This window comes from Dawidia cretensis, from assembly GCF_018598175.1.
In the GTDB taxonomy this organism is placed as follows: Bacteria; Bacteroidota; Bacteroidia; order Cytophagales; family Cyclobacteriaceae; genus Ohtaekwangia; species Ohtaekwangia cretensis.
This window is the reverse complement of the sequence record NZ_JAHESE010000001.1, coordinates 748,275-805,945: the sequence shown is the minus strand read 5'-3', so window position 1 is coordinate 805,945 and position 57,671 is coordinate 748,275. Positions and strand designations below refer to the sequence as shown.

At 48.9% G+C, this 57,671-nt stretch carries 43 protein-coding genes and 1 tRNA gene (1 of these 44 only partly in view); 23 read left to right on the top strand and 21 right to left on the bottom strand.

Features of this window, described 5'->3' with window-relative positions:
• The 4 genes from KK062_RS03545 to cphA form a co-directional block, all read right to left on the bottom strand.
• Nucleotides 1–300, bottom strand: partial view of a SusC/RagA family TonB-linked outer membrane protein gene (locus KK062_RS03545; RefSeq protein WP_254082852.1) — the start only. 2,913 nt of this gene lie to the left of the window's left edge; the window shows 300 of its 3,213 coding nt (coding positions 1–300); it begins with the start codon at nucleotides 298–300; its stop codon lies beyond the left edge, outside the window.
• A gap of 313 nt (nucleotides 301–613) precedes the next feature.
• Nucleotides 614–2,074: a mandelate racemase/muconate lactonizing enzyme family protein gene (locus KK062_RS03540; RefSeq protein WP_254082851.1), complete on the bottom strand. Its 1,461-nt coding sequence runs from the start codon at nucleotides 2,072–2,074 to the stop codon at nucleotides 614–616.
• A 53-nt stretch (nucleotides 2,075–2,127) separates the two neighbouring features.
• Nucleotides 2,128–3,009: an RraA family protein gene (locus KK062_RS03535; RefSeq protein WP_254082850.1), complete on the bottom strand. Its 882-nt coding sequence runs from the start codon at nucleotides 3,007–3,009 to the stop codon at nucleotides 2,128–2,130.
• 372 nt (nucleotides 3,010–3,381) lie between these two features.
• Nucleotides 3,382–6,003 (bottom strand): cyanophycin synthetase, encoded by a 2,622-nt coding sequence (cphA, locus tag KK062_RS03530; RefSeq protein ID WP_254082849.1) that lies wholly within the window; start codon nucleotides 6,001–6,003, stop codon nucleotides 3,382–3,384.
• Between the two features lie 102 nt (nucleotides 6,004–6,105).
• On the opposite strand from cphA, the gene KK062_RS03525 reads away from it, so the two are divergent.
• The gene (locus KK062_RS03525) at nucleotides 6,106–7,017 is read left to right on the top strand and encodes a cyanophycinase (protein WP_254082848.1); all 912 of its coding nucleotides are present in this window, start codon (nucleotides 6,106–6,108) and stop codon (nucleotides 7,015–7,017) included.
• Between the two features lie 5 nt (nucleotides 7,018–7,022).
• Nucleotides 7,023–7,874: an isoaspartyl peptidase/L-asparaginase gene (locus KK062_RS03520; protein ID WP_254082847.1), complete on the top strand. Its 852-nt coding sequence runs from the start codon at nucleotides 7,023–7,025 to the stop codon at nucleotides 7,872–7,874.
• Between the two features lie 27 nt (nucleotides 7,875–7,901).
• On the opposite strand, the gene KK062_RS03515 is transcribed toward KK062_RS03520, so the two are convergent.
• Nucleotides 7,902–8,684 carry a type 1 glutamine amidotransferase family protein gene (locus KK062_RS03515; protein ID WP_254082846.1) on the bottom strand — a complete coding sequence of 261 codons (783 nt, stop codon included), beginning with the start codon at nucleotides 8,682–8,684 and terminating at the stop codon, nucleotides 7,902–7,904.
• Between KK062_RS03515 and KK062_RS03510 the strand changes: the two genes are divergently transcribed.
• From KK062_RS03510 to KK062_RS03480, 7 genes are all read left to right on the top strand, one after another.
• Entirely contained in the window at nucleotides 8,683–9,243 is a 561-nt protein-coding gene (locus KK062_RS03510) for an RNA polymerase sigma factor (RefSeq protein ID WP_254082845.1), read from the top strand. The genes KK062_RS03515 and KK062_RS03510 overlap by 2 nt on opposite strands.
• Nucleotides 9,244–9,393: 150 nt before the next feature.
• Entirely contained in the window at nucleotides 9,394–10,320 is a 927-nt protein-coding gene (locus KK062_RS03505) for a FecR family protein (RefSeq protein ID WP_254082844.1), read from the top strand.
• Between the two features lie 126 nt (nucleotides 10,321–10,446).
• Entirely contained in the window at nucleotides 10,447–14,025 is a 3,579-nt protein-coding gene (locus tag KK062_RS03500) for a SusC/RagA family TonB-linked outer membrane protein (RefSeq protein WP_254082843.1), read from the top strand.
• A gap of 10 nt (nucleotides 14,026–14,035) precedes the next feature.
• The gene (locus KK062_RS03495) at nucleotides 14,036–15,607 is read left to right on the top strand and encodes a SusD/RagB family nutrient-binding outer membrane lipoprotein (RefSeq protein WP_254082842.1); all 1,572 of its coding nucleotides are present in this window, start codon (nucleotides 14,036–14,038) and stop codon (nucleotides 15,605–15,607) included.
• Nucleotides 15,608–15,625: 18 nt separating this feature from the next.
• Nucleotides 15,626–16,864, top strand: a complete 1,239-nt coding sequence (locus KK062_RS03490) for a BACON domain-containing protein (protein WP_254082841.1) — start codon at nucleotides 15,626–15,628, stop codon at nucleotides 16,862–16,864.
• A 70-nt stretch (nucleotides 16,865–16,934) separates the two neighbouring features.
• The gene (locus KK062_RS03485; RefSeq protein WP_254082840.1) at nucleotides 16,935–18,197 is read left to right on the top strand and encodes a hypothetical protein; all 1,263 of its coding nucleotides are present in this window, start codon (nucleotides 16,935–16,937) and stop codon (nucleotides 18,195–18,197) included.
• 44 nt (nucleotides 18,198–18,241) lie between these two features.
• On the top strand, nucleotides 18,242–20,218 hold the full coding sequence (locus KK062_RS03480) for a calcineurin-like phosphoesterase C-terminal domain-containing protein (RefSeq protein WP_254082839.1): 1,977 nt from the start codon (nucleotides 18,242–18,244) through the stop codon (nucleotides 20,216–20,218).
• A 67-nt stretch (nucleotides 20,219–20,285) separates the two neighbouring features.
• On the opposite strand, the gene KK062_RS03475 is transcribed toward KK062_RS03480, so the two are convergent.
• Nucleotides 20,286–21,197, bottom strand: a complete 912-nt coding sequence (locus KK062_RS03475) for a TerC family protein (protein ID WP_254082838.1) — start codon at nucleotides 21,195–21,197, stop codon at nucleotides 20,286–20,288.
• 280 nt (nucleotides 21,198–21,477) lie between these two features.
• A complete protein-coding gene (locus KK062_RS03470; RefSeq protein WP_254082837.1) occupies nucleotides 21,478–23,763 on the bottom strand; it encodes a monovalent cation:proton antiporter family protein in 2,286 nt (761 codons plus the stop codon).
• 548 nt (nucleotides 23,764–24,311) lie between these two features.
• Between KK062_RS03470 and KK062_RS03465 the strand changes: the two genes are divergently transcribed.
• The 3 genes from KK062_RS03465 (at nucleotide 24,312) to KK062_RS03455 (ending at nucleotide 27,563) form a co-directional block, all read left to right on the top strand.
• Entirely contained in the window at nucleotides 24,312–25,430 is a 1,119-nt protein-coding gene (locus tag KK062_RS03465; protein ID WP_254082836.1) for a sensor histidine kinase, read from the top strand.
• Nucleotides 25,427–26,758 carry a sigma-54-dependent transcriptional regulator gene (locus KK062_RS03460; protein WP_254082835.1) on the top strand — a complete coding sequence of 444 codons (1,332 nt, stop codon included), beginning with the start codon at nucleotides 25,427–25,429 and terminating at the stop codon, nucleotides 26,756–26,758. The genes KK062_RS03465 and KK062_RS03460 overlap by 4 nt, the downstream gene beginning before the upstream one ends.
• 409 nt (nucleotides 26,759–27,167) lie before the next feature.
• Nucleotides 27,168–27,563, top strand: a complete 396-nt coding sequence (locus tag KK062_RS03455; RefSeq protein ID WP_254082834.1) for a toxin-antitoxin system YwqK family antitoxin — start codon at nucleotides 27,168–27,170, stop codon at nucleotides 27,561–27,563.
• A 303-nt stretch (nucleotides 27,564–27,866) separates the two neighbouring features.
• On the opposite strand, the gene rnk is transcribed toward KK062_RS03455, so the two are convergent.
• The 5 genes from rnk to KK062_RS03430 all read right to left on the bottom strand — a co-directional run bounded on the left by rnk (nucleotide 27,867) and on the right by KK062_RS03430 (nucleotide 34,366).
• Entirely contained in the window at nucleotides 27,867–28,286 is a 420-nt protein-coding gene (rnk, locus tag KK062_RS03450) for a nucleoside diphosphate kinase regulator (RefSeq protein ID WP_254082833.1), read from the bottom strand.
• Between the two features lie 147 nt (nucleotides 28,287–28,433).
• Nucleotides 28,434–30,134, bottom strand: a complete 1,701-nt coding sequence (locus KK062_RS03445; protein ID WP_254082832.1) for a PepSY-associated TM helix domain-containing protein — start codon at nucleotides 30,132–30,134, stop codon at nucleotides 28,434–28,436.
• Between the two features lie 293 nt (nucleotides 30,135–30,427).
• Nucleotides 30,428–30,748: a hypothetical protein gene (locus KK062_RS03440; RefSeq protein WP_254082831.1), complete on the bottom strand. Its 321-nt coding sequence runs from the start codon at nucleotides 30,746–30,748 to the stop codon at nucleotides 30,428–30,430.
• An 86-nt stretch (nucleotides 30,749–30,834) separates the two neighbouring features.
• Complete coding sequence (locus KK062_RS03435) at nucleotides 30,835–32,040, bottom strand: DUF4374 domain-containing protein (protein ID WP_254082830.1); 1,206 nt, start codon at nucleotides 32,038–32,040, stop codon at nucleotides 30,835–30,837.
• A gap of 19 nt (nucleotides 32,041–32,059) precedes the next feature.
• Nucleotides 32,060–34,366, bottom strand: a complete 2,307-nt coding sequence (locus KK062_RS03430; protein WP_254082829.1) for a TonB-dependent receptor — start codon at nucleotides 34,364–34,366, stop codon at nucleotides 32,060–32,062.
• Nucleotides 34,367–34,692: 326 nt separating this feature from the next.
• On the opposite strand from KK062_RS03430, the gene KK062_RS03425 reads away from it, so the two are divergent.
• On the top strand, nucleotides 34,693–35,820 hold the full coding sequence (locus tag KK062_RS03425) for a serine hydrolase (RefSeq protein ID WP_254082828.1): 1,128 nt from the start codon (nucleotides 34,693–34,695) through the stop codon (nucleotides 35,818–35,820).
• A gap of 12 nt (nucleotides 35,821–35,832) precedes the next feature.
• Here KK062_RS03425 and KK062_RS03420 read toward each other — a convergent pair whose 3' ends face one another.
• Nucleotides 35,833–36,171, bottom strand: coding sequence for a hypothetical protein (locus KK062_RS03420; RefSeq protein ID WP_254082827.1), 339 nt, complete (start codon nucleotides 36,169–36,171; stop codon nucleotides 35,833–35,835).
• Nucleotides 36,172–36,710: 539 nt separating this feature from the next.
• Between KK062_RS03420 and KK062_RS03415 the strand changes: the two genes are divergently transcribed.
• From KK062_RS03415 to KK062_RS03405, 3 genes are all read left to right on the top strand, one after another.
• Complete coding sequence (locus KK062_RS03415) at nucleotides 36,711–37,823, top strand: DEAD/DEAH box helicase (RefSeq protein WP_254082826.1); 1,113 nt, start codon at nucleotides 36,711–36,713, stop codon at nucleotides 37,821–37,823.
• 71 nt (nucleotides 37,824–37,894) lie between these two features.
• On the top strand, nucleotides 37,895–38,149 hold the full coding sequence (locus KK062_RS03410; RefSeq protein ID WP_254082825.1) for an RNA recognition motif domain-containing protein: 255 nt from the start codon (nucleotides 37,895–37,897) through the stop codon (nucleotides 38,147–38,149).
• 56 nt (nucleotides 38,150–38,205) lie between these two features.
• The gene (locus tag KK062_RS03405) at nucleotides 38,206–39,069 is read left to right on the top strand and encodes a sigma-70 family RNA polymerase sigma factor (RefSeq protein ID WP_254082824.1); all 864 of its coding nucleotides are present in this window, start codon (nucleotides 38,206–38,208) and stop codon (nucleotides 39,067–39,069) included.
• Between the two features lie 43 nt (nucleotides 39,070–39,112).
• Here KK062_RS03405 and rbp read toward each other — a convergent pair whose 3' ends face one another.
• Both rbp and KK062_RS03395 read right to left on the bottom strand, forming a co-directional pair.
• On the bottom strand, nucleotides 39,113–39,463 hold the full coding sequence (rbp, locus tag KK062_RS03400) for an RNA-binding regulator (RefSeq protein ID WP_254082823.1): 351 nt from the start codon (nucleotides 39,461–39,463) through the stop codon (nucleotides 39,113–39,115).
• A 714-nt stretch (nucleotides 39,464–40,177) separates the two neighbouring features.
• Nucleotides 40,178–41,665 (bottom strand): TlpA family protein disulfide reductase, encoded by a 1,488-nt coding sequence (locus tag KK062_RS03395; RefSeq protein WP_254082822.1) that lies wholly within the window; start codon nucleotides 41,663–41,665, stop codon nucleotides 40,178–40,180.
• 442 nt (nucleotides 41,666–42,107) lie between these two features.
• Here KK062_RS03395 and KK062_RS03390 point away from each other — a divergent pair, with 442 nt between their 5' ends.
• Nucleotides 42,108–43,598 carry a TlpA family protein disulfide reductase gene (locus KK062_RS03390; protein ID WP_254082821.1) on the top strand — a complete coding sequence of 497 codons (1,491 nt, stop codon included), beginning with the start codon at nucleotides 42,108–42,110 and terminating at the stop codon, nucleotides 43,596–43,598.
• Nucleotides 43,599–43,707: 109 nt separating this feature from the next.
• The gene (locus tag KK062_RS03385) at nucleotides 43,708–43,950 is read left to right on the top strand and encodes a DUF1059 domain-containing protein (protein ID WP_254082820.1); all 243 of its coding nucleotides are present in this window, start codon (nucleotides 43,708–43,710) and stop codon (nucleotides 43,948–43,950) included.
• A 90-nt stretch (nucleotides 43,951–44,040) separates the two neighbouring features.
• On the opposite strand, the gene KK062_RS03380 is transcribed toward KK062_RS03385, so the two are convergent.
• The 4 genes from KK062_RS03380 to KK062_RS03365 form a co-directional block, all read right to left on the bottom strand.
• The gene (locus KK062_RS03380; RefSeq protein ID WP_254082819.1) at nucleotides 44,041–44,685 is read right to left on the bottom strand and encodes an HAD family hydrolase; all 645 of its coding nucleotides are present in this window, start codon (nucleotides 44,683–44,685) and stop codon (nucleotides 44,041–44,043) included.
• A gap of 87 nt (nucleotides 44,686–44,772) precedes the next feature.
• Nucleotides 44,773–47,361: a polynucleotide kinase-phosphatase gene (locus KK062_RS03375; protein WP_254082818.1), complete on the bottom strand. Its 2,589-nt coding sequence runs from the start codon at nucleotides 47,359–47,361 to the stop codon at nucleotides 44,773–44,775.
• Nucleotides 47,362–47,831: 470 nt separating this feature from the next.
• Nucleotides 47,832–49,220: a 3' terminal RNA ribose 2'-O-methyltransferase Hen1 gene (locus KK062_RS03370; RefSeq protein ID WP_254082817.1), complete on the bottom strand. Its 1,389-nt coding sequence runs from the start codon at nucleotides 49,218–49,220 to the stop codon at nucleotides 47,832–47,834.
• Nucleotides 49,221–49,403: 183 nt separating this feature from the next.
• Nucleotides 49,404–50,738 (bottom strand): NAD(P)/FAD-dependent oxidoreductase, encoded by a 1,335-nt coding sequence (locus KK062_RS03365; RefSeq protein ID WP_254082816.1) that lies wholly within the window; start codon nucleotides 50,736–50,738, stop codon nucleotides 49,404–49,406.
• Nucleotides 50,739–50,954: 216 nt separating this feature from the next.
• Here KK062_RS03365 and KK062_RS03360 point away from each other — a divergent pair, with 216 nt between their 5' ends.
• From KK062_RS03360 to KK062_RS03345, 4 genes are all read left to right on the top strand, one after another.
• On the top strand, nucleotides 50,955–51,686 hold the full coding sequence (locus KK062_RS03360) for a hypothetical protein (RefSeq protein ID WP_254082815.1): 732 nt from the start codon (nucleotides 50,955–50,957) through the stop codon (nucleotides 51,684–51,686).
• Between the two features lie 167 nt (nucleotides 51,687–51,853).
• On the top strand, nucleotides 51,854–53,407 hold the full coding sequence (locus KK062_RS03355; RefSeq protein ID WP_254082814.1) for a sensor histidine kinase: 1,554 nt from the start codon (nucleotides 51,854–51,856) through the stop codon (nucleotides 53,405–53,407).
• Nucleotides 53,407–54,093, top strand: coding sequence for a LytR/AlgR family response regulator transcription factor (locus tag KK062_RS03350; RefSeq protein WP_254082813.1), 687 nt, complete (start codon nucleotides 53,407–53,409; stop codon nucleotides 54,091–54,093). The genes KK062_RS03355 and KK062_RS03350 overlap by 1 nt, the downstream gene beginning before the upstream one ends.
• Before the next feature lie 33 nt (nucleotides 54,094–54,126).
• A complete protein-coding gene (locus KK062_RS03345) occupies nucleotides 54,127–55,527 on the top strand; it encodes a serine hydrolase domain-containing protein (RefSeq protein WP_254082812.1) in 1,401 nt (466 codons plus the stop codon).
• Between the two features lie 13 nt (nucleotides 55,528–55,540).
• Here KK062_RS03345 and KK062_RS03340 read toward each other — a convergent pair whose 3' ends face one another.
• Nucleotides 55,541–56,323 carry a tRNA(His) guanylyltransferase Thg1 family protein gene (locus KK062_RS03340; RefSeq protein WP_254082811.1) on the bottom strand — a complete coding sequence of 261 codons (783 nt, stop codon included), beginning with the start codon at nucleotides 56,321–56,323 and terminating at the stop codon, nucleotides 55,541–55,543.
• On the bottom strand, nucleotides 56,313–56,747 hold the full coding sequence (locus tag KK062_RS03335; protein WP_254082810.1) for an ATP-binding protein: 435 nt from the start codon (nucleotides 56,745–56,747) through the stop codon (nucleotides 56,313–56,315). Before KK062_RS03335 ends, KK062_RS03340 begins: the two co-directional genes overlap by 11 nt.
• A 644-nt stretch (nucleotides 56,748–57,391) precedes the next feature.
• Between KK062_RS03335 and KK062_RS03330 the strand changes: the two genes are divergently transcribed.
• Nucleotides 57,392–57,478, top strand: a tRNA-Tyr gene (locus tag KK062_RS03330).
• Nucleotides 57,479–57,671 lie beyond the last annotated feature (193 nt).

Below are 57,671 nucleotides of genomic sequence, written 5' to 3'. Positions count from 1 at the left end.
TACCGCCACTTCGATTTGTTTGTACCCAATGAAGGAAAAGACAAGCACAGAATTTTCATCGGGAACGGTCAGTGTATACTTTCCGTCAGAATCCGTTACAGTACCCTGGGTACTACCTTTCACAAGAACGTTAACACCGGGGAACACTCCCCCCGATTCATCCCGAACCGTGCCGCTTACGGGTAATGCAATATGTCGTGGCGTTTCTGGCGGAATGGCGGATGCCCGTATACCATACTGCGGCAAGACGAACTCGAATATCATCACGAGTACGCCGATCAAAGAGTAGTATTTTCGCATAGTTTAAATATTTAGGTTGGCGTTTTTACAACACTGCGTCAGCATACACTCACGATCGAGCTCATGACACTACGCAGCCCTATAAAAACTTAAGGCCCTAAATATTCGCAACTTTGACACACTGAACTTCCAATAAAAACCGCCGAAGGATATTATACAATCGATTGCAAAAATTGCAGTGAACGCATCGGGGAAAATAGTACAGGCAGTCTACACAGGGGGATATATTCAAAAAGCTAACGACTACACGCCAGGTGAATTAAGCTAAACTATTTTGTTTTCTGAATTCACCTGGCGAGGTCCATTATCGTCCCTAGCTCCACAACCTGTCCCATGAACGATCTTTGTCCCATTCTGGCGTGGGCGCGAAGTAACTTGAATTTTCAGGATCAAGGTGTTTTTTCATAACCTCGTCGTTGAGTTCAATACCTAGCCCGGGAGAGTCAAGTACATTAGCAAAACCCTTTTCGATCATGGGCTTTTTAGTCTTCACCAGACTTGTCCAATAGTCCACGTCAACGGAATGGTGTTCAAGCGCCACAAAGTTTTGCGTCGCCGCGGCACAATGTACACTGGCCATAAACGAAACCGGCGTCCCGGCAAAATGCATCGCCATCGCTACACCTTTTTCTTCGGCGTAGTCGCCGATCTTTTTGGTCTCCAAAAGTCCTCCGGAAGTAGCAAGATCCGGATGTACCAGGTCCACAGCGTGCGCGTCAATCAATTTGATAAACTCTTCCTTCAGATAAATATCTTCGCCGGTAAGGGTAGGCGTTTCGATGGCTTCAGTGATCTGGCGCCATTGTTCTGTGAATCTCCAGGGAATTAGGTCTTCCAGCCAGGCCAGGCGATATTTTTCTACGGCTCTGCCCAGGCGGATGGCGTTATTGTGATCAAAGTGACCATAGTGATCAGACGCGAGCGGGATTTCGTAGCCAATCTTTTCGCGAACAATGGAAATACGTTGCGCCAATAGATCCAATCCCTTATCGGTGATCTGCACCTGCGTGAACGGGTGCTCCGTTCCCCCGTAGGTGTTGGGCTCGTTGGTCCATTGTCTGCCAATGTCCCAGAAATTACTGTTCGAGGTTGTGCCTGGAATGCCTTTCAGCAGCTCAATACCAAAATCCATTTTCATGAACGTGAATCCTTCCTCCGTTATGCGTTTATTGACTTTCGCCACGAAGTCGGCCTCATTATCTCCTTCCGGGGTATCGGCATAGAGCCGCACCTTATCCCTATACTTCCCACCCAATAACTGGTAGGCCGGAACGTTATAGGCCTTGCCCGCAAGATCCCACAGTGCCATTTCCACGGCACATACACCACCACCCTGACGGCCATGAAAGCCGAACTGCTTAATGCGTTTAAAGATCTGCTCCACGCTGCAAGGGTTCATACCCAAGATGCGGCTTTTGAGGAACAGGGCATACTTGTGCGACGCACCATCGCGCACTTCACCCAGACCGGAGATGCCCTGGTTTGTATCAATGCGAATAACAGGGCAGCGCATATGGCCGTTCATCACCACAGCAAAGCGCATATCGGTAATTTTGAGGTCGGAAGGCGATGAGCTGCGGTTTACTTTCGAGGTAGATTGCGCCAGCGTATCCTCGATGGAACTAAACATGAAGCTTCCCAGGGCAATGCCGCCCAGGCTGGCTTTCTTCAAAAAGCTTCTGCGGTCGTTCTCTTTTTCTACTGGTTCCGCAGCCGCCGCAGTAGGTTGTTTTAATCCTATTTTTTCCAGGAACTTCTCGGATGGATTTTTCATAGTATGTTGGGGATGATGGTTGTCGTGTATTGGTTATGCAAATATCGGTGACATCACCAGGTTCTTTTTTTCATGAAGACATCCAGCTCGGACCGTGACATCGGGAGCTTATCGGGGTTCTGATCAAGCCATTGTAAAAAATCTTTCTTGATGTCGTCAGACCACTGCTGATCGATCTGGCCGGCAGTATATTTTCCCTCGCGGAGACGCTGATGGCCAAACATATCGCGCAAGGCAATAAACTCCGCATTGATCACGACATCCGCTACGAGGTGGGCAGGAATAAATACAATACCTCCTTTTTTTGCCAGTACGGCATCGCCAGGAAGTACGGTAGCACGCCCAATACGAATGGGAACATTGATCCCTCCCAACATCATCTCCTGAATGTAGGAAGGGTCATATCCTTTCACCCACGCGTTAAAGCCCTCGATTTTCTCGAGGCCCTCAGTATCGCGAACCGATCCATAGAAGATCACGCCATTCTTTGATTTAGTATAGATGGAGTTTCCGAGGTTGTCGCCGATCAGCGTGCCATCAATAATTTTTCCGTAACCATCCGCCACGTATATATCGCCCGGCTTGAGCATATCGATGGGCCAGGAGTTAAATCCGCCAATGCGACTCTCCTCCTTCCCTTTTGCTTTGATCGCATTATCGTAATCCTGCCGCTTGGGTAGATATTGTACCGTGAGTGCGCGGCCTACAAGCGCCTGGCCAGGCTTTAGAATCATCCAATCGCCTTCGAACTGATTGTTGTATCCGGCATTACGAAGCACTCCCCATGCCTCTTCCAGTGAAATATTTTTCAGCCGCGCCAGGAGGTTGTCCGCTACGTTGGGACGTCCATCGGGCAGGCGTTCGCCTTTCCATTCTGACGTCAACGCAATAACCTGTTCCCGCGAAAGCGCCACCTGCTGGGCAGCTGTCTGCATGCTTACAACAAGTATGAAAATTACCAGGATTGATGAGATGAAAAATCGAATGGCTTTTTGGGGGTGTGATAATGTTTTAATCAAGGGTATCATACGGTTTGGTTAAACTGATTGTATTGCTAAGATAAAATGATGTCACTAAGTATTTGTACAAAATCCACCGCCGGTGGCGGGAATTAATAGAAGGACCTATTTCTGGTGGCAAAAAGTGCACTATGATTTTTACATTTATGCTAGAACTGCACGTGAGCGGCCATTCCTCCCACTACGTAGTGAGAGGAATGGTCGGAGACGGTTCCTCGATGTCGCTTAATAGAATGCATGGGCGTTGATACATTATCAACGCTCATGCATTCCATCGCAGTTTACTGTTTACAGGAAGGTTTCAGAGTCTTTATCCAGGTACTCTTGTACAATATCAATAGCGTTTGTAACCACATCGCTTAGTGCTACGATAAACGTGCCGGGCTCAGCAATGGAGATTGCGTGCTTGATGGCCTCGACTTCTTTTGGAATGATCTCATAGGTAACGTTCTTATCAACCGATTTAATCCCCTCCACTACTAACGCGACAATATCCTCTTCGAGTCGTCCACGCAAATGTTTCTCCTGACGTATAATGATGTGATCGAACATCTTCGCCCCAAGCCTTCCGATCTCCACGATGTCCTGATCGCGTCGATCGCCCACACCCGCCATAATCCCAATCTTTTTCGGCGAGTTGATGGTGCTCAAGAACTCATCGATAGCAATGAACCCCGCTGGATTATGCGCAAAGTCTATCATCACCGTAAAGTTCTTGAAGTTGAAAATATTCATCCGCCCTGGGGTGAGCACCGGAGAGGGTATAAACGTCCCGAGCGATAACCTGATGCCTTCGGTTTTAAATCCGTATAGGTAGGCTGCCAGCGATGCTGCCAGGATATTACCGATCATGAATTTCGCTCTTCCACCGAACGTAAGCGGAATGGTGGTGACTTTCTCAATGCGGATCTTCCAGTCACCTTTCTTTATGGTAACATATCCATTCTCATAGATCGCGGCAACTCCCCCGGCTTTACAATGTTCAACAATAACGGGATGCGCTTCATTCATGCTGAAATACGCCACCTTGCAATCCAGGCCTTTCGCGAGGCCGACGCAATTTTCATCTTCCGCGTTCAATACAGCCCAGCCATCTTTTTTGACACTTCGTACCACTACGGACTTTACCATGGCAAGGTCCTCAAGGGTGTTGATATCGCTAATGCCCAGATGGTCTTCGGCGATATTCGTCACGATACCGATGTCACACAGGCTAAAGCCTAGACCTGAACGTAGTATACCGCCACGGGCCGTTTCCAGTACGGCGAATTGAACCGTGGGATCTTTTAAGATAAACTCCGCGCTGAGTGGGCCCGTGGTGTCACCCTTCTCCAACATATGGTTTTGAACATAAATACCGTCGGAGGTCGTGAATCCTACGCGGTACCCTACATTCTTGATAATATGCGCAAGCAGACGCGTGGTCGTTGTCTTACCATTGGTTCCCGTCACAGCAATAATGGGAATTCGTGAGGGCTTTCCGGGAGGATACAGCATGTCAATCACAGGCGCCGCCACGTTGCGGGGCAGGCCCTCAGAAGGAGAAAGGTGCATCCGGAATCCGGGCGCTGCATTTACTTCCAGTACAACGCCACCACTTTCCTTCAATGGCAGCGTGAGGTTTGGCGCCATAATATCAATGCCGCAGACATCAAGCCCAATGACATGAGCAATGCGCTCAGCAACAAAGATATTTTCCGGATGCATCTTGTCGGTGACGTCAATAGACGTACCACCGGTGCTCAGGTTGGCCGTGGACTTTAAGTATACCACCTCATCTTGTGACGGGACCGTGGCTAGCGTGTACTGTTTCAAGGAGAGAAGGTCCAGGGTATCCCGGTCTACAGCAATTTCCGTCAGCACGTTCTCGTGCCCATATCCCCTGCGGGGATCTTTATTTTCGGTATCAATGAGTTCTTGTATCGTGTGCTCGCCATCACCGATGACCCGGGCAGGAACACGCTGTGCTGCCGCCACTACCTGGTTATTGATCACGAGTATCCGGTAATCGTTGCCGGTAATAAATCGCTCTACGATAACCCGCTTTGAATACGTCTGCGCGTGGTGAAGCCCTTCCACCGCCTTCTCCCAGGCATTCACATTAATGGAAGCACCTTTACCGTGATTGCCGTCGAGGGGCTTGATCACAATGGGATAACCGATCTCTTCAATGATTCGTTGAAGGTCTTCCTCCGAAGAACAGATATCTCCCGCAGCTACCGGTATAGCAGCCATCTTCAGAAGCTTTTTTGTTTGCGCTTTGTTTCCAGCAATATCTACAGCAATGTGGCTGGTATTCTGCGTTATGGTAGCCTGGAACCGAACCTGGTTCACACCATACCCAAGTTGTATAAGCGAGTTCGTGCCCAGCCTGATCCAGGGTATCTCGCGCGACGCGGCCTCGCCCACCAGCGATCCCGTGCTCGGACCGAGACGAACATCTTCACGGATCTCGCGCATCTTACGAATGTCAGCACCGGCATCGTATTCGCTGTCTTGAATCAATGCTTCGGCTATGCGCACGGCAGCTTCTGCGGCATACATTCCTACGTTCTCTTCCGCATAGCTGAACACTACATGGTAGATGCCCCGGGTCTTCGTCTCACGCGTTCGCCCGAAACCGGTCTCCATTCCCGCAAGGCTTTGAATCTCCAGGGCGATGTGCTCAATGACGTGCCCCATCCATGTTCCTTTTTCCACGCGGTAAAAAAAGCCACCCGGTCGCCCTTCTGAGCAGCGGTGCTCGTACATGGTCGGAAACATCGCCTCCAGGCGTTTTCCAAATCCATCGATCATGTTGGTCGGGCGATCTTCCAGTTCCTCGATGTCCAGGCGCATCTGGATCAGTTTCTTGCGGTTAACGCTCCATATATTGGGCCCGCGTAAAGCCTGGATCTTCAGTATTTTCATGATGGGAGTGATCCGCTTTCTGCTTCACCCGATAAGGTTAAGCAAAGTAATTAGCGAATTCAAATTGTTTATAGGCCTGAATGGGCTAACATTGAAGGAATTTTGAAACAATCGATCGATATGGTACCGAAGGGTAAACTCATTGTGGTCGGCGGAGCGGTCGATAAGGGCAGTTTTACCGAAGAGCACGACGAAAAGGAGGTTCAGAAGAATTTCAATTTTTTCGAACGCGGCATTCTGCGACGTATCATTACCGAGTCTGCACACAACGATCATTCACGTATTGAGGTAATCACCACGGCCTCGCAGGTACCTGAAGAAGTAGGCCATGAATATGAAAAGGCGTTCCAGTACCTGGGCGCCACCAACCTCGGCATACTCGGTATCAAGACACGCGAAGAAGCAAACGACGAAGCGATCAACGACCGCCTGGCAAAAGCCGACATTGTCATGTTCACCGGTGGAGATCAGCTCCGGCTTACTTCTATTTTAGGAGGTACGGCTTTTCATCGCAATTTGCTGTCGAAGTATCATCATGAGTCGGTTGTTATTGCGGGTACATCTGCGGGAGCCGCAGCATGTTCCAGCAACATGATCTACCAGGGCTCGGCAACGGAAGCCTTGTTGAAAGGAGAGGTAAAGATCACCAGCGGCCTGGGCCTGATCAACCACGTTATTATTGATACCCATTTCGTCCACCGTGGCCGGATCGGCAGATTATTCCAGGCCGTGGTTGGCAACCCCATGGTGCTGGGCATCGGACTGGGCGAAGATACAGGCTTGCTCATTACGGATGGCAAAAAAATGGAAGCAGTGGGGTCTGGGCTGGTAATCCTGGTCGATGGCCGCTTCATCAATGATACCAATCTTACTGAAATTGAATTGGGAGAGCCTATCTCCATCGAGCATCTTGTCGTACATGTTATGGCAAAGGGAAGTTTGTACGACCTGGAAACACACAAGCTCATCGTACATAAAGCGTCAAAAAACGTACTGGCGAAAAAAATATTCTAACCCCGATGAGCCAGGCAAAAATTATACTACATGGCGGCTTTTTCAGCGAAGCAGGAACGACAGATCCTATAAAGAAAGCCAAGCAGGACGCCCTGGCCGATATTATCCGGAAAACATACCTATATGTTCAGGATCATAGCGCGCGTGAAACCGTGGTATATGCTGTCGAATTGCTGGAAGACTGCCACCTTTTTAATGCGGGCACCGGTTCACAAATCCAGCGCGACGGTAAGATCCGCATGAGCGCTTCCCTGATGGATGGTGTTAGTCTGAAATTCTCCGGTGTCATTAACATAGAGGATGTCAAAAATCCCATCCGGGTAGCCGAATGTTTATTACAGGTCGACGACCGGGTTCTGGGCGGTGAAGGCGCCACCCGCTTTGCACGCATGCAGGGATTCGAGCACTTCAATACAGAAACAACACAACGCAGACAAGAATACGAAACCAAACTCGCATCCACGGGAGTGGGAACGGTAGGCTGCGTGGTGCTCGACCGCCACGGCAATCTCGCCGCGGCAACATCGACAGGCGGAAAGGGATTTGAGATACCCGGAAGAGTATCTGACTCGGCAACCGTAGCCGGTAATTTTGCCAATGCAGCGTGTGCTGTGTCGTGCACAGGAGTGGGGGAAGATATCGTGAGCGGTGCAGTGGCGATCAAGATCGTAACACGCGTTAGCGACGGTGTATCGCTCCGTCATGCCTGTGAAAGAACCTTCGCCGAGCTAAAACCCTTCGACGGTTTTGCCGGTGCCATTGCGCTTGACAAAGACGGAAATCTGTTTTACATCGACTCACATCCCCGCATGGTCTTCGCTTCATTCGATGGTGAAAAGCTTGTCGTGTTTGAGTAAATCCTACTACCCAAATCCGTTCGTACGTTATCCCTCTTGAGGAAAGAGTTCTGACAGTTCGTAAAAATACTTCGCTTCCCGTGTGGTATACAGATTATACCATGCCGTGAGTGCGGCAGGCTCTACCACATCAAGGCGGGCAAGTATTTCCCGGGCAAATTCAAGGGGCGCAAGTCCACTGGCCGTTATTAAATCGCCATCGCGCACAGCAGGTTCCATAACATAATTATCACCGCCGGAATATCCTTGTAACTGTTTCAGGTAACCCGGATCATTGCTGGTGTGACGATATTCATCCAAAATCCCCTCGTTGGCAAGGGCGCCTGTAGCGCCGCATATCGCCGCTACAGGAATTCCTGATTCAAGAAATTGCCGGGTGAGCGACAGGACCGGCCGGTGTTTGGGGTCATCCCACAGATCGGCACCAATAAGCATCAACAACGCTGCGTTCTTCAGGCTCACTTCCGTCACGCTGATGTCGGGTTTGATCTTTATGCCGCCCATGGTAGTGATGGGCTCCTTGCCGGCGCCCACTGTCTGGACGATGAATTTTTGCGCACCTTTCCTGAACATACGGCCGCTGTTGATTTCAGCAAGGGCATATCCCGGCTCCCAGTCTGAAAGGGTGTCGAGAACATACAGGTAAATTGTCTTTTCTTTCATCTGAAGAAAGAGCAAAAAATTATGCCAAATCTGTGCCCACAACCGTTTGCCCAAAACATCACCATAACTTAATACTCCCCACCCACCTACAAAAACCTGCCTTTGTATTATTGCGGAACCGCCTGCCCCAAGTCGGTTCTGCTGCATGTCACATTCAAACAACGAAACAAAGGAAGCCGAATTCAGGGAGCTGTATGTGCAGCACCGGCACCTGCTGTTTTCGTATGTGTATAACATCATCTCCGATCACGCACGGGCCGAAGACATCACCCAGGACATTTTTATCAATGTATGGGACCGGTTTAATGAGCTCGATATCCGGGAGCCCCGGGCCTACCTCATGCAGGCCGCACGGTTTCAGTGTGCCCGGTATTTCAAACGCAATAAATTCACCCACGTGCAGCTTGACACCGTGGTAGACATCATCAACCGGCACGAGCTCGATCTCTCGCGGGAAGAAACCGAAGAGCTGATCAAACAGATTACCACTAAAGCAGATTCGTTACTGCCAGAAAAATGCAGGCAAGTGTTCGAGCTGCGATTTTATCACCAGCTCACCAACAAAGAGATCGCCGAAAAGCTCGGCCTGTCAGTCAGTACGGTCGAGAACCAGGTCAACAAAGCACTCAAGCTCCTTCGCTTCTCCCTTAGCCAGCAAGCAGGTGTTGTATTAGTAGCCGCCACCATCGGGCTGAGTGTACAGTAGTGCCGTTGTGTTAATTTAATATTCTCTGTCCTTCATCACCTTATGTTTAATAGCCTGTCACTATTACCGAATTGTTAAATGAACAAAAGCGCGTAGGTGCTGCGTCCCGGGATAGTACTATGTATCTGAAAACGACGCATAGTATTTTCGATGGAAGAGAAGATCAGAGATTTATTTAACAAGTACGTTGAGGGAACAGCTTCTGCCAAAGAACGGCAGGTTGTAGAAGATTTTTTTGAAAAGATGCAGGAAGGTGGCGTTACACCCGAACGCGCGGCACACGACCGGCTTCTGCTGAACAGACTCGACGAAAAAGTATTTAAAAGAACCATTTACCGCCGGCGTTTTCAGCGAAGAGCCATGCTGGTGGCGGCGGCATCGCTGCTGGTACTTCTTTCGGCTGTTATTCCGCTAATCCTCCGCTTTCAGGAAACGACGATCACCGTTCTCGCACAGCAGGGCGAACGCACGCGCGTGGTGCTTCCTGATTCCAGCGTTGCATACCTCAATTCCGGCAGTGCCATTTCCTATTCCAGCCGCATGCGCGGAAGTGAGCGGACAATAACACTCTCGGGAGAAGCCTACTTTGAAGTAAAGCATGATCCGTCAAAGCCTTTTATAGTTGAGAGCAGCACGTTAAAGACCCATGTGCTGGGTACCCGTTTCGTTGTATCAGATTATCCTGGCGAAGAAGCATCTGTCGTGGTGCGGTCCGGAAAAGTAGGCGTGGCAGGAGCCGACAACAGGCCGCTCGCCATTCTGGAAACGGACCAACGGGTTTACTATAAAAATGGTATACCGCTGGTAGAGCCCGTAGAGGCAAAAGACTACTATAGCTGGAAAGACGGCAATATCGTTTTTGAAGCGGCCAACCTGAAGCAGGTCATCCATACGCTCAACCGGAGGTTTAACGTCAACATCGTACTGACCTCAAGCTTCGACGAAAAATGCACGATTACCGGAAGTTATCCCGACCGGCATATTGAAGATGTTTTGAAAAGCCTTCAGTTCCTCTATGGAATTGAATATTCCTTTGAAGGAACCGGAGAGATATGTCTAAAAGCTAACCCCTGTTAAAACCCCACGCGCCTATGCAATAAGAACCATTACACAAAAAAGCCCGAGATCAAGGCCAGTCGATTTCGGGCAGTCAAATTGAATTTTAAGGATCAATTATTAACTGTTTTAAAGGTATTGTAATAAATGCAATTATCAATTATTCAATCTAAAAAAGGTTGGGTATGGCTACTCCTTTGTCTCTGCTGTACCATATCGAATCTACATGCCCAGGACCGCACGGTTAACACCAGCCTGAAGGTAACAAACGCAACGCTCCCCGAAATCCTGAAAAAGATCGACGACCAGACCTCGTACGCTGTCGCCTATTCAAAGGATATTTCTCAACTGGAAAAAACCGTTACGCTGGATATTTCAAACAAGTCTATGACCGAGATCATGGCCACGTTGCAAGCACATTTTCCGATCGATTTCAATCTGACGAACGGTGTGATCTCGGTGAAAAAAAAACCCGCGGAAAAACCAAGCGATAAACCCATTCGGGGAAAAGTAACGAACGAGCTGGGAGAGCCGATGGTGGGTGTTAACATCGTGTTGAAGGGTACAACGATCGGAACAATCTCGGATGCGAACGGAGAATATAGCATTGCCGGAGTTCCCGACGATGGCATTTTGACTTTCTCCTTTATCGGGATGTTACTGGAAGAAGTAGCGGTCGGAAGCCAAAGCCAGGTGAACGTCGTAATGAAGGAAGATGCCGCGATGATGGATGAAGTGGTTGTGACCGCGCTGAATCTGACACGCGAGCAGAAATCGCTGGGCTACTCTGTCACAAAAGTGGAAGGCGAGGACCTTACAAAGTCTGTTTCCGGCAACTGGCTGACGAACATGTCCGGCAAGGTAGCCGGGCTCATCTATCAGCAGGCCGGTACCGGCCCCAGCGGATCGATCCGGGTAACATTGCGCGGCGACCGCTCGCTGAACTATGGTAACAACGAGGCGTTGTTTGTGGTCGACGGTGTGCCCATCTCGTCAGGTATGACGGCCACCCGCAGCGTGAGTAACTATGCACAGGAAGATGCGCCAGTAGATTTTGGTAACGGAGCAAGTGATATCAACCCGCAGGACATCGAAAACATTACAGTATTGAAAGGCCCCGCAGCCGCCGCGCTGTACGGTTCGCGCGCTGCCAATGGCGCCATTATCATCACCACCAAATCGGGTAAGAAAACAAAAGGTATTGGTGTTACAATCAACTCTTCCGTTACGTTCGAAAAGGCCGGATACTTTCCCGACTTCCAGAAGGAATACGGCAACGGCATAGACCTGGGCCTAAATGAATATTCGCTGTGGGAAATCACTCCCGGTATGGCATCCGACGGCGTGGCGCAACCACGAAGCTACTCGCGCTACACGTTTGGTGAAAAGTTCGATGCCAACAAAACACGGTACCTATACGCCTCCAAAGACTGGAACACCGACACCTATACCAAACTGCCTTGGGTATATCAAGACGATTGGTACACCGGCCTGTTTCAAACGGGTGTTACAACCAACAATACCATCACCATCGACGGAAACAACGGCCAGGGTACCTCCACACGTTTTTCTGTAACCAACTACAACAACGACTGGATCCTCCCCAACACCGGCTTTAAAAAACAAACCGTATCGCTCACGGTCAATACCCCGGTAACGGAAAAGATAAAGCTCGCCGCCAAGCTGAACTATTATCACAAACAAAGCGACAACATGCCCAGCGGCGGATATGATGAAAGCAGTCCGATGTACTCACTCGTGTGGGGATTCAACGTAAACAGCATCAATGACTGGAAGAATGAATATTTCAGTGGACGTTATAACTACGCCAACTGGTCGGCGGGGGGAACCGATGGTAAAGGCCTGGTATATCCCAGCACAGCAGGCTACAACCCGTACCGCACACTGTACGAAGCCCTGAGCTCGGAAGACCGCGACCGGGTATTCGGAAACATCAGTGTCACCGCCGACCTGGCGAAAAATCTTTCGTTTATGCTCCGCTCGGGATTGGATTGGTCAAACAACTTCCGCACACAGCGCAGACCGTTCTATACCACCGACTATACTAATGGTTTCTATCGCGAGCAAACCATACGCGAGATGGAGAACAACAACGACTTCATGCTGCGTTACCAGAACGAAGACGTAGCCGACGGGCAACTGGGCCTGTCCGTGATGGTGGGTGGCAACAACCGTATTTACGAAAACTTCAACAGCAAGATCACGCTCAGCCAGCTGGGCGAAGAGGACATATACCATACGACAAACCTGCCGACGGGTATAAATCCCGATCCGTATAACTACCGTATCAAGAAAATCGTCAACAGCTTTTATGGCATGGCGTCGCTTAGCTGGAATGATACCTACTACGTCGATATCACAGGCCGCAACGACTGGTCGAGTACACTGGCTCCTTCCAACTGGTCCTATTTCTATCCGTCGGTCGCTGTTAGCGTCCTGTTGGATGAAGTGCTGGACCTTCACACGCGCACAACTTGGGTGGACATGTTAAAACTGCGGACGTCGTGGGCCAATGTCGGAAACGACACGCAGGCCTATTCGCGCGATCAGTACTATAATGCGACATCCTATCCAGGAGGATATACGCTGCCGGGTGTGATCCCCGATCCGTTGATCAAGCCCGAGAAGACCGCCAGTTGGGAAGTCGGCCTGGAAGGTAAACTCTTCCACCGCATGTCGTTCGACCTGGCGCTGTACTCGGCGTCCACCAAAAACCAGATCGTGCCGGTAGCTGTCGACCAGGTCACAGGTGCTACCTCCATGCGGATAAACGCTGGCGAGATCACCAACAGAGGCGTTGAGGTAGCCATTTCGCTCACGCCCGTAAAGACCAAAGACTTCACCTGGTCATTTGACGTGAACTGGGCCAGGAACATCAACAAGCTGGTAAAATTGCAAGATGGCTGGGATCCCACCCAACCCCTGCAGACCGACAATGGAACAACGATCGGCAGCCGCACCTTTGTGTATTCGTATGTAGGTGAAGAAATGCACGTGCTCTACGGACGCGGTTTCAAAAGAGCCCCGGAAGGCGCTTCTTATCTCGACGAGAACGGCAACAAGGTGGATGCATCCGGCATGCACATCGTCAATGCCGACGGATATCCTGTACTCGACGAGGCGCCCGATCGCCGCATCGGCAAAGTAAATCCCAACTGGCGTGCGGGCACGGTACAACGGTTACAGTACAAGAACTTCTCCCTGGCCGCGACATTCTCCGCGCAATACGGCGGACACTCGTATTCGGTTACGAACTTCTCGCTGTCGTACCAGGGTAAGCTTGCCAACTCGCTAGCCGGTCGTAACGACGGCTTGGTACACGAAGGTGTAAATGCCGTGACCAACGAAGACGGATCAATTACTTATACTAAGAATACTACCGTGACCGGCAACATCCAGACCTACTACAGCAGCTATATATGGACCCGCGACAATACTGAAATGAACACATTCAGCACGGACTTCATCAAACTGCGCGAGCTGCGCCTCGATTACCAGATCCCTTCGAAAATCCTGGCCAAGACACACTTCCTCCAAAGGGCTTCCGTGGGCATGTATGCCACCAACGTGTTTTGCATTACGAAGTTTCCACAGTTTGATCCGGAAACGGGTCTGCTGAACGGATCGGATATCTACTCAGGCATCGAATCCATGGCATTCCCCATGACACGCACCTATGGTTTCAATGTTCAGGTTTCATTCTAAACGAACAGGTATGAAGACATTCAACAGAATATTTATAACAGGGATGATGGCCGTTGCCATGCTCTCCTGTACCTCTGAATTTGAAGAGACAGATAAAAACCCAAACCTCACCACGGTCGGGGGTGTACGTGCAAGCGGTATGTTCGAGCCATTGCTGTACGGCAGCGCCAACGCCTGGTTGGATCAAACCTGGTTCTGGAACAACGAGCTTATTCAGTTCACCGCATTTACCGGTGGCCTAACACGCCAGGAGCATCGCTATTCCATTGCCGATGGCAACTGGCAAGGTGTATGGAATCTGTACGCCAGCTACGCCAACAATGCCGTGCATATGTATGACCTGAGCGTTGAGCAGGAAGATCGGGCGCTTCAGGCCGTTGCGCTGACACTAAAGGTATTGTATATGTCGAACCTGTCGGACATGTATGGTGATATACCCTATGCCGAAGCCTTCACGGCCCGCAAACCGGACGGAACCACGACGCCCGCATTCGACTCGCAGATGAATGCATACCAGGCTATGTTTGCCGACCTGGAAGCGGCCAACGAGCTCTACGCATCGCAGCCGGTATTTCTAAAGCCCGCGCTTGACGGTATGTATGGCGGCTCGATGGAAGCCTGGCGTAAATTCAACAACTCCCTCTACTTGCGGTTGCTCTGCCGCGTAAGCGGACGCACGGAAATGCAAGTCGGAACGAAGATGACCGAAATCCTAAACACACCGGCATCCTACCCGATCTTCACGTCGAACGCAGACAATGCCATGGTCAGGTTTACGGGAAGTGACCCGTACCTCAACAAGTTTGCACTGACCAGTCAAGGGGAGTTTACCAGCTCGGGACGCAAGCTTACGCAGCAGCTCGTCGGTATGACTGTTGTTACAGACGGTGGCGGCACGCAGGTATACCAGGATCCACGCCTTCCGATCATTGGCAGAAAGAATCCGGACGCCGTGACGAACCCTTCCAATATCTGGATCGGCACCGTATCGGGTTGTACCGCCGAAGAGCAAAGCACCGTCGACAGAGGAACATCCTGGCTGAACGCCGCCGTATTCTGCCGTGCCGACGCACCGGCCTGGTTTATGGACTACGCGGAAGTGCAGTTCATTCTGGCCGAAGCAGCCTTGAAAGGGTATATCTCCGGCGGTGAAACAGCGGCAAGCGAGTACTATGCAGAAGCGATAACCGCCTCGTTGGAAAAGTGGGCGACCCAGGGCCAATTCAGCATCACACCCGTGACCATTTCTGAAAGTGACATCACCACCTTCCTCGATTCTGAGTTGGCCTCGTGGGACAATGCTGCCAATAAGCAAGAGCTAGTCGCCAACCAGAAATTCCTGGCGCTCTTTTGGACGGGCATGGAAGCCTATCATGAATACCGTCGCACCGGGTACCCCGAGCTGACGATCGGAAATGGCACGGTGTTCAACGACTATACACTTCCCACGCGCTTTGCATTTCCCAACACCACCATGGCTACTAACGAAAAGCATGCGCGCGAAGCCCTCGAAAGAATGGGCGGAGATAATACCATGAAGACTCCTGTATGGTGGAGTAAACAAGCTATTGAAGCGAACTAACGCATAAACATGCATACCATGAAAAGCACTATAACTTTCAGATCCGGATATCTCACCGCCATGCTGTTGATGATGGTATCTATCCTTTCGCTGCTCTTCGTTTCTTGCAGCGATGACGACGAAGAATTTTCAGGTAATCCCTATTTCTCCATTGAAGACGGTCCTACCGGACTTACGGCAGGTGTTGAAGGCTCGACCGTGAGCTATGTTGTACGCTCTAACCGGCCGTGGCAGATCGTAGCACAGGAGGATAACGGTTGGGTACGCGCTTTTCCTTCCGAAGGAAGCGAAGACGGAACCTTTAAATTCATTGTGAACGAGAATGAAACATTCGATGCCCGCACGATGAACTTTTCCTTTATCGTAAACGGAGCGGAGCAACCAGTGCTCTTCCGCGTGGAGCAGGCGGCCAATGTACCCTACATAAACCTCCCGGGCGCACAAACCGGCGCCGAGGTTCTGGCAGCAGGCGGCGATGTTACAATCGACGTAGACGCCAATGTGGCCTGGACCTACGAACTCGACGACGATGCTACGTGGTTAACACAATTGGAATTGTCCGCTACAAAGATCAGGCTGCGGGCGGAAAAGAACAGTGGCGCCGACCGCTCAGCAACGGTAACCATACAGTCCACCGAGCACCCGGAGCTCGACAAGACGATTGTCATCACGCAGCTGCCGGGCAATATCATTCTGCGGGAAGACTTCAGCTGGCTGGCGTATGGCAACGAAAAACCTTACAATACCACCGGCGAGACGCGCTTCGATACGTGGACGCAGGACGAAATAAACCATGGATGGTACAGCACCCCGGTAGCAGCTTCAAGCAATCAACCGCTCCTCTACGCCCGCCAGGGTTTTGTGAAGCTGGGTAAAACCGGCTTTGGCGGCGATCTTATTTCGCCCAGGCTCAACATTGAAGGCACGGCAAATATTCGCGTAACGTTCAAGGCAGCCGCATACATCTCCGCCGGCGGAGCGATAGACGATAAGCTTCTGAAGATATCCGCTCTGGGTGCGGGTACGACAAGTATCTCACAACTTACAATAGAAAACGTACCAAATTCGGAAGCGCAGGACAACGCGGGCGTAGTAAACAATATCTGGGCTGCCGAAAGAGCCTATAGCTTTACCGTTACAGGGGCCACGTCCGATACCCAGATAAAGTTCCTCGGCGGCGACTATAATCTCACCGGTGTAGGACAGGGCAAGAACCGCATCTTTATCGATGACATCAACATCGAAATTATCGAGTAACCTCAGTAGCTACGACTCCACAAGTCGTGGCTACTTTTTTTAAAACATTCCTATAAATTAATAAGCAGTCATGAGAAATAGATCATTGGCAGTATGCCTGTTGTCAGGTATACTCCTGGCAGGCTGTGCCGACCTGGGTGTAAAACCCACTACAGAAAGCACTATACCTTATACGCTCAGCACATCGGATATTGGAACGCTGGCAACCGGCGCCACTGCCATTACCGTTGACCCTTATGTAAACACCAGCAGTTATATCAGCAGCGGATTTCTATTTCTGAACCCCACCCAGGTAAATAAGAACCGCGAGGCCGTCGGCGGAAGCTCTTACACCGAGGTATATGGCTTTAATGTCCCGGAAGAGAACCGGGCGAGAGGCATCCGTTGGAATGACGACGATGAGACCACGAAGATCTGGATACCACAAGGAATCACGGGATTTAAGAAGAATGGCATACGCTACCTGCTCGTGACCTGGTATGGCACCGATGGTGCAGAATACAAGGGATCGCGCATTACCCTGATGGACATCAGCCCGAGCTCCAGCACATACCTGATGTACCGTCATATTCTACTGGTGCAGCACACTGTACCGGCATCGGTGTCCGATTATACACAATACGGAACGTATGCGCCGCTGAACATACACGCCGGCGGCGTGGCATATGTCAACGACAAACTGTACGTGGCCAGTACAAACCTCGGCATCCGTGTATTCGACCTCAACAAGATTATAGAAGTGGCGACCGGCGATGAAACTACAAACCGTTGTGGCAAAGCCTCCGACGGAACGCTCTATGCATTTAACTACCGGTACATTCTGCCACAAGTAGGGTACTATGATATCAACGGTGGGGCCGATCCGTTCTCCACTATACAGATCAATGCGGAAGGAACCGAGCTATGGACCGCGCAATACTCCGCCGGAAGTGCAGCAGCCTCTATCGTTCCAAAGATTTACGGCTTCCCGATAAACGCCAGCGGCACGGTGCTTAATTCCGGGATCAAGTACGTTGTTCCAAAAAACTCACTTTTTGACGGCAACCACGCCCACGGCATGCAGGGAATTTTCAGAAAGGGTTCGAAAACATGGTTGTCGTGTACGGGATCGCCGTCGGAGTCATACGGCTCCAAAGCGCGACTGGCGCGATACTCCGACGGCGACGACAACACCGTACGGTATCGATGGCCTTATGGCGCCGAAGCGTTATACTATGAAGCCGAGTTGGACTACCTGTGGAGTCTGACTGAGCATGCCCCCAACAGTGGAGCGGACAACGGCAGCCAGGTAAACAGATGCATATTCGCCGTCATCTTCTCGAATTATGAATAAGATGCGCGAACGTAGTGATGAAAGAAGTATATAAACAGCGAAACGTGAAATACACAAGGAGACATTTTATAAAATTAGGAAGCGTTACAACGCTGGCAGGACTCGGTGGACTGGGATTCAGTTTTGCCGGCTGTCAGGACGATGGTCCGGTAGATGAAAATAACAACCTGGGCATCCGGGGAGTTTCTATTCCCTCCAGCCTGGACGTTACAGCAGGAACAGATATAACCCTGCAAGGCACGGGATTTCAGGTAGGTGACACGATCGAATTAATGCGCTCGCCCGACGGAATAATCTTTACCGTGGGCGTTACGGCCATCGCGAATAATTCCGCGACCTTCCCGGTGCCCGACGGAATCACCACAGGAACCTATTCCATAAAAGTTATCCGAGGCGCGGACAGCCTTACGCTGGGACGCACACTGCTAAATGTCATAGCCGACACAGACATTCCGGATGTCGCGGGCATGACCGTAAAGGGTATTGTCTACTGCGATGGCAAAGGCGTTGCCGGCGTGATTGTATCGGACGGATCTGAAGTAACCGTTACCGACAGCAAAGGTATATACTACCTGCCTTCTCTCAAGAAGACCGGCTTCGTTTTCATTTCTATTCCTGCGAACTACGAGGTGGCCAGCCTGGGCAATGCGCCGCAATTCTTCAAGCGAGTGAGCAATAACACCACCGCCGTAGAGCAAAAAGACTTTTCACTGATGAAGGTGAGCAATGAAAAGCACGTTGTCATACCCATGGCCGACTGGCACCTTGCCAACCGTAACAACGACCTGGAGCAATTCAACAGCAAGGTTCTTCCCGATGTCAACGCAACCATCGAGCAATACGCCGCCGATGGCACGAAAGTATATGTGCTAACCCTGGGCGATATGACCTGGGAACTTTATTGGTACAGCAACGGATTTGGGCTTAACGAATATATTCCGTACATGAATAAGCTGAAAAGCCCGGTCTTTAACCTAATGGGGAACCACGATAACGATCCGTATTACGCCAATGACTGGGATGCCGAAGAAAAATACCGCGACATCATCGGTCCCACCTATTACTCTTTTAATCTTGGCAAGATTCACTACGTGGTGCTGGACAATGTAGAGTACGTAAACAACGGGGGCGCCGTGGGAACCATTGGTGACCGCAGCTACCGGGACAATGTACATAACGACCAGATCGAATGGTTGAAAAAAGACCTGGCCACAATCACCGACAAGAGCACACCGATTGTACTGGCCATGCACACGCCGTTGTATGCAAATCCCTCGCTCGGCGCGGCAGGCACGCAAGTGAACAAAGTCGATATGACGAACGGCAGTACCCTAATCGAATGTTTTCGGGATTTCTCTACCGTGCACGTCCTGACCGGACATACGCATATCAACTACACCGTGGAAGAAAAGGCTTCTATAATGGAGCACAATATCGCAGCGATCTGTGCTACCTGGTGGTGGACCGGCAAGAATGGCTACGCCGGAAACGATACTTGCCGGGACGGAAGTCCGGGTGGATATGGCATCTGGAAAATGAATGGCCGCGACATAGCGTGGCGATACAAGAGCATCGGCTACCCGGAAAACTACCAATTCCGTGCGTACGACCTGAATGCTGTCCACATTACTGCTGCCGTGTTCGCCCCAAAATCGACCGACGGTGCACTCGCTAAATTTGCAGGCTCTTATGCCGCGCAACATGCCGGCAACGAAGTGCTGCTCAACGTGTGGGGCTACGACAGTCGGTGGAAAATTGAGGTGACCGAGAACGGAAAAAGTCTCACCGTGAATCGCGTGAAGGTGCTCGACCCGCTGCACATCGTTTCCTACGAAGCGCTGCGACTGAACGCAGGCGCCCAGCCAACCGATGCCTTTGTCTCAACCGAGACAGCACACATGTTCAGCGTCACAGCCAGTGCACCCGATACGACACTGGAGATTAACGTCACCGACCGGTTTGGCAATGTCTATACAGAAAGCATGGCCCGGCCAAAGCAATTTGGGCTTTTGATGAAATAGTAGTTGTGATTTGGCGCGGGTACTTCCAGTAAAATGAGAAGACCCGCGTCATTATCGGCTGGGATAGCTATTTCTTTTTTAGAACCACCGATACGATCATCGAAATAGCCAACAGGAAAGCAATGATGATCAAGGAAATTTCTATCGGAATCTTGTAGAAATCCACAATTACCATTTTCACACCCACAAATACGAGTATCGTTGCAAGTCCGTACTTTAAGTACGTAAAATACTTTTCAATTCCCGCCAGGGCAAAATATAAGGAGCGCAGACCCAGTATGGCAAATACGTTTGACGTGTATACAATGAAGGTATCGTCCGATATGGAGATAATCGCCGGAATCGAGTCAACAGCGAAAATGAGATCAGTACCTTCTATCAACATTACCACGATAAACAAAGGCGTTGCCCAAATGCGGTGATCACGCTTGACGAAAAACTTATCACCTTCAAACGATTCAGTAACGGGGAACATCCTTCGAACAAATTTCACCATGGGATTCTTCTCAGGGTCCAGGGGTTTGTCTTCTCCGAAAAGCATACGGGCGCCGGTGAAGATGAGAAATCCCCCAAAAACGTAAATCAACCAATGAAACTTGTGAATAAGCTCTATGCCGGCGAAGATAAAAATCACGCGCATCACCAGGGCACCAAATATGCCCCAGAAGAGAACCTTATGCTGGTAAGCATCGGGCACCCGGAAATACGAGAAGATCATAATAATGACAAATATATTATCAATGCTCAATGACTTCTCTACCACGTACGCGGTAAAGAACTCGAGCGCCTTCTCCTTATCAAAATAATGATAAACGAAAAGATTGAATAACATTGCAAGAACAATCCAGACAGCAGTCCAGGTGAGCGCCTCCCTGACGGATACTGTATGGGATTTTCGATGAAAGACCCCGAGGTCCAATGCCAGCATGCCGATCACAAAAAGGCTAAACGAGCCCCAAAGTATAATTTCTTCACTCATGATTATTGTTGTTCAATGCTGTCAACAGGCAAACCCTTGCATCGACATACATCCATTACTATCGAAACGAAACATCGCCGTTAAAGTTGTCTGACTTCGAATATAGCCCATATAGTTGGATCGAACTTTGCTCTATAAACAGAAAGGTTTTACGACTATGAAAGCAACTACAAATTCAGGCGTTGATTATATAATGGTTGCCATTGTCATCCTATACCTCATCACGCCTTTCCTGGAAACATGCGCGAGGCAAATGCCTGGATAAGCGTATTGCGGCTTTTCAAGCCGCGGGTGGAAGCTTGATCTTCTTAAAAGCTAGTATTTTTTTCCTTTCGCCTACTATCCAAATGATATCACCCCACTCCAAAGCGGTTGTAGACTCTGGATTCAACAATCTGTCATTGTTCCGCTCGATTCCTATTACAACGCCGTTTGTCCGTTCCCGCAGACCAGACTCACGAATCGTTAGTCCTTTCAACTTCGTGTATTCATCTACCACCAGTTGGTCAAAGACAATTTCGTTGATATCAACGTCCGCGACCTCATCGTTTAAAGGCGCAACATCGAAAACAGGTTTAAAAACCCCAATCTGAGCGTCGGTGGCAACTATCCCAACCTGGTCGAAGGGCAAGATGTACTGATCACGGTCTGGAACGTGGATCAGCTGCTCACCACGTTTAACATAGACCACGTTGATTCCATACTGCTCACGCCAGGCAAGTTCCTTTAATGGCTTCCCAATGTACGGTGCATTAGGCGGAGCTTGTAACTGAACGATATGGGCATCCCAGGGTATAAGCCTGGTTTGGAAATCGACATTTTTTCGAAGGACTTGTGCCGAAAGAGTATTAGCGGATTCCGTTTCCCTGGCGTTTAGGTTGGTAAAGAATCGTGACTCGAGCCTTTTATAAAAGGCTTTCATTCGTTTCGTAAACACAAATAAGGTCGCTATGATTACGACAGCAGCAATCAAAATAGCGACTTGATTGGAGGAAAGTTGAAAGGCCCAGAAACCGATCAGCACAATCCCTAACAATACCCTTCCTGCTTCCAATAACACAAGTGGCCCTCTGCTATACTTCTTGTCGAGCCACAACTCTTTATAGGAACTATTCTCTGGCTTCCTGGTCATCAATGCCCACAGAAAAGGTAGCCCGACTGCGAAGGAAATCGCCAGTGCAAGCACGCCGCGGGTAGTCTCATGCTCGATCGTCTTATTTAGATAAGGCATTAAGAAGTTCACGGAAAGCCAAATCAAAATGAGCAACAGAATGCCGTTCGCAAGCACAATGTTGCGATACGATTTTAACGCGATGTTCCAATGGGTTTCAGCGCGGATGGATTGTGTGCCGACCGAATAGGCATTGAGTCGTTTGATCCATCGCTCGGGAAGAAAACGCTCCAGGAAAAAATACAACGGCTCCGAGAATTTAATCAGGTACGGCGTAGTGAACGTGGTGATGGCAGACGCGCCCACGGCGATTGGAAAGAGGAAGTCGGAGATGACACCGAGCGAAAGACCTAACGTTGCTACGATAAAAGCGAATTCACCAATTTGGGCCATACTCATTCCTACCTGCACCGACTGTTTCAACGGCTGCCCTGAAAGCAACGCGCCCAACGTCGTACTAAAAAGTTTTCCAAACAACGTGAGTACGGTAACAATTACCACCGGCCATCCATATTGGATAATCGCCTGAGGATCGATCATCATACCGACAGAAACAAAAAACACCGAGCCAAAAAGATCTTTCACCGGCTTTGTGAGATGCTCAACGCGCTCGGCGGATGTGGTTTCGGCAATGATGGAGCCCATGATAAAGGCTCCGAGCTCTGCAGAAAAACCAACTTTTGTGGCTAAAACAACCATGCCGAGGCATAGTCCAATGGAGAGGATCAACAAAGTCTCTTCGTCCAGCAGCGCCTTCGCTTTTTTTAGCAGTGTCGGCAAGAGAAAGATGCCAGCAATGAACCAGAGCGCCAGGAAGAACACCAGCTTGACAATGGTAAAAATGATTTCGCTTCCTTCGAATTGCTTGGTAACAGCGATGGTTGAAAGCAACACCATCAGGAGAATAACAACAATGTCTTCGACCACCAAAACTCCAAAAACAATTCGGGCATATTGCTTTGTCTTGACGCCGAGCTCATCAAATGCACGGATGATGATGGTGGTGGAAGAACTTGCCAGCATACCCCCGAGAAACAGGCTGTCCATGGTTGACCATCCCATCCATTTTCCGGCGAAATAACCCGCGACAGTGATGAAAGCAATTTCGACAAGCGCGGTGATGGATGCTGCGCCACCAACTCTCATCAATTTCTTAAAACTAAATTCAAGGCCCAGGCTAAACAACAGAAATATCACACCGATCTCCGCTAAGATCTCAATGTTTTTATGATCTGCTACTGTCGGCAGAAAATGGACGTGTGGCCCGACCAGGAAACCCGCGATGATATAGCCAAGCACAAGCGGCTGCTTGATCTTTTTAAAAATCAAGGTAGTAGTGGCGCCGGCCATAAGTATCAGCGCCAGGTCACGTATCAGATCTGGTAAGTGTCCCATGCCACAAATTACATGTTTGGAAGGAGAAAACGGCACGCACACGTGCCCCCGAGGGAAATAGCGCAATCAGCCAGCATATTCGAGATTAAAAAATCCGATATCTGGTGACGTTAGAAGGTTGTCACAGACCCGCGGTCACTTAGCCGTACGGATGGTTCCGCCCTGGCGTTTGTCGTGATGCAACAAGGGTTTGACAATCGAAAAGCTGATGGCAACAGCGGCCGTAAATTCTATCCACGGCCACGCAACGGCATCCGCGCAATAATCTGACAAAAGGATAGCAAGGCAGAAAACACACAACGTACGCATCGTTCCGCGAACATCCTCCGCGCTATCTTTTTCGTGTGTTGGTATACGGTTCATGTATATGACCATGCACTTCCTGTGCCATATAATTTCGCGCAATTTAACCGGCAGCGCCGCTTTTCCGGAAACGTTACTGGAGCGAAATTACCCACCGGGCGAAATTACCCACCCGCCCATCAATAAAGCCGAACCTTTACCGCGCTTTCCTGTTTATGTAATAACTTCGCATGAACGTATACACTATGAATTCAAACGAATTTAAATTACGGGAACGTGTAAAAGAATTGAACTGTCTTTACAAGTTGTCCAGAGTTGCCTGGGAAGCTAAGAATGATTTTGATGTGATCGTATCAAAGACACTGGAAATCTTGCCCACCGCCCTGCAACATCCTGACGCTGCCGAGGCATGTATATCAATCGACTCACGCGACTATTCAACGCGCGGTTTTGATAAAACAACCACCGTGATTGCGGCAGAATTACGGTTTGACAAGAAGAAATTTGGGACTGTCAAAATTGGTTATCGAGGCTCCCGGTCCAGGAAAGAGAAAATGGAATTCCTTCCGGAAGAAAGCCGTCTCTTAAAAGCGGTCGCGCAGGAGCTGTCGCTTGTGATGCAACGCGCTTCCATGGAAGAGGAGAAGCACAAGCTCCAGGTGCAGTTGCAGCATGCGGAGCGACTCGCATTTGTAGGAGAGTTGTCCGCTGGAATCGCGCACGAGTTGAATGAACCACTTGGCCGGGTATTGGGCTTCGCGCAATTAATCAGAAAAGCGGGGAGTCTTAACGAACAACAGGAGGAAGATCTTGAACGGATCATCAAGGCATCACTCTATTCACGGGAGATCATTAAGAAGCTGATGATCTTTTCCAGGCAAATGCCACAACAGATCACGAAAGTTAATTTGAATACGATCGTTCACAATATTCTGTATTTTATTGACGTGCGATTTCAAAGCCGTGGGATTACCATTATAAAACAACTGGAACCAAACCTGCCCGAAATGATGGCCGATGAGGTTCAGATGAGTCAGGTTCTTGTCAATCTTATCACCAATGCCGTCCATGCCATGCCGGGTGGCGGGAGCATCCATGTAATAACCAAAGGCAACACCACAAACGTGAAGCTTATTGTGAAAGACACGGGCATAGGAATGACTGCAGAAGTTAAAGATCGGATTTTTGAACCGTTCTTTACCACGAAAGAGGTTGGACAGGGAACGGGCCTGGGGCTGTCCGTGGTGCAGGGCATCGTAGACTCACACAACGGTCAGATCAGCGTAAACACCTCCCCGGGTAAGGGAACAAAGTTTGAAATCCAGCTGCCATTAAAACAAGAAAAGAAAAAGCGATCGTCATGAAACACGCAGGTAAAACAAACATTCTTGTCGTTGATGACTCTCTGGAGACAGTCGAGTTAATCAAGCGAAACCTCGAGAGCGTCGGCTATCAGGTTTATAGTGCAAACAATGTTCAATCTGCGGTGAAGCTATTGGAGACTTTACAGGTCAACCTGGTGATAACCGATTTGAAAATGCCCGGCGAAAGTGGAATCGAGCTCGTGCGACACGTCTCCGAAAACTATAAGGGAATGGGTACACTTGTCATTACCGGGTTTCCGTCCATCCAGGGCGCTGTTGAGTCTATCAAGATCGGTGCTGAAGAATATCTTGTAAAGCCGTTTACAGATGAAGAATTGTTTAAATCCGTCGAACGTGTATTGGCGAAAACATCGAAGTATAAAAAAGAAATTGTTTCAACTGTCCCTGTCAATTTTGGAATCATCGGCAACTCAGAAGGCATGCACCATGTTTTCAAAACAATTAATAAGGCAAAAAATACCAATGCTACTGTGCTGATCAACGGCGAGAGCGGAACAGGAAAGGAACTGGTCGCGCGTGCGCTGCATTATGGTAGCCACGCATCGGCTGCCCCGTTTGTCCCGGTAAACTGCGGTGGCATTCCCGACGCGCTCCTTGAGAGTGAATTGTTCGGCTATGTGAGAGGTGCGTTCACGGGCGCAACCGAAACGCGTGCAGGTTTTTTTCAGACAGCGGACGGCGGAACCATTTTTCTGGATGAAATCAGCAATACCAGCCTGGCCATGCAGGCAAAACTTCTGCGTGTACTGCAGGAGAAGGAGTTCTATATGGTAGGTTCGAAGAAACCCATGAAGGTAAATATCCGGGTTGTCGCCGCCACCAATGTCGACCTGATGCAACTCGTAAAGAAAGGATTATTTCGGGAAGACTTGTATTACCGGTTAAACATCATTAGCATCGACCTGCCGCCGCTCCGTGCGCGGGATAAGGATATTTTGCTATTGCTGGACTTCTTTCTGAACAAATACGTCCGCGAATTGGCAAAGGGGCCCATGCAATTTTCGAAGAAGGCGTTGAGATCCCTCACGGACTATGCCTGGCCGGGAAATGTGCGGGAGTTGCAAAACCTGGTGCATCGGCTGGTGATCATGGCCGATGAGGACACAATTGACACCCCCGACCTTCCCGAGAGCTTCCGGTATTCAGCCACACGAAGCAGAGGCTTGACCCGAAAGCTGGCCGACGTAGAGCGGGACTATATTTCGGATGTGTTAGCCGCCAACAAAAACAATATTTCACACACGGCGCAGATACTCGGAATTGATCGCAAGACACTTCGTGAGAAGCTTAAAAAAACGAAAGACTAGGCTGGGGAGAATTTCCCCGGTCGGAGATCTTTGCTCCATCCTTCGTTGATTCATTCACCGAATTCGCCGCGATAACGCACAAATTAAATGGTATGCCTTTTGGAACACCTCGCCCGGGGTGCAACACTATGCAAACGAATACCATCATCGAAAATCTCGTGGCGCGCGAGTTAAAGGCGCTTTGTGGAGCATGCGTTCATCAGTATGAATGTATTTATCATAAGACCTCCACAAAAGCGATCATTCAGTGCGAGCTCTTCAAACTTGACCGGGAACATCTGACGGATTCCGATGCTACACGTGGTTTATGCACAGCCTGCGACCATGCCCATCATTGCACCTTGCCCGGGAGAAAAGACGGTGTTTGGCGCTGTCCTGAATTCAGCTAATGACCAAAAAAAGCATTATTATGATAACGCACGAAAATGTTAAAACGAAACTGATAAAAAATGGAAAGTGGAAAGAATTCAATAAACACGCCGTGCTGATCGCAGAAGGATTTTACCTGGATGGCAAAAAGCATGGAGCCTGGCGTGAGTATTATGATGAGAACGGCAGTATTATGCTGGAAGAGAATTACAAACACGGAATCCAGCATGGCCCATACACCTCTTTTTATCCAAACGGCCAGATATTTAGCAAGGGACAATTTTCTAATGGCCTACGGGAGGGATACTTCAACGTATACGATGAACAGGGAAACAACATACGCAACTTGCTTTTCATCAACAACATCTTGACAGAAGACAGCGACGAGCGCATACCCAGGGACGAAATAGCAGCGCACCGGAAAACCGGCACATAATCACACCTGAGGTTAAATAAAAAAGCACTTGACCTAATGCAAGTGCTTCTTCAGTAAATTACAGCTATGCAATACGCAGCATTTCGGATTTGGAACGAACCCATTCGATAAGCTGCCTCCTCTCCTCCGCATTTAAATACCGAAAAGCCTTTCTAACTTCCTTTCTGAACAATTTCTTGTCGAATGTCATCTTCGACAAAATCAACTTCGAATACTCGAGCATACTGCATTTAAACTTTATTCCCCGCATAATAATTGATTTTAACAATAGATTGGGCTTGGCTACAAGGTCATTTGCATCGCCTATAAATGATAGTGACCCACAGCCTCTGGCTGATAAATGATTTTCACTACTTCAAAACGCCCGATTCCGGTTGGCACCTTCCAGGATACCTCGTCGCCAACCTGACGACCCAACAACGCGGTACCTATGGGTGAGAAGACAGAGATTTTCCCTTCACGTCCATTGGCATCCTGGGGATAGGTGACAGTCACTGTAGCTTCTCTGCCCTGTGATACCTCCCGTAAGAGAACCCTCGAGTTCATGGTTATTACACTTGCCCGGATCCGATCTTGAGGCAACATCATGGCCGTCCTGAACTTGCTGTGCAAATGCTCCACGATCTCAGGCATCTTCTCCTTCAATGAAGAAAATCCGATCAATCCCGTTAATCGCTGGTAATCGTTTGTTGTTATGATTATTTTATCCGCTATACTTCTCATACACCCCAAAAGATGCATTATCCATGCCAGAATAAAATAGCGTAACAGTATGCGCCCAGGCCATTAAAGCAACCCTATGGAGTGGTCCATAATTACCCAGTGGGTAGGTTGTGCGCACCACACCGCTCGAATGCGATAATCCGCTCGCTATAGAACCGCTTCCCGCGTACGTCGCGTCTTTTTCTCTACTGCAGTGACCGATCCAACTTCCTTAATCGCCTGCGCCTTCCAAACCTTCATCAACACCACCACACTAATTACCGCCAGCGATAAGAACAGCAGATCAATAAACAGTATATCGTACGCCCGTCGCGCGTACGTATTCCAAAACCAGTTATCCCTTAAGATACCATCCAGCAGCGGCAACAAAAAGCACGTCACCGCAGACAGCAGCGTCGTCTGCCGGTTCGTTACTGCCAAATCTCTGCGTACAATGAAGTAAACGCCCAGCGCCAACCACGAGTAGAAATACCAGTGGTAAATTTCCGACTGCCCGGCGTTCTTTAAAAATAACAGCACAATCATCGTGAAAGCTGTCACCGGCAGCATCGACATACAAGCGGCCATAAACACATTGGCTGTCCAAAAGTTAAACACCCGCTTATGCTTCGGTATACTATTCTTATCGCGAGCCACCAGCCAAATCAGAATACCGGATATAATCACTACACACCCCATAGCGCCCAGCACAAAATACATCACCCGCAGCGGCCGACCTCCGAAGTCACCGAAATGCAAGTGATAAATAAGTGCCTTTACCTTGTCGATATAACTGGCATGCTCTGCCGGCAGGGTTTCATGAAGGACCTTCTGATCGCGGACCCGATAGATGGTCTTCCCGGATCCGGCGAAGCTTGCATCCGCCAGCGGCTTGGAAAGCACGACCACGTGCATATTATCATCCTGGTAATTCTTAATAGCCACGCGGCTTATTTCCCCTCCCGTTATTTTCTGCTCAACGCCTGCGATGTAATCGTTCAAATCAAACGTCGCCGCCAGCGGCTTGTACGCATACCGAAACTTCGTGCTATCAGAATACTCCAGGCTCTGATACATCTTCTCACTATCGCCTTTATACAGATAAGTAGCATACGGCGTCATCAAAAACGTATTCGCAATCAGCACAATCCCTGTCACAGCAAAAATGAACTGGAACGGGAATTGAATCACCCCCAACCCTGTATGAAGATCCGTCCACACCGTCTTCCATTTTGCCCACGGCCTGAACGTAAAAAAGTTCGAAACAATCTTGTCCCAATGCAGCATCAACCCCGTGATAAGCGCAAACAGAAAAAGGAATGACACAATTCCCGCCAGCAAATAACCAAACGGCGCGCCCAGGTAAATGGGAATAACATTCAATTGAGCAAGAAAATGAAGCCGATACAAAAATTCCCCCATATCATATCCCGCCTGATATTCGACAACTTTCTTCTGCCCGAAATTGTACGTAAAGAAAGCCGAGTCATCATTTCCCCCACGCCCTCCGCGGCCTCTACCCCTACCCTTCTTTCGCTCCTCCGGCTTCTTCTTCACTTTCGCCTTCACCGTGCTATCATGCGAAGCCGACATGGACACATACGCGCCCATACCGTGCCGTTGCATGGAAAACTCAATATCGCGACCTTTCAACGTATGATTCGCCGCAAGCGAATCCAGCACATGCTTAAAATCTCTTTCTGTAACACCGCGCTGTGCCGTGATCGATTCATTTTTCTGCCACGCCGCAATATCATCCTTGAAAAAGGAGAACGAGCCCGCAAAAAACATCACGTACAACAACGCGCAAATGAAAATGCCACTGATGGTATGCGTATGGAAGTAAATATTGTAGTTACGATTATCCATGGCCGGCACTTAAGAGATCAAATAAGGAAGTAAAAATAAAAGGGTAAGGATGGCATAAGCCGCCCAAACTTTCCACACGTTCCTGACAAGGAACGCCACAAGCAAAAGAATCGCCCACAGAATGTAGCCCGTGAAAAAAGACGTAACAATAACATTCTCTGACGGAAACAGCTTTGTCAGCAACATGTGGAAGCTAAACATAACCGTATATCCGCCGACAACGCCGGCCAGTATCTTAGCCAATCGCAGCCACGGTGATTTCGTCAGGTATTTCTTATTGGCAGGCATAATGATCAAATTAAAAATTCCAGCATCAGAAAAAACGCATACAGCACAACCACTCCTGTTTCATTTACATACCGAAATGGGTTAACCAGCACCGCAAGCGATCCGACACCCATCAAACCAATTATACTCGCACATATCCCCGTCATCCACCCAAACCGTACGACAAACAATACGGCAACAGCCAGCAGCAGTGCCGCACTCAGGATGCGACAGGCCTGTTTGTGACGCAGCAGACTGCGCAGGTATGCCGGCGGATCGACCTGCTCCGATGTGATATACCAAAGCTGAAAAGCAATCAACTGGATGAAGTAGAATGTAGTGATCATAAGAAAGGTTCTCAATGGGAAGACTCGTTAGCCTGACGTTGGTGCGCCGGTGCTAACGAGTCTTACTTAAAAAATTACTGCTTGTATTAGTCCAGGTGCTGGATAGCCGTAATTCCGCCGCCTTCGACTTCCAGGCCTCGTGTTGCGGTCTGCGTCGTTACGTCAATTTTGTATACGTAGCTAACGCCAGTTTTCAGCGTTACACCCAGGTAACCTGTGCGGCCATCTTTCGGCGTGTAATTATTCGTGGTAAGACCAACGATGTCTGCCACTTCGGGAAGACCTGTAACAGGCTTATACGTCTTATCCACTACATTGACAACACCTACGTGGAGACCCGCGGGGTAAGCAGTTCTTTCTGATTCAGTCTGAGAATGAACAATATAGTTGTTGTTGCCCACGTACAGCCATGACGTGATATTCATGCCGCCGCTCGCGGCCTCTACGTCGAAATAATAATCATCAAACTCCGTCGTACCGGCTTTGATACGGGTAATAGCAGACTTCTTCGTAGACGATAGCTCGCCGTTGGTTGTTGCGGCAGAGGGTGAGTATGCGTACACATCGCCATTTTCAGCCACATTAAGTCCGTCCTTGAAGTAGCTGCCGATAAAGCTGGTCCGATCGTCTTCAATGACCTTTTCCAGTTTCATATCGGCGTAGTTAAACACTGCAATCCAGGCCTGATCGGGATAATCTGTATTAAAGTTTCTGTCTTTGATCGTCTGGTACGGCGCGAACACTTTGTTGCCTACCTGTTTTACCCACGTAAAGTGTGCCAGCTCTTCCAAGCCTGTCATCTCCAATGTATTGATGGTACCCTCGGAAGTTATGGTGAGGCTTTCGGTGTTGACCTTATACCACAACGAGCTGGGGGCAGTGAGATTTCTCGAAATTTTTATCAACAGCAGATCATCGTTCACAGGCGCAAATGCTTGCACGGTCTCTGTCTGGAAATTTGTTAACTTATTCAGTTTACCGTCCAAAATATTGTACGCCGTTACCGCGCCCGGGTTGCCCTGACCGTAGAGCATGCTGAAGAACTTGTTATTATGCGTTACATAGTAGCGGTATGTGCCGTCTTGCTCGATACCGTTTCCTTCCGTTGTTATTTTACCAGTATCCAGGCTGCTGGCAGTCAGCAGGTAGTCGGCAACGCCAGTAGCTGCAAACGGCGTTACGGTCAGAATGAAGTTACCGGAGTTCGCGGCATCGTTGTCATCGTCATCCGAGCACGATACCACAAATGTCATAGCAACAAGCAATGCTGCCAGTTTGATTTTAATATTCATATATATAGTTGATTATTGATTATTTGTCTTTGTTAAGGAAATAGCGAACGTTTACGTAGAACGCACGGCCGGGCTTCTGAAGGCTGAAGTTGTCATACGGCAGAGCATTGGTGATATTTCTGGCTTCTACACCGACATTATAGCGACCATCCTTCATACTGTATACAATGTTTATGTCGTGGGTTGTCTGGCCGGGAATATCAAGCTTATCGCCGCCACGACTGGGCCAATACAGATAGAATGCGTGAACATATAACAGGTTGTAGCCAATGTTGAGGCGATCGCCCTGCGCACTTATGTTTCGAAGCGTAATCGATACGTCCGCATTACCAAACAGGAAAGGCTTGTTTGGCATCTGATCCTTATACACCGGGCTCACACCCGTGAATTCAGGCTCATACATCTGCATATTCCGCACGAATTGATACGTAAGCGTGCCTCCTGCGGACAACCATTTCTTATAGGAATACCGGATTTCACCATCACCACCCACGGTCCTGACCCCTTCGCGGTTATCGGAAACGAGCGCGGATTGATTTTGATTAAGGATTGGAAAAATGTAATCGGTGGCATCGCGGTAAATAGCATTGGCATTTACCAGGAACCGGCTGCTGGAACTTGTCGCAAAGTTGTAGGTCACACCTACGTTTATATTATTACTCTTCTCCGGCAATAGGTCAGGATTGCCTTGCTGGTTTTCAACATCTCCGAACAGCTCCGTCGCTTCGGGCATTCTGTTCGTAAGCTCGTAAGACCCCTTCAGTTGCAACGCACGCGAGAAGAAATAGGTCGCCACGATACCATATCCAAGTTTGGTGGTCGTTTCGGCGGGCGTCTCTACATATTTGACAACCCGTTGGTTGATATACTTACCAAACACAGACACGTTCACTTTATCCTCCACCCCATATGCGTAGCTCATACCCAACACATTTTTCTGTGTCTCCTGTGGAGGATCGATCATCGCCGGGCTGAGCACATCCGCGCCATTGCGATCGAACGTGGTAAATAAGTTGCTCATGGCAAATGTGTGGCGATCCGACAGGCGATAATTGATGGATGCCGTGGCGATCCCGTTATTGTTTTTATACTTATACAGGCTCCGGGATCTTTCGCCGCCGGCGCCGGATCCATTCGGCTTGCGGTTGCCATACCAGTCAAAGCGGGCATTGACCGTGTCGATATTTTGCTCGGTTCCTAAATTGAAGTTGGCGTTAAACACAACATCCAGACCTTTGATCAAATCCTGCTTTTTGTATTTGATCGAAGGCATCACAATATCCCCGCGGCGGTGCCAGCCGCCAAAGACAGATACCATTCGGGCACCCGTCTGAATTTCTTTATAGTTCTGTCCGAGTGTTATACCAAATAACAGCTTATCCGCATACTTTTTTTTCAATACACCTACATTAGCAATGAGGGTTTCATTGTGATAGGTGTCATGAAAACGACGCACCCAGGCATTCGGCGTATAAGCACCGGTATAGATATCGGCAGCATCTACCTTTACTTTGTAATCATTATCAGAGTAATTCTGAAAGGCGTTTATCTGTACCGTCAGACCGGTTTTTGATGTGACACCAGCATTGATAACTGTTCTGTGGGTATTGAAGGAGCCGTAGGAATACGAGACATCCAAATAATTTCTATAGCGTTCGCTGGTAACAATGTTGATGGCACCGCCCAGTGCGTCAGAACCCAGCGATATCGGCACAACACCCTTGTACACTTCAAGGCGCTCTGCCAGGTTAATGGGAATATTATTAATTTGAAAGGAAGAACCAAATCCCTCCATCGGTATGCCATCTATAAAGTACCGTACGTGGTTGCCGGAAAATCCGTTCAGGGAAAGATCGAAACTCGACCCGACGCCACCTGATTCACGTACGCGTACACCAGACACACGGTCGAGAGCGCCTGCCAGGTCGAGTGTTGTATTGTGTAATTGCGTGGCATCGATGGCCGTGACATTATAGGCCAGCCGGTTTACCTCTTGCACATCGGATCGGCCCATCACCATGACCTCTTCCAGTTCGGTAGAAGATGGCTCAACATGAAGCGAAATTGCCGATTCTTCGCCCGCAGCTACGTGTATAGATTGTTGTATAGATTGAAAGCCGATACCCGTAATGAGAAGTATATAATTTCCAGGCGCAACGTTTTCGATGACAAACGAGCCATTCTGGTCGGACGCTGCACCGAGGGAGAGGTCTTTGATCTTGACCATCAATCCTATAGCGGGCTCACCTGCTTTGTCAAGTATAGTACCGCGAATCGACCCTGTCTGTGCTTGCGATGAAATACCGCACACACATAGCAAAGCCATGAGCAAAATTTGTCTACTTTGCATTGCTTTTAAATGTTCCGTTTAATTGCTCCGGGTTACCGGATAGCCGTACGGTTGCCGCCGTACGGCTTTATTTTGTGCGATATTAGATTGAGTTTAGAATAGTTCCAAATAAGTACCCGAAGTTTCCGGTTTTACCTCTATATAGGGTAGTAGCGCTCGGGAATCAATACCCTGTACAGGGGACTGAAAAACCAGGAGAGAACGTTTTCGATAAACGACCTGAACATTCGATCGCTGCATTCGACAGAACCATGGTGGCGGCGTTGGATGTATAGATCAATAGACTGTACAATTGTATTCAATTGTCAGGCTTATGGTTCCGCTGCCGGCGCTGTCCCTGCGAATACGCTGCATACTTCAAAACAAAAGAGGCGCTGAGAACGTATTTACCCGCCGGGGTCACCGCTCCCACCCGGAATGGCGAAACGATCAAGCTGGTCAATCTTTCCAATCACACCTCGTCACTCCCCAGGCTTCCGGACAACTTTACCCCCGCCAACCCGGCAAACCCCTACGCCGACTATACCGAGAAGCAGTTATATGATTTCCTGAAAGGTTATACTCTTCCACGCGACATCGGCTCACAGTACGAATACTCGAATTATGCCGTAGGCCTATTGGGGCACATCCTGGCAACGCAGAAAAAAACTACATATGAAAAGTTAATGGTCGACGTTATTGCTAACCCCCTGGGCATGGCCAATACGCGCGTTACCTTACCATCCATGAAAAAGAACCTGGCACAGGGCTACAGTGAAGGTGTGGCAGTAGAGAACTGGGATCTACCAATCTTAGCCGGAGCCGGTGGCATTCGATCTGACGTCGTGGACATGGTCAGGTATATACGCGCCAACATGGGACAGGGCAACAGCAAGTTGTATCCAGCCATGCAGTTGGCGCAGACAAACACACGCCCGGCAGACACAGCACCCCAGGTAGGCCTGGGCTGGCACCTCGCGAACGTCAATGGCGTGGAGATCATCACGCACAGCGGCGGCACGGGCGGCTACCGCGCATTTTCCGGCTTCCAAAAGAACGGTAAGAAAGGCGTCGTGGTCCTGACGAATTCGGCAATAGGTGTCGACGACATCGGCCTGCACCTATTGGATACGAACGTCCCCGTAACAGATGGCAAGCCTCCCGTTATCGAGATAGCAGAAGTGCCTGTGGAGATAGCCGTGTTGGAAACCTACATTGGCCAATACGAGCTTGCGCCCGGTTTCATCCTGACAGTAACGCGGGAAGAAAAGCAACTGTTCGCCCAGGCGACGGGCCAGGAAAATTTCCCGGTATTCGCCAGGGCACAGAACGTCTTCTTCTATAAGGTAGTAGAAGCACAACTAACGTTCCACCAAAATGCTTCGGGAGCTATCGCAAGCGTCACCCTTCACCAGGGCGGGCGCGAAATCGTCGGAAAGAAAGTGAAGTGAGGTTCGTCCTTATTACGCCGCTTTGCTGACGTGCAAGATCAGCTGTCGGTCAAGGGAAATTTCGAACGTATTGCTATCCATCAGCTCAATACCCTTACGGGATTGCAGCAGCATATGCAACAGATCCTGGGCTACTTCAGAACTTTTAATATCGTTCAGCGCCTTGTTTTTGAAAACCTGCAAGCTGAAACCTATGCTCTTCTTCTTACCCTCGTCAAGCGCCTGAAATTCATGGCGCATAAGCTGGTACTGTTGCGGCTCCTGAAGCGAGTCGATCATCATTTTCAGGATAACAGGGCGATACTTGCTCCAAAGAGGCGCATATTTTCGGTTGGGCAGATCGTAGCTCATGATTCTTATTTATATGTGTAAAAAACTATTTGCTCGTCACACATAGTCATTAAACAGGACGAGATTAGCATGTAAAATTACCTTATCGAGTGTCGACAGAACAAAGTCCCGAGGAAGCATTTCATGCAAAAGGACCATGGTAGCGCTGAATAAGTCTTCAAAGGTACGCTAAATTACTCGATCATGAGGCATCGCTAAAATAATTTAGCAACGCCTTTTAACGCAATGCAGGGCTTATAGTGTGTTTTTCAACTGATTTACTGGAGATGCACGCGGGCACGGCGCATGCGCAGATTGGTTTACAGCCTTTTTAAGGCTACCTTTGCACCGTCAATTGTGGATATTCTTATTCGCTGATCCTTCCTCGGAGAAGCTCGGTCACTAATTCTCTCCCCAATTAATCCAGGAGATACGTCGTTGCTACACTGCTAACGGACCGCCGAAATGGCTTTTTGTTTTTGAATTTGTTAACGCTATGCCCTGGATAAGCGCATCGAAAGGATCGGTGTGGCATTCCTACTATCTTAACAACATTCTACGTGTCATTTCAAAAACTTCAGGTAAGTGCACCTATTCTGGATGCGCTCCAGAAAAAAGGCTACAATCAACCTACACCTATTCAAGAACAGGCCATTCCAGCCATTCTTACCGGACGCGATGTACTCGCTTCCGCGCAGACAGGCACCGGTAAAACCGCGGCGTTTGCCATACCGCTGCTGCAACGCCTCTCCGAGGCAAAGCCATCGAATGGCATTCGCGGCTTAATTCTCACGCCTACGCGTGAACTGGCCATTCAGATCGCAGATAACCTGACGCTCTATGGAACAAATCTGCGCCTCTCGAGTGTCCTTGTTTATGGCGGTGTTTCACAGGTACACCAGGTCAGACAGCTTCGCCGCGGAGCGGACGTTGTTATTGCCACGCCGGGCAGATTACTCGACCTCATCAACCAACGGATAATACAGTTGAGCGACTTGCAGATTCTCGTGCTCGACGAAGCCGATCGTATGCTTGACATGGGCTTTATCAACGACGTACGAAAAGTACTTTCACTCGTTCCGCGCGAATGTCAGCGCATTTTTCTGTCAGCCACAGTGCCGGCAGAAATTCAATCGTTGGTAACGAGCATGCTTCGCACACCGATTACCATTAAAGTAGCGACTCAGCAAACGGCCGCAGTCATACGTCAGGGTGTATACCATGTCTCGCGCCAGGACAAGCAGGCGTTGCTCCACCACGTCATCGGCGAAGCTATGGGCAATGTCATGGTATTTGCCCGAACCAAGCACGGCGCCGACAAAATCGTGCGCAATCTGGTGAAGGCAGGTATCTCTGCAGAGGCATTTCATGGCGATCGCTCGCAGGGAGCACGGCAACGTGCGTTGACCAATTTCAGAAAGAACGCAACACGGGTACTGGTCGCCACAGATATTGCCGCCCGGGGGATCGATATCAACAACCTTCCTTTTGTCATTAATTACGAGATGCCGGATACGGTCGAGACGTATACCCACCGCATTGGCAGAACCGGACGCGCGGGTAATTCGGGCACGGCCGTTTCGTTTTGCGATCACGACGAAAAAGGACAGCTGCGGAACCTGAACCGCATTTCGCCCGGCAAGATCGAAGTGCTGGCGCATCCTTTCGCCTGATTATCTTCTTATTTCCCGCATGGGCAACTGTGCGGGAGGTTCTTTTTTTTATTGTAACTAGTAGTATTCACATGAATTTATATGTAGGAAACCTCGCCCGCCAGGTGAACGACCAGGCACTCGAGGCACTGTTTGGAGAGTTTGGTAAAGTCTCGTCCGCGAATGTAATCGTAGACCCACAAGCAGGTGAATCTCGTGGATTTGCCTTTGTGGAAATGCCGTATGACAATGAAGCAAAGGAGGCCATTCGCCAGTTAAAAAATGTAGAGTTCTTCGGTCGTAAAATGTTTATCTCCGAGGCACGCCAAAAACAAGCAAAGCGGTAGCCTCGACCATGCCCATCGCATCGCGGCCACACACTTTCGTCAAGCAAACCTGAGAAATGAAACAACTAAAAATCAGTAAGCAGATAACGAACCGCGAAAGTCAGTCGCTGGACCGCTATTTATCCGAAATAGGCAAAATAGTGCTTGTTACGATGGACGAAGAGGTGGAGCTGGCAAAACGCATACGCGAAGGCGACGCGGTGGCACTGGCAAAATTGACAAGAGCCAACCTGCGTTTTGTCGTCTCGGTGGCAAAACAGTATCAGAACCGCGGCCTGGCGCTGAACGATCTGATCAACGAGGGCAATGTTGGTCTGATCCAGGCCGCCGTGCGGTTTGATGAAACGCGCGGGTTCAAATTTATTTCCTATGCTGTATGGTGGATTCGTCAAGCGATTATCTCCGCATTGGCGTCGCAAGCCAGAATCGTGCGACTACCGCTGAACCGCGTCGGCTCTATGATTAAGCTGTTGAGGGTGCAAGCAGAGCTCGAGCAGCGCCTGCAGCGCGAGCCAAGCAACAATGAGATCGCGGAAACACTGAACGTGCCGGTAGACACCGTGGACGATACACTAAGGATCTCACAAAAATCTGTGTCGGCAGATGCACCGGTGCTAAACACCGATGACTTATCGCTAATCGATACACTGCCCGACGCAACTTCCAGCGCACCCGACGCATCGCTGATGAGTGCCGCTTTGCGGGATGAGATTCGACTGGCATTATCGGTATTGACTGCTCGCGAAGGCGAGGTGCTGACACTTTTTTATGGTCTGAACGACCAGCAGGCGCTCACACTGAGCGAAATAGGCGAGCGCTTCTCCATTACACGAGAACGCGTACGTCAAATAAAAGACCATGCTACGCAACGACTACAGCGATCCCGCCAGGCACAACAGTTACGAACGTACCTGGGGTAAATAAGATAAAAAAGGCCCTTTTGTGAAGGGCCCTTTAAAATGCTTACCAGCCTTTATTGTAGCCACCGCCCCCACCGCCGCCGTAGCCACCGCCACCACCGCGTCTGCCGCCGCCACCACCGTAGCCGCCGCCACCGCCGCGAGGATTGTCAGTTTTCGGACGCGCCTCGTTAACGCTCAGTTCTTTTCCAAGAAAGCTAAAGCCGTTGAGGCTTGTTATTGCTTGCTGCGCCGCAGCATCGTCAGGCATTTCGATAAAGCCGAAACCACGGCTCCGCTGTGTTTCCTTATCTAAAATGATTTTCGCAGAAGTCACGTCACCGTACTCTTCAAATAATTCTTTCAACTCGCCTTCCGAGGCTTTGAAAGGGATGTTTGCTACATAAATGTTCATTGTTTTAAATATTTCGAATGTTAAAAATATTTCTCGTTAAAAAGCATGCCACGGTGCGACCCGTTATCTAAAGCTAGCACTAATAGTAGTGCTTCCACAACTTATACAAATTATCATAAAGGAGAAAATCTAACGCCACAAGATTTTCATTTCGGAACATAACATTGTGCATTACATGCAGTGCTCCATCAACGTCCTCCCATCGTACATCACAGGCCGACTCATCACCCATAGCCCGCTGCGGAACAATAAGCATCTCAGTGGCCGATATCTGGTAATGGTCCTGATAACGCTTTAGTTTGTCCGTATTAATGCTGTACGGCTTGTTCAGGTGAATATTCATGAGAATTATGTCTAAGATATTGCCCTTTGACTTGCAATCAGCAATGAATCCTGACCTCACACACGAAATTTGACATTTATCTTTTGTTTTGTGACGTGTTTCCTGCATGCCTGTGTATTCAGGATTGCGTTAACAAATCTAAAAGAAAACAAGTCAGTCGTGCGGATGAGGCAGTACAAACAAAGACTATTTCCCGAATTAACTGAGGAGAGAATTAAAGACCGCCCCAAAATGGAAAACGATCTGAGAATTGGGTATCCGCAATTGATTTCTGCAAAGGTAACCAGAAAAAAGTTGTAATCCTACTCATATATTACAGGGCCTCCATTCCAGCGCAATACATGCAAAACCGCTGAATTCAGGTCACTTATTTACAATAAGCCACGTATGGCCGCCGGGGTCTCATCGGCGCTAGGCTTGATAGAATGGTCCACGTTAACAATATGCCCATCTTTATCGATCAACATGTAATGAGGAACCCCCTGGACCTTGTATTTCGCCCGCAGCAATTTGCTTTGCTCTTCATCTAAAAACTTGTGGATTCCCTTGTGCGCATACTTTTTAAGCAGATTCTGATACGCATCCTCACCGGACTCCAGGCATAGGTATAAAAACACGACGTTGTCACCGAAGGCATCCTCCAGCTTTTTGGCGTACGGAAATTCCTGCCGGCAAGGGCCGCACCAGGTAGCCCAAATATCAATATAGATCACTTTCCCTCTGTTCTGCTGAATAACGCTGTCGACAAATGAAACACCGCTCACCAATCGCTCTACGGCGGGCGCGGGAAGACCTTCTACCTCCTTCTTCTTCAACGCATACTTTTTAAAGAGGGGTTCACGCAAGAACGGCTGCGTTAGGTTCGCATCGATCAGGTTCCGATTTTTCTCGAATGTTTCCAGGGCCGACTGCTCCAGCCAATCGTTTAGAAAATAACAAAGGGTGATTTCTTTGATGAAGGCGTCTTTGGAATATCGTACAATGCTCCAAAGCTTTATAGAATCTTGTTGCTCTTTTGTCAGCGATCTTTTTAAGGCGGCAGCATCAGCCGACGCGTGGCGGCGTATATACGTGTATGCGTATTTGTTGATATAACTATTAATAGCATCTCCACTGACAAGCGCTTGTTTCACATCATCATAAGTCCGCAGAAAGTCATAATACTTTAAGGGGACATCCCATTCAGATTCTTTCAGCACCAGGGCAGCTCGATGGGCGTCCGGGAAATATCTAAGATCATGATAGTACCGACTACCTACATAAAGCTTTGACCAACGGGCGGCTTCCTGGTTGAGCCCTTGTTTTTTAACAAAAGCTGCATGGAAATTAAGTGCCTCATGCCTTAGCGAATCACAGTATTGGACAAACTGCGATGGCGTAGAATTCTTTATTCTGATGGTATGTTTTTCATAATTATACCCAGAAAGAGAATTTTCAGCATATGCCTGCTGAAACAAGGCTGTGCCTTTATTGCTCGCGGCTGCATCACCGCTAAATTTTGCACTCTTCAAAACAGCCATCCGGTTACTCGTGGTCCCATCAAACTCCAGGTAGATACTATCGCCCGGATGAAACAAAATCAGGAAGTTTGTTTGATACACTATCCAGGCATCGGTGGGCACATACGCCTCGAATTTAAACACAAAGTTTCCGGCGGCATCGACGGGGACTTTGAGTTCCTCCTGCTCAAACCCAACCCAGTTAATAGCTAGCGTGATCGATGAGTTCGCTTTCGGCGAAATTACTTTACCCGCGATAATAACTGTTTTGGTATTTTGGCGCGGTGTGGCGGAATAAGCGGTAGCCACCAGCGCCAGGAAAAACAACGATAAAGTCGCAATAGATTTTCTGATCGACATACTCATTTGCAGTTGAAATAATAAAGATAACCATCCTCTACCGAGTGATGGCTATTCGAGAGTTAATGTCCTTATTCTCAGCGGGAATTGCAAAAAAAATCCAAACTGGTTCCGCCAGAGCCCTTTGTGGTGCCTGTCTGTTGCATGCTCTCCCTTGCTTGCGTCTTCACCTCATCCAGCGATGTCCCACCCCCTTTATAGATAAGATCATCCGTGGTTCATCCGTAGGACATCTGTGGAGGAACCCTGTGGCAGACTCGAAGTACCCTCGGCGAGGGACGCCGGTATTCGGCCCCGTTTTCGACTCTGCACAAGAAACCTCGGCCACCCCAAAACACACTTTGACCGTCCCATACAAACGAACGAAATTTTCATCAAAACAGCCTCTCAAAACTGGTACTACATGTGGTTAACATGTGAACCGGTGCTGCATCTTCGGTGAATGGAAAGAATCTTAGTTTCACCTCATTTAGCGAAGAGGATACGTTATCTTCCTGAAATAATGAATATGAATGCGATATACACCGTGATCATTGTCTGTATCAGTCTTTGTACTGCCTACGGCCAAAACGCGATATCCATACGTGGCAAGATCGAGGGCCACTATGAAAAATCTATTGCCCTGTATACATACAATAATTATCTGGAGAAAAAGCCTGCCTTCCTGGCCCAGGTGACAACAGATGCTGAGGGTCACTTTGCATCACAAATAAAGCTATCGACGGCACAGCCAGTCATGCTTTCGTATGGCAATCCTTTTCCAATGATCGTATGGGTTGAAAAAGACGACTCAATTTTTATAAACATCCGGAAGCCGTATAAATTGACCTATCCTAATGGCCGTGCCTTGTTTGACAAGGGAGATGTGCTTTATTCCGGACGCGGGGCCACTATAAACAACTATCTGTTCGATGCCGACCTGACAATCTACAACCCCAAAACCCATGAAACCGCACAAAGCCGGTCTATTGAAAGATATCACGTTTTCTTAGATAGCATGCAACAGGCCCGGGAAAAGCTCAGGCAAACCGTATGGCCTCAAAATTTTTCTCCTGAAGCCGAGGCGTTTCTCTTCGGAGAAATTATCGCTGGCACGTTCAACCACAAATCCCAGGCGGAGGTCTATAAGACAAATAAAACAGCCGAAGACTCCACTGTCCTGACAACGCCTGCGCTTCGCCAGTACCAACTGGATTGGAAGCTTTCTTCCGACCTGGCCCTGACATCGGATGCCTACCGACAAAGCCTGATAAGTTTTTGCAATCAGATGGCCCGGGAGAAAATAAAAAAGAGACCTGCATCAAACTCAGAAAGAGAGATTTATTTCTCTTATATGTACCGTGAAGCGTATAACCGGCTGCAACATATCGCGCAAACACGCGAATTTGGCACAGCCTTTACGTTGCACTTAATGGCAATGTTTATCGACGGGCAGGACAGCCTGGCAGCACTGACCAACGACTTTCATCAGAAGTTCCCAACATCAACGTATTATCCGATCCTGGCGAAAAAGCTTCAGCCAAGAAAAAATATACCGGATATTATAGCATTCGATACGACAAATAACCTGGTCGACCTCGCTACGCTAAAAGGGAAACCTATTTATATAGATGTCTGGGCAAGTTGGTGCGGGCCGTGCATGAAAGAGCTTCCGAACTCCAAAAAAGTGGCTGCGAAATTTAAAGGCAGGATTCACATGGTTTATCTTAATATAGATGACAATGAAACTGCGTGGAGAAAGGTAATGAAAAATCAAAAACTTGAAGGAGTCAATCTAAGGGGTGACGAAGCTACAAGTCGAAAAATTAAAGACGACTTCAATATTCGAGCCATTCCGCGGTACATCCTGATTGACAAAAATGGCAATGTGTTTCGAAGCAATGCCGAACGCCCGACAGCGATTGAGCCGGACATATTGACTCTTCTTAAATAGATTGTAGGTTTCTTTGGCCCAACATCGTATCACGGGCAGAGAAATTGCCACCCCCGGTGGAGAATACGACAAAAAATTCGATCTTACAGGCACTTAAATGCCACTTTTCATGAAGACAATGACATGCAAACAATTGGGCGGCGCCTGCGACCAAACCTTTAGCGCCAATAGCTTTGACGAGATTGCCATGATGGTAAGCAAACACGCCCGCGAAATGGTACAGCAAGGCGATGCTGCCCACATCGAGGCCATGAATGAAATGCGAAAAGCCATGACATCGTCGGAAGCGGCAGACGCTTGGATGAACGATAAGCGGAATGCATTCAACGCATTGCCGGAAGGCAATAGCTAAGAGCGCCCGGTCAATGGTGCTTGTTCTTCGTGCTCATTATATCGAAGGCAGTGCTGAATTACCTTCCATAACTCATGGCGATGAGGTGGGCTATAGCAAGGTCGTCAGTTCCGAAATGCTGCCGATCGCCGCCACCATGCCGTCGGGAACTTTGCCAAACCCGTAGTTGGCAAAAATAAAAGGCACACCGGCTTGCGTGGCGGCGTTGTAGTCGCCCATCGTATCGCCAACATATACTGGCTTTTTCAATCCGTGGTCGTTTACAACGTCCCGGATATTGTCAGCCTTGGGCCGGCTTTTCGTTCCATAACATTGATGCCCCAAAAAGTATGTATGCAGGTTGTTCAAGTCTAAAAACAACTCGATGTAACCACATTGGCAGTTGCTCACAATGTATAGCTTGTAGCGTGCGTTCAGATCTTTCAACGTCTCTTCCAGTTGTGGGTAAAGATCACCGCCTTTGGCATGCAGAATCCGCAGCTCGCTCTCGCCACAATGTGCTTTTACTTCGGCGCGCTGAGTGTCATTTAAATCTGGAAAGAGTTTGTCGAAGATGGCATCATACGTCATCCCGGTGATCGACCGCACCAATTCTTGCGTCATATCCACCTTCAGGTAATCGACCTTGTTCACGGCGTCCTGCCAGGCCAGTGCCACGTTCGCGGTACTGTCCCACAGCGTTCCGTCGAGATCGAAGATTATACTGTCGTATTGGTTTTTCAGTGTGTTGCTCATGTCGGCCGCAAAAGTACAGCGTTAATTGGCGCACACAACAATTTTCTAAAAAGAGAGCCCTGTAAACGTTTGCCTGGGCTCTTCTTTTTATAATCTTGGATCTACCTCCTCACTTTCCAACGCCAACACACCAAACACACACTCGTGCACCTTCCGCAATGGATCTTTACGCACAAACCGCTCCAACGCCTCTACACCCAAGGCGAACTCACGCAACGCCAGGGATCGTTTAGACGAAAGACTCCGGTTCTTTAACCGGCTCAGGTTTTCCGCCTCGGTATATTCAGGGCCGTATATAATGCGCAAATATTCTTTACCTCTGCACTTGATCGCCGGCTGTACCAGACCCTTCTTGCCAACGGCAATGAAATCATACGGTTTGATCACCATTCCTTCGCCACCTTGTTCAGTAAGATTGGTCCACCAGCGAACCACCTCGTCCACCTGTGCATCATCAAACACGTCGATGATCTTATGCGGAGTCGCTAAAAACAACGCAGGGTCGGCGTCGCAGATCGACTGAATGGTATTCATATGCCACGCATGACTCTTGTCCGTGTGTACGGCACCCTCCGTCGCCAGTATATGAAACGGTGCCAGCGTCAGATCGTCTACAGCGTTTACCGGCCAGCAATACTGCCGGTACGACGTTTTGTAGTCGTCAATCAGATCTTGCTTCTGTTGAAACTTCGACAACAGTTGCTCGATACCGTCTATATTCCGGGACACTGTTTGACCCAGGACATCTACGACGTTCCGCAGCGACGCCGTTGCGGCAGTCCCTACTGCAGCATACTGATCTTTTAGCAGCGCCTGTGCTTTTACCGACCACGGCATTAACTCAGCATCGAGACAAATCCAATCGGTATTCAGCGTGTCCCAAACTCCGGACGTCGTCAGTGCCTGGTTCACCCGGAGCAAAAATTCCTGCTCAAGACGTGTGTCACTGAAGAAATTCCGCCCCGTGCGGGTGTAGCACACGCCAATACCCTCGTGCTCCACGCCAAACCGGTTGCGAATGGCTTCTTCGTCTTTGCCTACGATCAACACCGCCCGTGAGCCCATGTGCTTCTCTTCACAGATCACCTTTTTAATTCCCTGACTGCGGAAATATCGCAAGGCCTCCAGGGGATGTTCCAGGTAAGCCTCCAACTCACTGGTTTCAGAAGGCGACATCGTGGGCGGCAGATAGATCAACCACTTTGGATTAATGGCAAACCGGCTCATGACCTCCAACGCTGCGATGGAGTTTTCCTCTTTTACCGTTACGCCGTTTCGCAGGCGTGTGGCAATGATGCGCTTGCCCGTGACATCCTCAATGTCCAACACGTCGTCCTGTGCTTGCTGGTGCGTAAGCTGTTGCCGGAGCTCAAAGTCGATTGCCCTGACAGGTGTCTCGTATACTTGCTTCGCTTGCACAGAAACAAGTTCTTCTTCCGGATACCGCAGGGCCGTAAGCTTACCTCCAAAAACACATCCCGTATCAATGTCGATGGTCCGGTTGAGCCATTGGGCCTCCGGCACGGGCGTATGTCCATATACAACCATCGCTTTGCCGCGGTACTCCAGGGCCCAGTTATACCGGACCGGCAGACCAAACTCATCGATCTCCCCCGTAGTTTCTCCATACAGACAGAATGTGCGCACGGCACCACTTCCCCTCCCCTGCATTTCTTCTTTCAATCCGGCATGCGCAACAACCAGTCTGCCGCGATCAAATACATAGTGACTCACCAGGTCATATAAAAACTCCTTTACATCACTCCGAAAACGATCGTCTTCCTGCGCAAGCTGCTCAACCGTTTTCTCCAGGCCGTGTTTTACTTGTATGTTCTTTCCCTGAAGATACTTATGCAATTTGAGGTCGTGGTTCCCGGGCACACAAAATGCAATACCAGTATGTACCATACTCATGACTAACCGCAATACATCCGGCGAATTGGGTCCGCGGTCTACGAGGTCGCCCAGGAAAACCGCTGTCCTCCCGGTAGGTGGAATAACCTGAAAGCCAAAGTTCCGGTGTTGTACCGCCACACGCGTAACGACGTAACCGAGTTTGGTCAACAGCTCCACCAGTTCATCAAAACATCCATGGACGTCACCGATGATATCAAACGGCCCGCCAACTTCTTTCCTGTCGTTATACAATTTCTCACGCGCAATGTGTGAAATCGCGTCAATCTCGTCTGTCGACTTTAATACATGGATATGACGGAAGCCTTCGTCTTTCAATTTACGTAACGACCGCTTCAGCTGCGACCGTTGCTGATAGAGAACATGTCCGCCAAAATTGCGATCAGGACGCAAAGCGTTTCGTGCTTCACATACTCGTTCGGGCACGTCAAGCACAATAGCGACAGGGATACAATGGTATTCACGCGCCAGGCGAACCAAAGATGCCCGCGACTCGGGTTGAACATTGGTAGCATCGACAACCGTCAGCAGGCCATTCTTTAATCGTTTGGCTGCGATATAATGCAACAACGCAAAGGCGTCATCGGTTGCTTCCTGTTTATTTTCATCATCCGATACGATCGCACGGCAGCGATCGGAAGATACTATCTCCGTCTCTTTAAAATGCTTTCTTGCAAAGGTTGACTTTCCAGAACCGCTAACGCCAATAAGCGTCACCAGTGAAAGCTCCGGTATCTTTAATTCTTTACTCCTTGTTTCCATCAACTTTTTAATACATTCCTGTAACTGCATCCAATCGACTTCCTTTTTGAAAAATGACAGGAACTCGACCTTTAATGATTGCTGTGTAATGACCTTACCGTTTATAGTGATAAGTACTGGAAATCCAGCGTCGCGCAAGATCATCCCGTCCCATTTAAAATTTTCATATTGATTGTCCGACCTCTTTGAGTCGAATACAACCACATCATCGATTCCTAATGCTAAAATCTCTTTCCGGTAATCGGTCCACCATACTTGAAACTTTCGCCCGGCGCTAACGCACAGGATTCGTTTACCTGCATTCCTCTTTAAAAATCTATTCTTTTTAAAGGCAGAGATTGGACCATGGATGATCAGGAAATATAATAGCACCGGAGAAAAGAGGATCGAGAGCGCCAACACGATCGGAAAAGCTATTACGCATCCAAACACATTATGGAGCGAGCTATCCTTTTGCCTATCCATGTTGATCATCTTTTAAAAATTGCCATCTGCGTAGGAGCGCCAACCCGTTCATGGACATCGCCAACCGGCTTAAACGACACACTATAGCTGTTTCTCGTCGCGACGTCTGTCGCCCAGGTTTCAAATTCGGCTCTTGTCCATTCAAAACGGTGGTCGGTGTGTCGCATGGCGCCCGCTTCCATCGTTTCAAAAAGTTCGTTATACTCACGGTTGGGTGTTGTTAACACCACCGTCCCGGGTTTTGCAAACTCGAAGACAACGCGTTCAAAAGCTTTCAAGCGATTCAGATCCAGGTGCTCGATAACCTCCACAATAGCGGCAGCATCAAAACCCGCCAGTCGCTTGTCGCGATAGGTGAGCGCCCCCTGCATGATCTCAATCCGCTCTTTTTGCTTCGGTGGCATCTCATCAAAGACGAGGCGGCGGGCCGCTTTTTCCAAACTACGATACGAAACATCAACACCAAGAATTTTTTTGAACTGCTTTTCCCGTAACAGCATCTTCAGCAGCTTGCCTTCGCCACATCCCAGGTCAACGACGGTATTGCTACCAGACGATACCAATTCATCCAATACCACGTTCAACCGCTTATCATGAAGCTTCTCTCTAGCAATATCTCGTTCGCCATCGTCATGCGCGCTTACTTCAACAGGTTCATCCTCTGTCAACCTCGCCAGGGCATTTTTTGCCAAACCTCCTATATTTCGTAAATACCGCTTGATGATCTGCTCCTTTTCAGAATGATCCTTCAACCAACCCTCACCCTTCTTCAAGAGTTTTTCCACTTCCTGCTGACTGACCCAATAATGTTTTTCATTATCCAACACAGGAATTAATACGTATACATGAGACAGCAAATCTTTTAGTTTCAGATCAGCCTTAAGATGTACCGTAAAATATTTACTCTGACCCCATTCCGGAAAATTCTCGTCCAGGACATACCGTTCCACCATAACGGCATAGCCAAGCGGCTCGAACAACCGCCTGATCAGGACCTCGCCACCCTTGACGGCTGGCAGAACGGAAATAGTCACCTCAAAAGGCATCGTTACATCCACCAGCTCGGGGCGTTTCTCGCACTTGCCATTCATGGCCGTAGAAAAAGCCTTGGCAATGGCCACACTCATGAAGGAGGATGCTACATACGGCCTGTCGTTTACATAGTGCTCCAGTGTAAAGGAGTCGGGGCCGCCTTCGCCCGATTTCCTGACCAGGCCAATCGGATCAACATCTAACAGTAGGGCAACCGTGCATTTGTCGTCGTCCGCGTGCGGATAAAAAATGTGGGCAACACCTTGCGACAGCCCCACGGCTTGAAGTTTCCCGGGGTGTTTGTGCAACAAATAGCTAAGATCCGTAGCAGGTGTGCGCGTTGTTGTAATCGTCAATAACATAATGGGGCAAAGATGCGGGTATACTGCGCAGTCTTTTTGCGTAGTCGATTAAAACCCCAACTTGCTACAAAATCGTTTTTTGGTAGCCGCAAAAAAAGGCACTAATAGCGTCCTGTATAGGATCGTATTAGTGCCTCTGTTTACCCTCCGCTCGCGGAATTGTACAAATCTGCTACAAGGCTCCTATCTGATAGGAGGCGACGCTGCCCTGTCAATGGAAGAATTACCGTCTACCTTCACACAAGGCTGCGTGGATATCTCCTTTTTCCTGGGACGAATGATCAGGCGTAGCGTAGGGTCGTCGGTCAGGAAACTAAACAACCAGTTAAATGCCAGCTTCACCCGGTTGCGGAAGCCTACCAAAGGGATGATATGAATAAACAGCCACACCAACCAGGCAAAGAAGCCTTTGAAAGATCCTTTCGGTAAATCTACCACCGCTTTAAACTTAGAAATGATCGCCATGCTGCCTTTGTTATTATACCGGAACGGTTTCGGTGCCTGGCCGCGGTCTATACGCAACAGGTTTTCTGCCAGGAGCGTGCCTTGTTGAATGGCCACCTGAGCGAGCTGCGGATGGCTGCTAGCATAGTCGGGATCTGTCGTCTGATAAGCAATATCGCCAACAGCAAAAATGTTGGTATACCCTTTTACCCGATTTATTTCGTCCACCGCTAAACGGCGGCCCCTCGCCACCACTTCGGGCGCAAGACCCGGCACTTCCCGTCCGATAACGCCTGACGTCCAGATAAGCGTAGCGGCTTTGATCGATTCACCAGTAGAAAGAATAACGGTTTCATTCACGTAGTCCTTCACCAACGTGTTCAGCATGATCTTTACACCGAACTTAGAAAGTACCTTAAAGGATTCCGCTTGTGCCGTCTTACTCATCGGCCCAAGCAACGTGGGCGAACCGTCGATCAGGTATATGGCGCCAATGCGGGAGGCCGCCTCGGGATAATCTTTAGCAGCAATTTTATGGGCAAGTTCGGCCATCATACCAACCATCTCCACTCCCGTGGGACCACCGCCCGCCACGACGATATTGCTGAGCCGTGCCTTGTCTTCCAGGGCGGTAGCCCGAACTGCTTCCTCGAGCCGGAGCAGAACGTGGTTCCGGATGTTTAACGCGTCGTCGATGGTTTTCATCGGCAGACCACAGCGCATGACGTTCGGGTTTCCAAAGAAGTTGGTCTCGGTACCCAACGCCAGCACCAGGTAATCGTAGGACAATATCCCGGTGTCTGTCTCAATAGTATTACTCTCCGGATTCACCTTTATCAGGCTGCCCATGTGAAAACGAATGTTGTCCCGTTCCTGAAACAGCTTACGGAAGGGATAACTGATATTCGACGCCTCGATAAACGCGGTGGAAACCTGGTACAATAAAGGGGGAAAGAAGTGGTAATTGTTTTTATCAACAATTGTGACCTTAAACTGATCCTTGCCGGCAAGCTTTTTGGCTAAGTTTATTCCGGCGAAACCGCCCCCTACGACGACAAGCCTATTCTCTTTCATATAAATTAATGCCGATTTTGAAGCCCATTCGATCCTTTTAGCTTCTTCTAAAAAAAATCGAGCCAGGCGGAACCTGGGCGTACAACTACCCCTCTATGGAACAGTATACGCTCCTGGCACGTGTAAGGTTTACCTCTTTTTTGCTGTAGTGAAATATACTCAATTCTCTATCATTGCGCTTGATAAATATATCATCTTTTAAACCCCTAACCCCGCATGAAAAAAATTACTTTACCAGTACTCCTGTTGCTACTGGCATTTACGACTTCGTTTGCGCAAGACAAAAAGGTAGCATTGGTGACCTTCTTTGGCGACAAGAAAATCGGTGGTACCGGCATGGGTACCCTGGGCGAATCGCTGATGAAAGACCCCGCCTTTAACCTGCAACCTCTCGTAGAAAAAGCGTACGACCGCTTTGTAAACGAGTTTGCAAAAGACTTCCCGTTTAAGCTCATGGACCCAAAGGAAATTAGCGGCAACGCTGAATATCTGGCATACAAATCGCCTATGCTGTGGGACACGACCAAAGGCTTTAATAAGGCTGCGGGCATACAATATGTTGTCATACCGGGCATGATGTGGGCCTACGGCGACAAGCAGGGTCTCATGAGCAACGAAAAATACGACCCCTGCAACCTGGCCAAGATCTTCCCGTCTGCCGATGGCATCCTGTTTGTAAGCATGGACTATGAATTCGAGTCGCGCGCCATGGGTTTTGCCGCCGGTGCCGTAGCATACCTGAACATGTTCCTTTACGACAAGAAGTGCGAGAAGGTGTTCCGCATTCGCGAGCGCGGCATATCAAAAGGCAAAGTACCTGCCGTAGCGGGCGTGCCTGTCATGAACGTGGAAAAAATCCAGCCGCTTTGCCAGGACGCAACGGATGCGTTATTCGACGACCTGAAGGGCAGACTGGGCAAGATTGTAAAGAAATCGGGCAACCTGTAAGCATCGGCGCTACTGCGATAGCCCCATAAAAACCGCGTCGGACATAGCTCCGGCGCGGTTTTTCGTTTTATACGGGGTGATTAGTCACATTTTTCCCGGTGTTCGTAACATTTTACAGCGACGCGCAGGTAAACCCGTTATTCTTGTTGTGTAATTTTTATAACGCCATGAAAATACGCTTTAGGACATATGAGTTTGCATTTGTCTTCTTATTGGTGGTCGCCTCTATCATCAAATTCCTCTGGATCAATCAAAGTCTGACGGAAGAGAGGAGGCAATGGCATGAAGCCCAGTACTTCGAAAATAACATACACGGTTTTTCGTATCATCATAATATTCTCTTCCCACAGATCGCCCAGATCGTGTTTGTTTTCCTGGCGTACCTCGCTATATCCGGCGTTGTGCTATATGCCGCCCAGCACGTTGCCGGACCTAAGCGAAATATCATACGAGTCATACCCGTGACCTTATTTTTGTTAGCGGGCATCGCATTCATGTTGGGGCGGGGCATCGATTATCTAACCTGGATAGCACACCCCCATGTCTTCAACTATGGAGGTGCTGGCTTTGACATACTCGCCTGGTTTGGGTATAATGACCGGCCCATGACCAATCTCTGGACGGGCTTTAATCGTTCCCTTGTCTGGGTGGGTATAATCGCCATACTGTTAGCCGTTCGCGAAGGTGGAATACACTATCTCGAACGCGATTCGCCCGGAAAAGAAGCGCGGTTGATCATGGCGAATCAGATCGCTTCCATCATCACCATATATTTGTGTCTGCTGCCGTTCCTAATACTCCTACCTGCCACACCCGGAAAACATGCCCTCCTGTTTATGGGATTCTCCTTCATCCCAAGCGCATTGCTCATGTTCCTTTTCAATATATACTACCTGTTCCCGCGACTGTCGGTAAAACCTGGATGGTGGATATTGACTGCGTTGTTCGCTGCTGCGCTTGCCATCACGGCGCCCTTTATTGCGACCTTCGGTTTACGCGGCAACGGAATACATCTCTACGGCTCCATGGTTATGATCAACTTGCTGGTGATTTCGCCGATCAGCTGGCTTCTGTTTCAACAACGAAAAGATAAGTTATTGGCCATCGTAAAGGTGGGCCAGGCGTTGACAAAATCACAGGAAGACCTTAACAGCCTTCGTTACCAGATCAATCCCCACTTCTTGTTTAACAGCCTGAACACACTCTACGGCAATGCGCTCATGGAAAAGGCCATGACGACGGCTTCAGGCATCCAGCAGCTCGGCGACATGATGCGGTTTATGCTCCATCAAAACCAACTCGACTATATCCCGCTGAAATCAGAATTGAGCTACCTGCGAAACTTTGTCGGACTTCAAAACCTGCGGATACATCTTTTACAGAATGTCGACGTTCAGGTCGACATCAACGACGAGGCCTGCGAGGGTGACATTCCGCCGATGGTTTTGATACCCTTTGTGGAGAACGCCTTTAAACACGGCATCAGCAATGTGGGCAAGTCCTGGGTGACCGTCGTCGTGCGATGCGATCGGAAACATGTGTATCTGAACGTGCGCAACAGCGTACATCCCGACAACATCGTGCGTGAAAAGTCGGGCGTTGGTATCCCAAATGTGATGGAACGATTGAAGCTAATGTTTCGAGATAAATTCCAGTTGGAATACGGCATCCGTGGTAATGAATATGTAGTTTCGCTTACCTTACCTTTGACGACTGCCTGATGCTACGTGCCATCGCCATCGACGACGAACCCATCGGACTGGAAGTTATCCGGTCACTCGCCGAGAAAGTCACCTTTCTCCGCATGGAAGGATATTTTGTCAATCCCTTTGAAGCCGCCGCCTTCATTCAACCCAACAATATAAACCTGCTTTTCCTGGACATCGAGATGCCCAACGTCAAAGGCACCGATTTTATCCGTACGTTGCCCGATCCGCCGATGGCCATTTTTACAACAGCCTACAGCCAGCATGCCGTGCAGAGCTTCGAACTGGATGCCATCGACTACCTGCTCAAACCGTTTTCATTGGAACGTTTTCTCAAAGCCTGTAACAAAGCGCAACAACAACTCACCCTCCGCAAACATGCAACCGACCGCGTCAACACCATCTTCATCAAAAGCGGTTATGAGCAGCTAAAAGTTGATACGAATGAAATTCTCTTTGCGGAGAGCGATGGAAACTATGTACGCTTTGTAACTGAAAAGCAACGTATCCTCTCCCGCCTGACCATGAACGAAGCGGAAACCCTGTTACAAGGCAGAGATTTTATACGCGTGCACAGGTCATTCATTATTGCAAAACATAAAATAACCAAGATCGAAAAACGGTCTCTCTGGATATCACACCATGAAATTCCAGTGGGAAGCGGCTATCTGCAAGACGTCGAAAAAATTCTAAGGGTATAATCCCAATCCGCAACAGCTAAAATTTAATACCTCATGAGAAATAAAAAAATCGCCCGGCGAGGGGCAGGGTGCCTTATTGCCCTAACCGTACTATGCCTTAGTACCACTACCTATGCGCAACGGGAACAAAAGAAAAAACTTGACCGGCTTTGTACCTGGCTCGCCGATCAATCCCAGGGAATGGGCAGCATCGCGGTGGCGAGGAATGGTAAGATTATATATGCCAACGCTTTTGGATACCGTGCACAGGTCGCTAACCGTTCACTGCCGCCCAATGTCAATACGAAATATCATATCTGGTCGATTACAAAGATATATACCGCTACGATGATCTTGCAACTGGCAGACGAAGGCAAGCTTTCGCTGGAAGTCAAGCTCAGTCGGTTCTTTCCGCAAGTGGCGAATGCTTCATCCATCACGATCAGGCAAATGTTAGCCCACCAAAGCGGCATTCATGACTTCACACAAATCAACGATTCATCCACACGACCACGGGGTGACGCTCGTCAGGAAATGGTATCCGCCATTGCCGCACAACAACCGGAGTTCGTACCCGGCGAGCGCTTCCAATACAGCAATTCCAATTATCTGCTGCTGGGATACATCCTGGAAGACGTGGAGCAAGCCCCATTCGCAACTATACTATCAAAGCGGATCTTAAATCGTCTGGGACTTACGAACACGTTCTACCAAAAAAATATCGCCGACACCATCCAAAACAGCGCACAAGCCTTCGAGTTTGCCAATAATCACTGGCAATCTGTAGAGGAAGGATCATTCGGCACTAATGTACCCGGTGCCGCGGGCAGCATCGTCTCTACGCCCACGGACATGGCATTCTTTATTACTGCGCTGTTCTCCGGTCGACTGATCCCATCCTCGAGACTAGTAGAAATGACCACCACAGACGGGTTCTACGGTCTGGGCATTATGAAAATGCCGCATGACGATTTGCAAGGTTGGGGACACGGAGGGGGCTACATCGCTTCGCATGCCCAGTTAGTCTATTACCCACAAGACTCGTTGGCCATCGCCTATTGCACCAACGGCGCCCGGTATCCTATGCAAAGTATCATTCATCATGCCACTAACGTTGTCTTAAATCCCGCCTATGTTCTTCCGTTTGAAAAGTCGTTCATCACATTAACTCCTGCACAGCAACAGGAGTATACCGGGCACTATGAATCAACAAAATTTCCAATCGATATTGCAATCGAAGACGGCGTGATAACAATCCATGCAGGGTCTAATCCCAAGTCACCCGTACGTCCTATGAAAAAGGATCACTTTCTTATCGAAGGCACAGACATCGAAATAACTTTTGAACGTGACAAGGCTGGAAACCCGGCAGGATTCTTTATTCAACAGGGCGACAAAAAAATTATTGCCCGTCGAACTACCCCGGCGGGTAAAGAGGAATCTCCTGCGCATTAGCAGGAGGTTCCTATTATATCACAGCAGTATCATTTTCTGACGCCTTCAGAAGATGCCTAAGCATCGAGTCATACTCCGCCCCCAACGGAAGATTCATCTCTATTTGCAATTTCCTGCGTGTAACGTCAACAGATTTCCGGGTCATGGCATTAACAGACGAAGACGCCACCATGCGATAGCAAAAGCCTACGCCACGCTTTTGCCACGCAGGCAAGTCGTTATAATTAATGCCCTGCTCAAAAAGCAGCTTGTGTTTATCGGCAACAGACAATCCCTGTAAGCTGTGCGTGGCCTCCGCTACTGAAAGCCCATTCTTTCGTAACGTCCAATAACACCATGCACCCAGGGAATTCCGGTGCGCGTCTTCACCACGCCAGCGAAAATAGTCAACAACAAGATCCTCTGCGGGCAGGGGTATAATCCGGCAATCAAAGGCACCGAGAGTTCCCATGGCCTGAGTAAATCGTGCACTGGCCTCCCCTGCCAGGATAGAAATTAGCTTTCGGGTCTTCCGGCCAAAAGCATTTTCATTTTTATCAAGCAACAAAGAGATTTCGTCACTTTGCGTGTAGCCATAACGGACTTTAAAACCATTGTCCATAAGGTGTGTAACGGTGCTGATCATTGCATCCCGAAAACGTTCATCAAAAGGCCGTTCCAGGGGGAGCAACTCTTTTGTAAGTCTTGTAAAACCCCTCCCATCCAGACGGGCCACAATAAATACACCCGGCAACACAAACTGATCCAGACTTTCCTCAAAGGCACGCATTTTTTTATCCAATACATCAAACTTCATTGTCGTACGGTTTAATAATAAATTCACTACCCCCCAGCTGCACAGCATACAGTTCATCGAACCCCTCTTGTAGTTTGGGAGGTTCGAGATTCTTCAATTTCGCTATAACGCCCACACGATTGATCTTTTCGTTTCTGGATCGTCTCTCATTCCGTTCCAGGCAGTCCGCCAGGTTCGATTCGAAATAATACCCGATCACCGTATAACGATTGGCCCTCGCCTGCCCGATGTATGGGGCACGGTCGACCTTCGCTACGTTTGTATTGTCAATCACAACCCGCTGATGCAGCAAAAAAGCGAGTTTCAAAAATTTATTCTCCTTATTACGGGTATTAAATAGATCGAGGCTTACCCGCATGTGCGAATGAAAGAACCGTTCTTTATAGAACGTGCTCTTCCCACTCGCCGGAATTCCGACAAACATTATTAACTGCATTGGGTTTGCTATTTAAAATAAAAAAGCCCGGACTTTTACGTTGCCCGGGCTTCTTCCTGTATTACATGTTTATTAATACATCTCACAGCGCCAGGCGAAACAATAACATTCATAGGCATAACCCATGAAACCTTGTGTATGTATATGGCGTTGTATTGACATCATGAAACAAAGGTAGGTTAACTTTTTTGAATAAATGTTTTGTCATATCGAAAAAAGTTACCTTATCTTTGCATCAGCAATACAAAAATGAAAACGGGTCACATCATATCGAACAACAACTGTTATCAGCATATATGCTATCAGCAGAAGGTATGGACATGCCCGGAGAAATTGTTATGATATAGCAACACTATAGATACTTAACAAAAAGCCCTGGGCATCTGCCTGGGGCTTTTTGTTTTTAGTCGCTTTGCTCAACTGTACCGTACTGTTGAAGAAGCCTGGCAATGTACTGCCTATACGTCAGCGTACCCGAGAGGTTGAGGGTGTTTGCCTGCAAAGCAGGTATTTATTCCGACAGAGTCGGGATCGCTGACGCTAAATACGAGGTGTATCGGCTCACGCTTATACCGTGTTGGAACCGTAGTTGGTTACACGTTGGTTCAAGTCCAACCGCCTCGACTATATATCGGAGAGTAGTCCGTAAGTGGAAGCGGGCCGCTCTGTAAAAGCGGTGCTTAAATGCCCTGGGTGTTCGATTCACCCCTCTCCGACCAGTAATCTGTAATACCGGCTGTGCTGGTGCAAGAGTCAGCTCGTAACCCCCAAAAGGCTACTTATTATGCGCTGTAATTTTGCTCCCACCAACCCGTTTTCCAATAAAAAACACCCTTTTTAATCTATTTTATGGGGATTTTAAAAAATCTTCAGAAATATGTAGCCATTTAACTTCAACTCACGTTATATTTG

Bases quoted from the DNA above. Each gene is read 5' to 3' on its own strand.
- KK062_RS03540 (WP_254082851.1), bottom strand. From the start codon at position 2,074: ATGAAAAATCCATCCGAGAAGTTCCTGGAAAAAATAGGATTAAAACAA.
- KK062_RS03535 (WP_254082850.1), bottom strand. From the start codon at position 3,009: ATGCAGACAGCTGCCCAGCAGGTGGCGCTTTCGCGGGAACAGGTTATT.
- cphA (WP_254082849.1), bottom strand. From the start codon at position 6,003: ATGAAAATACTGAAGATCCAGGCTTTACGCGGGCCCAATATATGGAGC.
- KK062_RS03520 (WP_254082847.1), top strand. From the start codon at position 7,023: ATGAGCCAGGCAAAAATTATACTACATGGCGGCTTTTTCAGCGAAGCA.
- KK062_RS03510 (WP_254082845.1), top strand. From the start codon at position 8,683: ATGTCACATTCAAACAACGAAACAAAGGAAGCCGAATTCAGGGAGCTG.
- KK062_RS03515 (WP_254082846.1), bottom strand. From the start codon at position 8,684: ATGCAGCAGAACCGACTTGGGGCAGGCGGTTCCGCAATAATACAAAGG.
- KK062_RS03505 (WP_254082844.1), top strand. From the start codon at position 9,394: ATGGAAGAGAAGATCAGAGATTTATTTAACAAGTACGTTGAGGGAACA.
- KK062_RS03500 (WP_254082843.1), top strand. From the start codon at position 10,447: ATGCAATTATCAATTATTCAATCTAAAAAAGGTTGGGTATGGCTACTC.
- KK062_RS03495 (WP_254082842.1), top strand. From the start codon at position 14,036: ATGAAGACATTCAACAGAATATTTATAACAGGGATGATGGCCGTTGCC.
- KK062_RS03490 (WP_254082841.1), top strand. From the start codon at position 15,626: ATGAAAAGCACTATAACTTTCAGATCCGGATATCTCACCGCCATGCTG.
- KK062_RS03485 (WP_254082840.1), top strand. From the start codon at position 16,935: ATGAGAAATAGATCATTGGCAGTATGCCTGTTGTCAGGTATACTCCTG.
- KK062_RS03475 (WP_254082838.1), bottom strand. From the start codon at position 21,197: ATGAGTGAAGAAATTATACTTTGGGGCTCGTTTAGCCTTTTTGTGATC.
- KK062_RS03470 (WP_254082837.1), bottom strand. From the start codon at position 23,763: ATGGGACACTTACCAGATCTGATACGTGACCTGGCGCTGATACTTATG.
- KK062_RS03465 (WP_254082836.1), top strand. From the start codon at position 24,312: ATGAATTCAAACGAATTTAAATTACGGGAACGTGTAAAAGAATTGAAC.
- KK062_RS03460 (WP_254082835.1), top strand. From the start codon at position 25,427: ATGAAACACGCAGGTAAAACAAACATTCTTGTCGTTGATGACTCTCTG.
- KK062_RS03455 (WP_254082834.1), top strand. From the start codon at position 27,168: ATGATAACGCACGAAAATGTTAAAACGAAACTGATAAAAAATGGAAAG.
- rnk (WP_254082833.1), bottom strand. From the start codon at position 28,286: ATGAGAAGTATAGCGGATAAAATAATCATAACAACAAACGATTACCAG.
- KK062_RS03445 (WP_254082832.1), bottom strand. From the start codon at position 30,134: ATGGATAATCGTAACTACAATATTTACTTCCATACGCATACCATCAGT.
- KK062_RS03440 (WP_254082831.1), bottom strand. From the start codon at position 30,748: ATGATCACTACATTCTACTTCATCCAGTTGATTGCTTTTCAGCTTTGG.
- KK062_RS03435 (WP_254082830.1), bottom strand. From the start codon at position 32,040: ATGAATATTAAAATCAAACTGGCAGCATTGCTTGTTGCTATGACATTT.
- KK062_RS03430 (WP_254082829.1), bottom strand. From the start codon at position 34,366: ATGGCTTTGCTATGTGTGTGCGGTATTTCATCGCAAGCACAGACAGGG.
- KK062_RS03420 (WP_254082827.1), bottom strand. From the start codon at position 36,171: ATGAGCTACGATCTGCCCAACCGAAAATATGCGCCTCTTTGGAGCAAG.
- KK062_RS03410 (WP_254082825.1), top strand. From the start codon at position 37,895: ATGAATTTATATGTAGGAAACCTCGCCCGCCAGGTGAACGACCAGGCA.
- KK062_RS03405 (WP_254082824.1), top strand. From the start codon at position 38,206: ATGAAACAACTAAAAATCAGTAAGCAGATAACGAACCGCGAAAGTCAG.
- rbp (WP_254082823.1), bottom strand. From the start codon at position 39,463: ATGAACATTTATGTAGCAAACATCCCTTTCAAAGCCTCGGAAGGCGAG.
- KK062_RS03395 (WP_254082822.1), bottom strand. From the start codon at position 41,665: ATGTCGATCAGAAAATCTATTGCGACTTTATCGTTGTTTTTCCTGGCG.
- KK062_RS03390 (WP_254082821.1), top strand. From the start codon at position 42,108: ATGGAAAGAATCTTAGTTTCACCTCATTTAGCGAAGAGGATACGTTAT.
- KK062_RS03385 (WP_254082820.1), top strand. From the start codon at position 43,708: ATGAAGACAATGACATGCAAACAATTGGGCGGCGCCTGCGACCAAACC.
- KK062_RS03380 (WP_254082819.1), bottom strand. From the start codon at position 44,685: ATGAGCAACACACTGAAAAACCAATACGACAGTATAATCTTCGATCTC.
- KK062_RS03375 (WP_254082818.1), bottom strand. From the start codon at position 47,361: ATGGAAACAAGGAGTAAAGAATTAAAGATACCGGAGCTTTCACTGGTG.
- KK062_RS03370 (WP_254082817.1), bottom strand. From the start codon at position 49,220: ATGTTATTGACGATTACAACAACGCGCACACCTGCTACGGATCTTAGC.
- KK062_RS03365 (WP_254082816.1), bottom strand. From the start codon at position 50,738: ATGAAAGAGAATAGGCTTGTCGTCGTAGGGGGCGGTTTCGCCGGAATA.
- KK062_RS03360 (WP_254082815.1), top strand. From the start codon at position 50,955: ATGAAAAAAATTACTTTACCAGTACTCCTGTTGCTACTGGCATTTACG.
- KK062_RS03355 (WP_254082814.1), top strand. From the start codon at position 51,854: ATGAAAATACGCTTTAGGACATATGAGTTTGCATTTGTCTTCTTATTG.
- KK062_RS03350 (WP_254082813.1), top strand. From the start codon at position 53,407: ATGCTACGTGCCATCGCCATCGACGACGAACCCATCGGACTGGAAGTT.
- KK062_RS03345 (WP_254082812.1), top strand. From the start codon at position 54,127: ATGAGAAATAAAAAAATCGCCCGGCGAGGGGCAGGGTGCCTTATTGCC.
- KK062_RS03340 (WP_254082811.1), bottom strand. From the start codon at position 56,323: ATGAAGTTTGATGTATTGGATAAAAAAATGCGTGCCTTTGAGGAAAGT.
- KK062_RS03335 (WP_254082810.1), bottom strand. From the start codon at position 56,747: ATGTTTGTCGGAATTCCGGCGAGTGGGAAGAGCACGTTCTATAAAGAA.